A 56,877-nucleotide genomic window follows, 5' to 3' on the forward strand; every position below is an offset into this window, starting at 1 on the left:
CACATGATTCGAGGAATACGAGAGTGTCTCTCCCGACGTCCCTCCCGCCGAGTGAGGGGTCGCCGAACGCTTCCAGACCGATCACCCATGTGATCCTCTCTTCACCGTTCACATCCGCTCCAGGCAGCGAAGTGATCCTCATGTATATCACTCGGGCCACTGGGTGTGAGCCTTGGACACGGTCCACGTGCGACCTGACCGGTAGGCTGGTGCGGTGAGCATGGATATTGAGATCGGCCGGTCAAAGCGCGCACGGCGCGCCTACGCGTTCGACGACATCGCCGTCGTCCCGTCGCGGCGGACCCGCGACCCACAGGACGTCTCGGTGTCCTGGTCGATCGACGCCTACCAGTTCGAGATCCCGGTGCTCGCAGCACCGATGGACTCCGTCGTCTCGCCGACGACCGCGATCATGATGGGCCAGCTCGGCGGCGTCGGCGTCCTCGACCTCGAGGGCCTCTGGACGCGGTACGAAGACCCTGAGCCGCTGCTCGCCGAGATTCGGTCGTTGCCGGTCGGCCGCGCGACCGCGCGCATGCAGGAGATCTACTCGGAGCCCATCAAGCCCGAACTCGTCACGGCCCGGCTCGCCGAGATCCGCGCGGCCGGAGTAACCGTCGCCGCCGCCCTCTCGCCGCAGCGCACGCAGGAGCTCTACGAGACGGTCGTCGCCGCAGGGGTCGACCTCTTCGTCATCCGCGGCACCACCGTGTCCGCCGAGCACGTCTCCAAGAACCAGGAGCCGCTCAACCTCAAGAAGTTCATCTACGAGCTCGACGTCCCCGTGATCGTCGGCGGCGCGGCCACCTACACCGCGGCCCTGCACCTCATGCGGACCGGGGCGGCCGGTGTGCTCGTCGGCTTCGGCGGCGGTGCCGCCTCCACCACGAGGGCCTCGCTCGGCATCCACGCCCCGATGGCGACCGCCGTGGCCGACGTCGCCGGTGCGCGTCGCGACTACCTCGACGAGTCCGGCGGCCGCTACGTGCACGTCATCGCCGACGGCGGTCTCGGGACCTCGGGCGACATCGTCAAGGCCGTCGCGATGGGTGCCGACGCCGTCATGCTCGGGACCGCGTTGGCCCGCGCCACCGACGCACCAGGCGGGGGCTGGCACTGGGGTGCCGAGGCGCACCACCTGCACCTGCCGCGCGGTCGTCGGGTCGAGGTCGGCACCGTCGCGACCCTCGAGGAGATCCTCTACGGCCCGTCGCCGAAGTCGGACGGCACGGCGAACCTCATCGGCGCGCTCCGTCGCTCGATGGCGACGACCGGCTACTCCGACCTCAAGGAGTTCCAGCGGGTCGAGGTCGTCGTCGCGCCGTACCAGGGCGCTTAGCCCTGCCGGAAGCGAGTCGCTTCCGCAAGCGGTTGTCGGGTCGCATCGCGCCGACTAGCCTCTGAGGCAGAGCCTCGTGGACGAGCACCTGCCTCCGGCAGGATCATCGCGAGGGCGGTTCCAGCGAGCGGAGTTCGACGATGGCCACCACCCACAACAACGTGTCACGTTCCACCAAGCTGGGGATGGAGGAGCGCGACGCCGCGATCGAAGCGTTGAAGTCGAAAGAGCTCGACATCCTGGTCGTCGGTGGTGGCATCGTGGGCACCGGTGCTGCGCTCGACGCCGTCACGCGCGGTCTGAGCACCGGTCTGCTCGAGGCACGCGACTGGGCGAGCGGCACCTCGAGCCGGTCCTCGAAGCTCGTGCACGGGGGTATCCGCTACCTCGAACAACTCGACTTCCGACTCGTCCGGGAGGCGCTCATCGAGCGCGGGTTGCTGCTGCAGCGCATCGCGCCGCACCTCGTGAAGCCGGTCCGGTTCCTGTACCCGCTCAACAAGCCGGTCTTCGAACGCCTCTACATCGGCGCCGGCATGCTGCTCTACGACCTCTTCAGCTGGAGCGGTGGCCGTCCGCCCGGCGTCCCGCACCACCGGCACCTGTCCAAGCGTCAGGTCCTGACCTCGATCCCGAGCCTCAAGTCGGACGCGTTCGTCGGCGGACTCACCTACTACGACGCCCAGGTCGACGACGCCCGGTACGTCTCGTCACTCGCGCGGACGGCGTCGGCCTACGGCGCGCACGTCGCGAGCCGCGTGCGGGTCGAGGGGTTCGTCAAGGTCGGACAGCGCGTCGTGGGCGTCAAGGCGCACGACCTGCAGACCGACGAGCGCTTCGAGATCCGTGCCAAGCAGGTCGTCAACGCGACCGGGGTGTGGACCGACGACACGCAGTCGATGGTGGGGGAGCGGGGCCAGTTCAAGGTCCGCGCGTCGAAGGGCATCCACCTCGTCGTCCCGCGCGATCGCTTCCAGTCGAACATGGGTCTCCTGCTGCGCACGGAGAAGAGCGTCCTCTTCGTCATCCCCTGGGGCCGGCACTGGCTCATCGGCACGACGGACACGGACTGGCACCTCGACAAGGCGCACCCGGCGGCGACCGCGGCCGACATCGACTACCTGCTCGACCACGTCAACACGATCCTCGCCGTGCCGCTGACCCGAGAGGACGTCGAGGGCGTCTACGCCGGCCTCCGTCCGCTGCTGGCCGGCGAATCGGAGCAGACGTCGAAGCTCTCTCGCGAGCACCTGGTCGCGCACTCCGTGCCCGGTCTCGTGGTCATCGCCGGCGGCAAGTGGACCACCTACCGGGTCATGGCGAAGGACGCGATCGACGCCGCGGTGGACGCACTCGACGGCAAGATCCCGGCCAGTGCGACGGAGAACATCGCCCTCCTCGGAGCCGAGGGGTACCAGGCGGCCTGGAACAAGCGTGGCAAGATCGCGCGGGCCTTCGGGGTGCACACTGCTCGCATCGAGCACCTGCTGAATCGCTACGGCGTGCTGACGGACGAACTGCTCGACCTCATCAAGGAGGACCCGACGCTCGCCGAGGCGCTGCCGGGGGCGGACGACTACATCGGGGCGGAAGTCGTCTACGCGGCCTCCCACGAGGGTGCCCTCCACCTCGACGACGTCCTCGCCCGTCGGACGCGTATCTCCATCGAGGCCTGGGACCGCGGTGTCTCGGCGGCCCCGGTCGCGGCGAAGCTCATGGGTGGAGTCCTGGGGTGGGACGAGGAGCGCATCGAGAAGGAGGTCTCCTACTACCTCACGCGCGTCGCAGCGGAGCGGGCATCGCAGGAGCAGCCGAACGACGAGGCCGCCGACCGCGTGCGCCTGGAGGCACCGGACATCGTCCCAGGGGCCTGAACCGGCGGTGATCGCCCGCAGCGCAACGGCTGCGGGCGCCTCGGGCGAGCGGGCCAGGTGTGGCGGATAGACTAGGAGGACTGCCACAACAAGCCTGAGGAGTACAGCCATGGTGGATGTTCGGCGGGTCAAACTTCCCGGGGTCGGTGTGCTCCACACCTTCGTCACGGACGACGGCGGCAAGGTCGGCGTCATCGCCCACCGGTCCGGCCACAGCGACCTCATCACCTTCGCCGACCACGAGGACGGTGCCGATGCCGGCAAGGTGTCGCTCCGGCTCAACGAGGACGAGGCGCACACGCTGGCCGAACTCCTCGGTGGCACGCAGATCACCGAGTCGCTCAGCGCGCTCGACCAGATCCCCGGACTCAGCATCGACTGGTTCACCGTCGACTACGAAGACCACATCGCCGGGCAGCCGCTCGGCAACCCCGCCGAGAAGGGCATGGTCGGGCTGACCGTCGTCGCCGTCGTGCGCGGCGACTCCGCCAACCCGGCCCCTGCTGCGGACTTCCGGGTCTTCCCGGGAGACACCCTCGTCGTCGCGGGCAGTCCCGAGAAGGTCGCCAAGGCCTTCGCCTACTTCCGTTCGGGCGCCGTCAAGAAGGTCGCCGTCGACGCTCCGCCCGGAGGGTAGGCATGCTGCACGCCGCGACCGACAACCCCCACCTCGGCCAGGATCTGCTCATCCTCGGCGTCCTGTTCGTCATCGCCTACATCCTCGGCCGCCTCGGCAAGCTGATCGGCCTCCCGTCGATCCCCGTCTACATGCTCGTCGGCCTGCTCGCGAGTCCGTACACGGGCTGGTTCCCGCTCGACTTCGCCAGCGCGCAGATCGAACTCATCGCCGTCTTCGGCCTCGTGCTCCTGCTGTTCAACCTCGGCCTGGAGTTCGATCAGGACGAGTTCTTCGGCAACGCCGGAAAGCTCATCGTCTCCGGCGGCTCCTACATCCTCGTCAACATGGCCGCCGGGCTCGTGTTCGGGTTCCTGGTCGGGTGGGGCACACGGGAGGCGCTTATCATCGCCGGCATCACGGCGACGAGCTCGAGCGCGATCGTCACGAAGCTCCTCATCGAGCTCAAACGGCTGACGAACGACGAGACGCCCATGATCCTGGGCGTCACCGTGGTGGAGGACATCTTCATCGCCATCTACCTCGCGATCGTCGGTGTCGTGCTGAGCGGCGAGACGGAGGTCTGGCCCGTCATCGGGAAACTCGCGATCGCCTTCACGTTCATCCTCGTGATGTTCGCGATCGCCCGATTCGGCGGACGGTTCGTGTCGCGGCTGTTCCGCACCAAGGACGACGAGCTCTTCACGATCCTGTTCTTCGGCCTCGCGGTCGCGTTCGGCGGCATCGGCGAGCTCCTGGGAGTCACCGACGCGATCGGCGCGTTCCTCATCGGCCTGGTCCTCGGTGCCACCCGGTTCCGCAACAAGATCGAGCAGATCGCGATCCCGCTCCGCGACGTGTTCGGTGCGTTCTTCTTCCTGAACTTCGGGCTCGCGCTCGACGCGACGAAGTTCGGCAGCGTCCTCGTCCCGGTGCTCCTCGCCGTCCTCATGACGGTGGTCCTCAACGTCCTGGCCGGTCAGTTCGTCGCCTGGCTCAACGGACTCGGGCCGCAAGCTGGGATCAACGCCGCGGTCATCCTGCAGAATCGCGGCGAGTTCGCCCTCATCCTCGCGACGCTCTCGCTGAGCGCGGGGCTCAATCCGCTCATCCAGCCGTTCGCCGGGCTCTACGTGCTCATCATGGCCGTGATGGGCCCGATCGTCGCCGGTCGCTCCGAGCAGATCGGCGCCGTCATCCTGCGTCCGCGTCGCCGGAAGGCGCGCCGAGCTGAGCAGGTCGACACGACAGCGGAGGAGGCCATAGCGCTCGTCGAGGGTGCAGGCGACGACCAGGACACGACGCCCGCCGACACCGATCAGGCGGCCATCGACCGACTCGTCGAACAGGCGATGAACGACCAGGAACCACCAGCACGAAAGCGAGAGCCCGATTACTAGCACCGCCCCGTCGGCACCAGGCCCCGACAACCACGGACAGGTCCGTCCGACGCTCCGCTCCGTCATGCTGCGTCCCCGGTGGATCGGCGTCCTCGTCCTCTGTCTCGCCGTCGCGGGCGCGTTCGCCGCGCTCGGGCAGTGGCAGCTCGCACGCGCCATCGAATCCGGGCAGGTGGTGCCGACCGAGACCGAGTCGGTCAGGCCGCTCGCCGACGTCCTCGAACCGGGTGTGGGGATCCGAGAGGCAGACGCCGGTCAGCGGGTGAGCGTGTCGGGAACCTGGGTGCCGGAGGACTACCTCGTGGTGGGGAACCGGGTGAACGACGGCACGCTCGGGTACTGGGTGACGGGCCACCTCGCGACGGACCGCCCTGACCAGGCCGGCCTCGCGGTCGCGCTCGGCTGGACGAAGGACCGCGAGACCGCCGACCGCGTCGCCGAGGCGTTGAACGCTGACGCCCCCACCGGTGCCGTCGAGCTCGAAGGGCGGCTGAACCCGCCGGAGGGCCCGGAGGAGCCGGCAGCGGACGCCGCACCGACCGACCTCGACAACATGTCGGTCGCCGCACTGCTCAACCGCTGGAACGACGCCGACGGCCTGCGGGTGTTCAGCGCGTTCGTCGTGGACGACGTCGCCGCCGAGGGACTCGAGCCCATCTCGTCGCCCGCGCCCAGCCAGGAGATCCAGCTCAACTGGTTGAACATCTTCTACGCGGCCGAGTGGGTCGTCTTCGCGTGCTTCGCCGTGTTCCTCTGGTTCCGGCTCGCCAAGGACGCCTGGGAGCGCGAGATCGAGGAGCTCGAGGACGCCGAGGAGGAGGCCGCAGCGCTCCGTCCGTGATGTCCGGTCGCCTGGCGGCCACGGGTAAGATGGGGGCATGCCCCTCCAGCCGAAACCGTCGACGTTTCCCGCGATCCGAGGCGCGCTGAAGTTCTACCAGGTGGCCGCCCCCATCACCGGTGTGCTGCTCCTGTCGCTCTGCGCCGAGATGCTCATGAAGTACGCGTTCGGCCTCGAGCTCGAGCTCGGCGGTGCTTACGGCTTCCTCGCCTTCGTGCCCTCCGGCACCGCCACCGCGGTCAACCTCAGCACGGGCATCCTCATCATCCACGGCTGGTTCTACGTCGTGTACCTGTTCGCCGCGTTCCGGCTCTGGAGCCTCATGCGGTGGAACGTCCTGCGTCTGCTCTGGCTCGCGCTCGGCGGCATCATCCCGTTCCTGTCCTTCTTCTTCGAGAGCCGCATCCCGCGGGAAGTGAAGGGCTACCTCTCCGGCCGCGAAGCAGCAGCGGCCGCCGAACCCGTGGAGTCCATGCAGTGAGTGAAACCACCCCCGCCGCCGCAGCGGAGCAGACCGCCGCCCGACCGGTCCTCGTCGTCGACTTCGGTGCGCAGTACGCGCAGCTGATCGCGCGTCGCGTCCGCGAAGCCGGCGTGTACTCCGAGATCGTGCCGCACACCGTGTCCGCCGCCGAGGTCGCCGCCAAGAACCCCGTCGGGATCGTCTTGTCCGGTGGTCCGTCCAGCGTGTACGAGCCGGGCGCTCCGTCGCTCGACGAGGGCATCCTCGAGCTCGGCGTCCCGACCTTCGGCATCTGCTACGGCTTCCAGGTCATGGCCAAGCAGCTCGGTGGAGAGGTCGCGCACACCGGTCTCCGGGAGTACGGCGCCACCGACGCGACCAGCGTCGTCGACGTCCCTGGCACCCTCCTGCACGGCGTCCCGACCGAGCAGAACGTCTGGATGAGCCACGGCGATTCCGTCTCCAAGGCCCCCGAGGGCTTCGAGGTCCTCGCCTCGACCGCCTCGACCCCGGTCGCCGCCTTCGCGAACGCGGAACGTGGCCTCTACGGCGTCCAGTGGCACCCCGAGGTCAAGCACTCCGCTTACGGCCAGCAGGTGCTCGAGAACTTCCTCCACCGGGCGGCCGGCATCCCGGCCGACTGGAACAGCGGCAACGTCATCGCCGAACAGGTCGACCGCATCCGCGCCCAGGTGGGCGACGCCAAGGTCATCTGCGGACTTTCCGGCGGTGTCGACTCGGCCGTCGCCGCGGCGCTCGTGCACAAGGCAGTCGGCGACCAGCTCGTCTGCATCTTCGTCGACCACGGCCTGCTCCGGAAGGACGAGCGACGTCAGGTCGAGGAGGACTTCGTCGCCTCGACCGGTGTCCGGCTGGTCACGGTCGACGCCCGCGAGCAGTTCCTGTCGGCGCTCGCCGGCGTCAGCGACCCGGAGCAGAAGCGCAAGATCATCGGCCGCGAGTTCATCCGGTCCTTCGAACAGGCCGAGATCGACCTCGTCAAGGAGGCCCAGAGCGAGGGTGAGCCCATCCGCTTCCTCGTCCAGGGCACGCTGTACCCCGACGTCGTCGAGTCCGGCGGCGGATCCGGTACGGCCAACATCAAGAGCCACCACAACGTCGGCGGCCTGCCGGAAGACCTCCAGTTCGAACTCGTCGAGCCCCTGCGCACCCTGTTCAAGGACGAGGTCCGGGCGATCGGCCGCGAGCTGGGCCTCCCGGAGGAGATCGTCGGCCGTCAGCCGTTCCCCGGTCCCGGACTCGGTATCCGCATCGTCGGTGAGGTCACGGCCGAGCGTCTCGACCTCCTCCGCGACGCCGACGCGATCGTCCGCGAGGAACTGACCGCGGCCGGGCTCGACCAGGAGATCTGGCAGTGCCCCGTGGTCCTGCTGGCGGACGTCCGTTCCGTGGGCGTGCAGGGCGACGGCCGCACCTACGGTCACCCGATCGTGCTGCGACCGGTCTCGTCTGAAGACGCCATGACCGCCGACTGGACCCGCCTGCCGTACGACGTCCTCGCGCGCATCAGCAACCGCATCACCAACGAGGTGAAGGACGTCAACCGCGTCGTGCTCGACGTCACGTCCAAGCCACCGGGGACCATCGAGTGGGAGTGATCGCTCCCTGAGTCATCGGAAGGCCGTCCCGTTCGCGGGGCGGCCTTCCGTCGTCCGCGCCCTTCGACAGGCTCAGGGGGCGGGGTGGTTGGCTCAGGGACCGGGGTGGTTGGCTCAGCGACCGGGGATGGTGCCTCGGTCCGAGGGGTTCGGTCCCTGAGCCTGTCGAAGGGCAGTACCTCGACCGGCGGGTTCCTCGGACGACGAAGGCCCGCCCCGCGAACGGGACGGGCCTTGCAGTACGTGCGCTCCTAGTTGCGGGAGATGGCCAGCAGACGCAGGATCTCGACGTAGATCCAGATGACCGTGACCATGATGCCGAAGGCGCCGGTCCAGCCGTACTTGGCGGGAGCGCGGTTCTGCACGCCACGCTGGATGAAGTCGAAGTCGAGCACCAGCGAGTACGCACCCATCAGCACCGCGAAGATGCCGATGACGATCCCGAGCGGGATGCCGAAGATCGTCGCGCCGTAGAGGCCGAACGGGTTGTTCAGCACGCCCGTGAACATGAGCACGAGGTTGAGGAGCTGGAAGACGCCGTAGCCGATGATGGCGACGAGGAAGACCTTCGTCAGCTTCTTCGAGGCGCGGACCTTGCCGCTGGCGAAGAGGGCGAGGGTCACGCCGACGACGGCGAGGGTCGCGAGGACCGCCTGGACGACGACGCCGGACCAGGCCGGGTTCGCCTCGAAGACGCGCGAGATGCCGCCGACGAAGAGTCCCTGGAAGACCGCGTACCCGAGGATGAGCGCTGGGACCGGCTCCTTCTTGAAGGAGTTCACGAGACCGAGGCCGAGGCCACCGATCATGCCGATGATCATCGGGAGGGCGTAGCCGCTACCTGCCTGCAGGAGGGAGGTCGTCCACATCCAGGAGATGACGGCGAACACGACGAGGACGGCGAAGGAGCCGAGGGTCTTGACGAGCGTGTTCTCGATCGTCATGCGGTCGGCGGTGCCGACGCCCGCCGGTGCGGTGGGCTGCTCGTACATCTTGCGGAGCTGTTCGGCGGTCAGCGAGGGGTTCGCTGCTTGAGCTGCCTGCAGCGTCCCGCCTCCCTGCTTCGCGAATGCCGGGTTCTTCGAGAACGCGGGATTGTCGAGGGCCATGGCTGATTCCTACTCTCAGTCGTGGAGGCTGTGTCGCGCCAAGCGGCGCTGCTGACACCCAGAGTATCCGAGTTCCCTTTGAATCAGCCGGGTCGCGCGTGGAAAACCCCGAACGGACGCCGATGTTCGCGGCGGGCTGACAGCCGGCTCCCTGCGCGCACGCCGGAGCGTCGTCCTAGGCTGATGGCGTGCGCATCGACTCCCTGCCCAACCCGCTCGTCATCGGACACCGCGGGGCTCCCGGTTACCGCCCCGAGCACACCGCGTCCTCCTACCGCTTGGCTGTCGCGCTCGGTGCGGACGCCGTCGAGCCCGATCTCGTCGCGTCGAAGGACGGAGTCCTCGTGGTCCGACACGAGAACGAGATCTCCGGGACGACCGACGTCGCCGCCCGAGCGGAGTTCGCCGACCGGCGGACGACGAAGCGCGTCGACGGCCACGAGCTGACCGGGTGGTTCACCGAGGACTTCACCTGGGCCGAGCTGTCGACCCTGACCGCACGCGAGCGGATCCCCGAGGTACGGACGGTGAGCGCGGGATTCGACGGTACCGAGGGCATCCTGCGGTTCGTCGACCTCGTCGCGGTCGTGCGCAGCGCGGCCGAAGCGCACCGACGACCCGTCGGCATCGTGGCCGAGGTGAAGCACGCCGACTACTTCGCGTCGATCGGCCTCCCGCTCGATCGGCTCCTCGCCGAGGAGCTCGCCGCCCTGGAGTTCGGCACCGATCCCGATGCGGAGCCGCTCATCATCGAGTCGTTCGAGCAGTCGGTCCTCATGGCGTTGCAGGCCCGTCGGGTGCAGGCGGAGTTCGTGTACCTCATCGAGCGGTCGGGCAGACCGAGCGATCTCGTCGCCCGGCTGGGGGATTCGGCCCCGTCCTACGCCGACGCGATGACCGACGCCGGGCTCGCGGCGCTCGCCCTCGAGGTCGACGCCATCAGTGTCGACAAGGCCATGCTCATCGACTTGGGCGACGACGACGGCGCCCACCCGACGGACCTCGTGGAGCGTGCCCACGCGGCGGGCCTGCGCGTCTACACCTGGACCCTCCGCCCCGAGAACCGGTTCCTCGCGCCACCCTTCCGGGACGGGTCCGATCCGGCGGCGGTCGGCCGCTGGCTCGAGGAGTTCGTCCTGGTGCTCTCCTCGGGGGTCGACGGCTGCTTCGTGGACCAGGCCGACCTCGGCGTCGCCGCCCGGTCGGCGGCCGGCGACCGTGCGGATCACCGCGACGGTCATGCTCGGCCGAGCGATGTCGGGGGCAGCGCCTAGACTTGCAGGCGATATGGCGAGCTCTCCTTCTTCGAACGCCGACGCCGTGCAACCGGTGATCGTCGGCTGGCCCACGGCAACCGTCCCCGAGTCGTCCTCCGACGAGCGTGCCGGCGGGAGTCGGCTGCTGGAGGGGCTCAACCCGCAGCAACGGATCGCGGTGGAGTACCGGGGCCAGGCCCTGCTCATCGTCGCCGGTGCCGGGTCCGGCAAGACGAGTGTGCTCACCCGCCGCGTTGCGCTGCTGCTCGAGCAGCGGGAGGCCTGGCCGAGCCAGATCCTGGCGATCACGTTCACCAACAAGGCCGCCGCCGAGATGCGCGAGCGGGTGCAGGCGCTCGTCGGCCAGGCCGCGCAGGGCATGTGGATCTCCACCTTCCACTCCGCCTGCGTCCGCATCCTCCGCCGCGAGGCCGAGCACTTCGGCTTCACCAAGAACTTCACGATCTACGACAGCGGCGACCAACGTGCCCTCCTGAAGCGCATCATCAAGGAGCTCGAGGCCGACGCATACGGCTTCACGCCGTCGAACACCTCGGCGAAGATCTCGAAGCTCAAGAACGAGCTGTCGGACGTCGAGTCGTACTCCCGCACGATCAACACCAACGACCCGCAGGAACTCGTGTTCCTGCAGGTCTTCCGGAAGTACACGCGCGCGCTGGCCGACGCGAACGCCTTCGACTTCGACGACCTCATCAGCCAGACGGTGTTCCTCTTCCGGGCGTTCCCGCACGTCGCGGCGCAGTACCAGCAGCGGTTCCGCCACATCCTCGTCGACGAGTACCAGGACACCAACCACGCCCAGTACTCGCTCATCCGGGAGCTCACCCGCGCGCCTGAGGCCGGCACGGATCAGCTCGCCACCACCCGCACCGAGGGTGCCTCGCTCACCGTCGTCGGTGACTCGGACCAGTCGATCTACGCGTTCCGCGGGGCCGACATCCGGAACATCACCGAGTTCGAGCGCGACTTCCCGGGTGCCAAGGTGGTGCTGCTCGAGCAGAACTACCGCTCCACGCAGAACATCCTCTCGGCCGCGAACGCGGTCATCTCCAACAACTTCGACCGCAAGGACAAGAAGCTCTGGACGGCCGTCGGCGACGGGGAGAAGATCGTCGGCTTCACGGGGTACTCCGGCCACGACGAGGCGCAGTTCATCGCCGACGAGATCGAGAAGCTCCGGAACGCCGGCACGGCCTACAGCGACATCGCGGTGTTCTACCGGACGAACGCCCAAACGCGTGCGCTCGAGGAGATCTTCATCCGTGCGGCCCTCCCGTACCGGATCATGGGCGGCACCAAGTTCTATGAACGCGCCGAGATCAAGGACGCCCTCGCCTACCTCGTGTCGGTCGCGAACCCGGCCGACATCATGGCGCTGCGGCGCATCCTGAACACGCCCAAGCGTGGCATCGGGCCGGCCACGGAGACGGCGCTCGCGAGCTTCGCCGAGAACAACGGCGTCACCTTCCGCGAGGCCATGCGGCGCGCCGACGCCCTCGGGCTCGGGCCGAAGGTCACGAGCGCGATCCTGCAGCTGTCGGCGCTCCTCGACGAAGCGCAGGCCGCGCTCGACGACGCCGCCGCGGCCGACCGCCCGACGGCGTCCGCGACCGCCGTCGGCGACGTCCTGTCACTCCTCATGACGAAGAGCGGCTACCTCGACTCGCTGCGCAACAGTCGTGACCCGCAGGATGAGGCACGCGCCGAGAACGTCGACGAGCTCATCGCCGTCACCAAGGAGTTCGCCAAGAACAACCCCGACGGCGGCATCGTCGACTTCCTGACGGAGGTCTCGCTCGTCGCCGCGGCCGACGACCTCGACGACGCGACGGGCAGCGTGTCGCTCATGACCCTGCACACGGCGAAGGGCCTCGAGTACGACGCGGTCTTCCTGACGGGCATCGAGGAAGACCTCCTCCCGCACCGGATGTCGGCGAACGAGCCGGGCGGCCCGGCCGAGGAGCGACGCCTGTTCTACGTCGGCATCACCCGCGCCCGGAAGCGCCTGTACCTCTCGCTGGCGATGACGCGTGCCCAGTACGGCGAGACGGCCGTCGCCATGCCCAGCCGCTACCTGCAGGAGATCCCGGCCGAACTGATCGAGTGGCGTCAGTCGCCCGGCAACGTCAACGGTCGTGGTGGCACGCAGTCGCGCGCCCTGAACGCCCGCCGTGCGCCCTCGAGCGACCGCTGGTCGGTCCGCTCGCTCCCCGAGGGCACCTCCGCGGGCGACACCCGGTTCTCCGGCGGTTCGAGCAAGCCGGAGACGGCCTGGGCCAATCGCATCACCGCGAAGGTCCGCGACAACGGCGACCTCGAGCTCGTTCCCGGCGACCGCATCTCCCACGCCGACTTCGGACCGGGCCGGGTGAACGCGGTGACCGGTGAAGGCGCGAAGCGCATCGCCCATGTCCAGTTCGAGTCAGCCGGAGCGAAGAAGCTGCTGATCAAGATCGCGCCCATCGAGAAGCTCGACTGACTGCGCTGAGGCGCGCACCGTCGGTCCGGCCGGTTCCCTGAGCGGAATCCAGCATCTAGGCTGATGCATCATGGGTCTGTTCTCCAAGCGCAACGCGTCCGATGCCCGATCTGCAGCCGTGGAGGCCGAGACATCGGCACCTGAGGATGAGGTGGATCCGGCCGCGGAAGCCCCGGAGACCGTGCCGCAGGTGTCGATCTCGGTCACGACGGTCAACGCAGCCGCCCGGACACCGGAGGCGCCTGTCTCCGTGCCTGCTGCGGCCCCGGCGCCCGCTCCCGTCGAGCCTGACTCCAACGTCGACCTCGCGCAGGCGCTCACAGCGCTGGCGGAGGGTGGCGATGAACGGGCGATGATGCACGTGTTGCGGCAGAGCATCCAGGGCAAGCTGCTGTTGTCCACGAGCCTCGACGGTGTCTCGGAGGAGGACAAGGCTGCCGGGCGCATCCCGCTCGGCGTCCACCGCGACCCGGAGGGCGCCGTCTACCTCCTCGCCTTCACCTCGTCGCGTGAGCTCGAGAAGACGCGGACGGCGGACGGGCCGGTCACCGGGGTCGCGGTGGACGCCGTCTGGGCACTCCGTCAGGCGACCGGCGACGGGTACGCCGGCATCGTCCTGAACCCCGCCGACGGCAAGGCGAGTGCGGTCGTCCCGAAGACGCTGATCGTGCGTCTGTTCGGGGACGGCCGGAACAACGACCTCGCGAAGCAGGCGCTCGCCCAGCCGCGAGAACCCGATGCCCTCCAGCGGCTGGTCGCCGCACTCGCCGCGCACGGCGGGTTCGTAGCCGGTCGCGCCGAGGTCGACGAGGACGGTAACCGCAAGACCGTCGGCATCGCGGAGACCCGCCTCGGCGACCGTCGACTGCTGGAGGTCTTCACCTCGCCCATCGAGATCGCCGCACTGGGACGAGGGGATGACGCGTACCCGGTCACCGCAGCGGAACTCGCGGCCGCGCTCCGCAGCGACGAGGGCATCACCGGGATCATCGTGAACCCTGCGGCGCCGTGGCTGGACGTCGACCGCGCCCAGCTCGCACCCCTCCTCGACGTGCGCTGAGCGCCGCACCCGCTCCACTCGGAGTGATCCGCCGACGGAGAGCGAGCAGGATGCCGCCGAGCGCGAGCGCTCCGATCGCCGCGGTGCCGGCGAGGAGCAGGGAGCGGTCGTCGGCGCCGGTCTCGGCGAGGCGCGCTTCGGGCACGGTCGGCGTCGAGGCGAGGGTGGTCTCCGAGGCGACCCCGAAGGCGGATCGCCAGGGGCGGATCATCGTGCCGCCGTTCTCCGGCAGGGTGTCGCTCGGCTCGATGCGTTCGACCCAGACGTAGTAGCCGTCCTCGGGGAGGACGCAGGACGGCGTCGTGTACTCGCCGGGGCCTGCATCCACGAGCGTCTCGACCTCGCAGACCACCGGTGCTCCGAGCGGGACCTCCGGTGCCTCGACCGGGCGCTCCGCGAACGGACCGAGCAACTGGCTTCGGACGGTCACCGGGATCGGCGTGTACGGTCCGCCCTCCGGCCCGATGAGGCCCCACTCCGCTGCGAGGCCGGTGTCGGTAGCGATCCCGACCGACAGCCGGTCGGTGACCTCGGTTCCCGGTGTCGCCGTCGCGTGCGAGGTGGTGGTGACGACGACCGGCTGGAAGGGGAGTGGAGTGGGACGCTCGCGGTCGGCGCTCGCTCCGGCCGCGACCGTGATGGGGCGGGCGATGAGGACGCTCTGCACGTTGGCGGCGCTCCGAGCGATCGTGAGGCCGGCCCCGTAGGGCAGCTCACCGAACGTGGCGTTCGCTGAGAAGGCCACGACCGCGGCATCGGTGCTCGGCAGGATCCGCAGGCTCTCACCGTTCCCGACGGCCCGCTCGGACGTGCCGTCCTCGAAGGTCGCGCCGTCGAGGGTGACCGTCCCGGTGTGGGTGCCCGGTGGCAGGGTGGTGACGCCGGAGGAGATGAAGTCGACGGCGAGTTCGGTTCGGACGAGGTCGAATCCGTCGTCGCCGCGTTCGATGGACATGGTGGCGCTCGCTCCCCGACTCGCGCCGCCGGGACCGTCGGCCTCGGCGAGCATCTGATGGGCCCGGGAGAGCACGCGGTCGGCGCTCGCTCCTGCCCGAGCGGCGATCTGCGCCGGCGTCCACCCGTTCAGGCCGGTGATGATCCAGGTGGCGAGCTGGCCCGCAGCTGCCTCGTCGGCGTCCTGGCTGGCGCCCCAGTGCCGCGACAGGTAGGCCAGGCGGGCGGCGTCCTCGGGGGTGAACCATCCGAGCGATGATCCGTCGACGTGCTCGTAGGCGTGACCCGGCGGGATCGGGAGGTCGAGGTTGATGCAGAACCCGACCGTCCCGTCGTCGAAGGCCCACGAGCCGAGCCAGCGGCCGTTCGACGCGTCGCGGTGACCGTAGGCGGCGCCGGTGGCGGTCAGTGCGGAGGATGCGGTCGCGCCGCCGAGGACGATGCCGAGGACGAGCGTGAGCAGGATCGGGACGGCTGCCAGGAGCCGGAGGATCCGCGGTCTGCCGCCGAGGAGGCGGCCGGTCTGGGGGAGGTGGTGTGTTGTCATGCCCCCATCGTGCGAACCGCGGCACCTCGGTCAGCCGGGCGGGAATCCGAATGTGGACGGGACGGCTCCGCCAGCGGGCTGTGGAGGGCGGTGCTGGAACGTCGTCAGCCGCGGTGGCGCGCCGCCTCCGTGCGTTCGCGCTCTCGCATCGCATGGAGGTACCAGGCGGAGGGTGCCGCGCGCAGTCGCTGCGGAAGACGCGGCCAGACGGCTCGGGCGACGGCTACCCGACGTGCGAAGCGACGCTGCTGCCGCGGCGTCCAACGGAACCCGTAGGCGCTCCGCAGGCCGTCGGGCAGCAGTCCCGCCGTCACGAGCCGGACGAGCGGGAGCAGGCACCGGACGGGGAGCGGCGCCGCGCGAGCGGTCAGGAGCTCGATCGAGACGGCACGCGCCTCCGCGGTGACGTGGAGGCGCGCGACACGGGCTGCGAAGTACTCGTCGAACGCGGCCCGGGTCGGAGGCCAACGGTCGGGCGGGAGCTGCAGGCTCGTCCCCACGATCGCGTACTCACGGTGCAGGCGCTCCCGCGACTCCTCGTCGAGCGGGCCGAACACGAGCTCGTAGACCTGGACGGCGGTGTCGTACAGCGTGGCCGCGACCCAGAGCTGCGCGTCGTGGTCGAAGGCCGAGTACCCGGGAGCCGCCTCACCGGGTTGGCTGCGCACCGGTCCATGGGCGTGGTTCACCCGCCGGGCCGCGCTGCGCTGCTCGTCCGGTGTGCCGAGGGCGAGCGCGTAGACGAAGGTGAGGGTGGCGTGCAGCCGGTCGAGCGGACGGGAACCGAAGTCGCTGTGCCGGGCCACCCCGGCGGCGACCGAGGGGTCCGCGATCTGCAGCAGGATGGCCCGCCCGGCGCCGGCGACGAGGATGCCCTCGCGAGCGAGGTCCGCCATGCCGGTCATGGACCCGACCTTAGTCGTTCACTGTGAACGTCCGGTTGCGGCGCAGCGCTGGGGGTAGAGTCGTCACTGGCCCTTTTTCTCTCGCCGCCGAGATAACGCGCGGCCGAAAATCGCCACGACAATCACAGCAGAACGCGCGAAGCGCGGATGGGAATGACACGTGGATCTTTACGAGTATCAGGCACGAGACCTGTTCGAGCAGTACGAGGTGCCGGTCCTCGCCGGCATCATCGCCGACACCCCGGACGAGGTGCGTGCCGCGGCCGAGCGTCTCGGCGGCGTGGTCGTCGTCAAGGCCCAGGTGAAGGTCGGAGGCCGCGGCAAGGCCGGTGGCGTCAAGGTCGCCAAGACCCCCGACGAGGCCTACGAGGCGGCGAAGGCCATCCTCGGACTCGACATCAAGGGTCACGTCGTCAAGCGCGTGATGGTCGCGGCCGGCGCACGCATCGCCCAGGAGTTCTACTTCTCGGTGCTGCTCGACCGCGCCAACCGGTCCTACCTGTCGCTCACGAGCGTCGAGGGCGGCATGGAGATCGAGCAGCTCGCGGTCGAGAAGCCCGAGGCGCTCGCGCGCATCGAGGTGAACCCACTCACCGGTGTCGACAAGGCGGCCGCGGTCGAGATCGCGAAGGCTGCGAACTTCCCCGAGGACCTCGTCGACCAGGTCTCCGACGTCTTCGTGAAGCTCTACGACGTCTACAAGGGCGAGGACGCGACGCTCGTCGAGGTCAACCCGCTCGTCCTCACGGAGGAAGGGCGCATCGTCGCCCTCGACGGCAAGGTCTCGCTCGACGAGAACGCCGCCTTCCGTCACCCGAACCACGCCGAACTCGAAGACACCGCAGCCGAGGACCCCCTGGAGCTCAAGGCCAAGGAGAACGACCTCAACTACGTCAAGCTCGACGGCGAGGTCGGGATCATCGGCAACGGCGCGGGGCTCGTCATGTCCACGCTCGACGTCGTCGCCTACGCGGGCGAGCAGCACGGCGGCGTGAAGCCGGCCAACTTCCTCGACATCGGCGGCGGCGCCTCGGCCGAGGTCATGGCCGCAGGCCTCGACGTCATCCTCGGCGACGCCCAGGTGAAGAGCGTGTTCGTCAACGTCTTCGGTGGCATCACCGCCTGCGACGCCGTCGCGAACGGCATCGTGAAGGCGCTCGAGATCCTCGGTGACGCAGCGACGAAGCCGCTCGTGGTCCGCCTCGACGGCAACAAGGTCGCGGAGGGCCGCGAGATCCTCGCCGCCGCCGCGCACCCGCTCATCACGCTCGCCGCAACCATGGACGAAGGCGCCGACAAGGCCGCCGAGCTGGCTTCGAAGTAAGGGATCGCACAAGCATGTCAATCTTCCTCAACAAGGACTCCAAGGTCATCGTCCAGGGCATCACCGGCGGCGAGGGCACCAAGCACACGGCGCTCATGCTGAAGGCCGGCACCCAGGTCGTCGGTGGCGTCAACGCCCGCAAGGCCGGCACGACCGTGACCCACGACGGCGGCGTCGAGCTGCCCGTGTTCGGCACGGTCGCCGAGGCCATCAAGGAGACCGGCGCAGACGTGTCGATCGCCTTCGTGCCCCCGGCATTCACCAAGGACGCGGTCATCGAGGCCATCGACGCCGAGATCCCGCTGCTCGTCATCATCACCGAGGGTGTGCCGGTCGGCGACTCCGCCGAGTTCTGGGCCTACGCCCAGTCGAAGGGCTCGAAGACCCGCATCATCGGCCCGAACTGCCCCGGCATCATCACGCCGGGGGAGTCGCTCGTCGGCATCACGCCCGCGAACATCGCCGGCAAGGGACCGATCGGCCTCGTGTCGAAGTCGGGCACCCTCACGTACCAGATGATGTACGAGCTGCGCGAGATCGGCTTCTCGACGGCGATCGGCATCGGCGGCGACCCGATCATCGGCACGACGCACATCGACGCGCTCGCCGCGTTCGAGGCCGACCCCGAGACCAAGGCCATCGTCATGATCGGCGAGATCGGTGGCGACGCCGAGGAGCGCGCGGCCGACTTCATCAAGGCGAACGTCACGAAGCCGGTCGTCGGCTACGTCGCGGGCTTCACCGCGCCCGAGGGCAAGACGATGGGCCACGCCGGCGCGATCGTCTCGGGCTCCGCAGGCACCGCGCAGGCGAAGAAGGAGGCCCTCGAGGCCGCCGGCGTCAAGGTCGGCAAGACGCCGAGCGAGACCGCCGACCTCATGCGCGAGATCATCGCCTCGCTATAACACCCGCAGCTCGACTGCGACCACGACGCGGCGCCCGGTTCGGGCGTCGCGTCGTCGCGTTTCGGCCCACGCACGCCGTGTGCCTGACCGTCCGCACGCGCGGCTCCAGGTAGGGTCGAAGGCGCATGAACCGTCTGACCGTCGCCCTCCTCGCCGCCCTCGATGCCACCCTCGCCGTGGCCATCGGCATCGGTGTCGCACTCGTCCCACTCCTCGCCCTGTGGGCCCTGCACTTCCAGTTGGACGTCGACCCCGCCGCGCTCTGGCGGGGGGCCGTCGACATCTGGGCGCTCGGCAACGGCTCGAGCATGCGCATCACCCTCGACACGGCCCTCGTCACGCAGCTCGGCCTGCCTGCCGGGATGGAACCGTTCCTCGTCTCCCTGGCGCCCCTCGCCTTCACGATCGGCACGGTCCTGTTCGGCCTGCGCACCGGGGCGCGCGCGGCACGCAGCACTTGGTGGCAGGGTGCCGTCGTGCTGTCGGTGCTCGTGTTCGCCCTGCTCTCGTTCCTCGTGACCCTCACCGCCCTCCACCCGGCGGTGCGTCCCTCGATCGTCCAGGGGACCCTCGCGCCGACCGTGCGCTTCGCAGGCGGGGTCGTGGTCGCCGCGCTGTGGGTCCGGTTCCGAGAGCAGGACGCGGCTGATCCGATCCTCGACGGACTCCGCGCGATGCGGGACCGGATGCCGGACGGGACCTGGTCGATGGTCGTCGCGGCGCTGCGTGGTGGAGCACTCGCCGCCACCGGACTCGTGGCGGTCTCCGCGGTCCTGACCGCCATCCTCATCGCCGTCGGCTACGGCGCCATCATCTCCCTGCATGAGAGCGCGCAGTTCGGCGTCCTGGGCGGTGCCATCGTCACCGGCGCCGAACTCCTGTACCTGCCGAACCTCGTGATCTGGGCCATGAGCTGGATCACCGGCGCGGGCTTCGCCATCGGGAGCGGCACGGCGATCTCACCGATCGGCACGCTCGTCGGGCCCATGCCGGCCGTGCCGGTCCTCGGCGCCATCCCCACTGGGGAGAGCCCGCTCGGGTTCGCGGTCCTCGTGGTCCCGGTCGTCATCGGATTCGCCGCTGCCGTGGTGCTGCGCCGTCGTCTGCTCGTCGACCTCGACGGGCGTGGCGGGCTCGCACGGCTGGCGGTCGTCGGTCTCGGCGTCGGGGTCACAGCGGGCATCATCGTCGGTGTCCTCGCCGCCCTCTCGGCGGGCGCGGCAGGCCCAGGCCGCCTCATCGAGGTCGGCCCGAACGGTTGGGCAACGGGCCTGTGGACCACGCTGACGGTCGGGATCGCGGCCGTGGTCGGCATGGCGGCCGGTTCGACGCATCTCGCCGAGGAGGACCGCCTCCCGGAGCTGCACGCCCAGCCGGGCGGCCGGGGTGCCCGCGACCGATAGGATGCTCTGGTGCTGTCACTCGTCGTGCTGATCTCCGGTGGCGGATCCAATCTCCGCGCCCTCCTCGAAGCCTCACGCGACGCGGATTTCCCCGCTCGCGTCATCGCCGTCGGTGCCGATCGGGAGGCTGACGGACTCGCTCACGCCGAGGAGTTCGGCATCCCGTCGTTCACCGTCCCCTACTCGTCCTTCGACTCGCGGGCGGAATGGGGCGCGGCCCTCCTCGAACAGATCCGGGTCTGGAACCCGGACGTCCTCGTCCTCAGCGGCCTCATGCGCCTCCTGCCGCCCGTCGTCGTCGACGCCCTCTCGCCGCGCATCATCAACACGCACCCCGCGTACCTCCCCGAGTTCCCGGGTGCGCACGGCGTCCGGGACGCCCTGGCGGCAGGCGCCTCGCAGACCGGGGCATCGATCATCGTCGTCGACAACGGCGTCGACGCGGGACCGATCATCTCGCAGGAGCGCGTCCCCGTCCTGCCCGAAGACACGGAGCACAGCCTCCACGAGCGGATCAAGCCGGTGGAGCGTCGACTCCTCGTCCAGGCCGTCCGCGACCTCGCCACCGGAACCATCGACCTCGAGGCGCTCTCCACGGCGTCCCGCCCGCCAGCAGAAGGAGCACCCCAGTCATGAGCGGTCCCAGCCACGACCACAGCCTCTACCGCGAACGCGACCTCGTCCCCGTCCGCCGGGCGCTGATCTCGGTCAGCGACAAGACCGGGCTGCTCGAGCTCGCCGGCGCACTCGCCGCAGCGGGCGTCGAGATCGTCTCCACCGGGTCCACCGCGGCGACCATCCGCGGTGCGGGCCACACGGTGACCGATGTGTCCGAGGTCACCGGATTCCCCGAGTCGCTCGACGGTCGGGTCAAGACCTTGCACCCCTCGGTGCACGCCGGACTCCTCGCCGACCTGCGGCTCGAATCCCACGAGGCCCAGCTCGCCGAGCTCGGCATCGAGCCGTTCCAGCTCGTCGTCGTGAACCTGTACCCCTTCGTCGAGACGGTCGCGAGCGGCGCAGCCGGTGACGACGTCGTCGAGCAGATCGACATCGGTGGACCGGCGATGGTGCGCGCCTCGGCGAAGAACCACGCCAACGTCGCGATCGTGGTCTCTCCCGAGCGCTACGGGCTGATCACCGAGGCCGTCGCCGCCGGCGGCACCACGCTCGCTCAGCGTCGCTCGCTCGCCGCGCAGGCCTTCGACCACACCGCCTCCTACGACGCGGCTGTGTCCGCGTGGTTCGCGAGCACGGAGACGACCGCAGCCGAGGCCTTCCCCAGCACGCTGACCGTCACCGGTCGTCGCGAGGCGGTGCTGCGCTACGGCGAGAACTCGCACCAGGCCGCGGCGCTGTACGTCCGTCCGGGTGGTGCCGGGATCGCCCAGGCGACGCAGTTGCACGGCAAGGAGATGTCGTACAACAACTACGTCGACGCCGACGCGGCAGTCCGCGCGGCCTATGACTTCGCCAACCCCGCCGTCGCGATCATCAAGCACGCGAACCCGTGCGGTATCGCCTTCGCGAACCCGAAGGCACCCGATCCGATCGCCTCGGCCCACCGTCGGGCGCACGAGTGCGACCCGGTCTCCGCTTTCGGTGGCGTCATCGCCGCCAACCGCGTGGTGACCCTCGGCATGGCCGAGACGGTCAAGGAGATCTTCACCGAGGTGCTCGTCGCCCCGGGCTTCGAGGACGCCGCGCTCGAGGTGCTCAAGACGAAGAAGAACCTGCGGCTCCTGCAGCTGCCGGAGGACTTCGTGCGCGAGGACCGCGAGGTCCGGCAGATCTCCGGTGGCCTGCTCTACCAGGACGCGGACCGCTTCGCCGACGACCCGCAGGACACCGCCAAGGGCTGGACGCTCGTCACTGGCGAACCCGCCGACGACGACACCCTGCTCGACCTCATCTTCGCGTGGAAGGCGTGCCGCTCGGTGAAGTCCAACGGCATCCTGCTCGCCAAGGGGAGCGCGAGCGTGGGCGTCGGCATGGGGCAGGTCAACCGCGTCGACTCCTGCCACCTCGCCGTGAGCCGAGCCGGTGACCGTGCCGCGGGTTCCGTCGCGGCCTCGGACGCCTTCTTCCCGTTCGCCGACGGCCTGCAGGTCCTGCTCGACGCCGGCGTGCGCGCGGTCGTGCAGCCCGGTGGTTCCGTCCGCGACGAAGAGGTCGTCGCTGCGGCCGAAGCCGCCGGCGTGACCATGTACTTCACGGGGGAGCGTCACTTCTTCCACTAGGCCGTGCCGCCCGCCCCCGTGGGGGTTCTGGGCAGGCTCGTGGTGATCTCCCAGCGGCGTCGGGCCCTCGTGGCCCGACGCCGCTGTGTCGTTGAGCTACGGTTGTCGAATGACTGCCACCTGGAGCCGCAAGCTCATCGCATCCGCCGCCGCCGCCGTCGCGACCATCGTCGTGGGCTTCCTGGGGGTCATGTTCGTCACGTTCGTCGGCTACCAGTTCGCCGGGACGATCTTCGCCCAGGCGAGTCCGTACTTCTTCGAGAGCACGATCATCACCTTCGTGCTGCTGCTGATCGTGGGCGTCGTCGGCCTCTACCGGTACCGACTCCTCGCCCTGCTGGGCGGCGCCGCCCTCGCCGTCATCGGAGCGCTCCTCGGGCTCATCGTCCAGGTGGCGACGACGGGGCAGCCCATCGACAGCACCGTGCTCGGCAGCATCGTCGCGACGCTCATCAGCCTCAACCTCGTCTTCGTGGTCGTCGTCGCGCTCTCCGCGGCCTTCATCGGATACCCCGTGTACTGGATGGTCGTCCGCACGCAGGACGCCGTGCTCGACGACGGACGCCGCATCGCACTCGTGCGGATGCCCGCCTCCAACCTTGCTGAAGGCCTCGTGACGCACCTGGAGCGCACGCCGATCGACACCGAACTCGCCGACAAGCAGTGGGACGCGTACGTCGCAGCGTTCGACGCCGCCGGCTGGGACACCACCGAGGTCTCCTGGGCCGACCAGCTCGCCGACTCCGTCTTCATCGAGGACGCCGTCATCGTGATCGGCGACGTCGCCGTGGTGACCCGACCGGGCGCCGAGAGCCGTCGCCCCGAGGTCGTCGCAGCCGAGACCACCGCACGTGAGCTCGGCCTCCGGATCCACCGCATCGAGGGCGAAGGCACCCTCGAGGGCGGCGACGTCCTCCGGGTCGGCACGACCGTCTACGTCGGTCGCAGCGGCCGCACCAACGCCGAAGGCGTCCGGCAGCTCCGAGCCATCCTCGCGCCGCTCGGGTTCGACGTCGTGGCGGTCCCCGTCACGACCGCCCTCCACCTGAAGTCGACCGTCACCGCGCTCCCCGACGGGACCGTGCTCGTCCACCCCGACCTCGTCGAGGACCCGTCCTTCTTCGGTCGCCACCTCGTCGTGCCCGAGCGCGAGGGCGTCGCGGTGGTCGAACTCGCGGAGGACACCGTGCTCATCTCCGCAGCCGCTCCCAAGACGGCCGCGCTGCTCGAGGACCGCGGCTACACCGTGGTCCAGGTGGACATCAGCGAGTTCGAGAAGCTCGAGGGCTGCGTGACCTGCCTGTCCGTGCGGGTCAGCTGAGTCGATCGTGGAGCAGCAGGCTGGAGCGCGCGGGGGTCGGGATCTGAGCCGGAGGACCGTCGCGCAGCGACTGGACATCCCGCTCGAGATGGCCAGGCACCACGGGATCCCGCCGTTCTGGTCGACGGACCAGTTGGCGGCGTTCCTGGCCGACCCGCCGGCCTGGTACGTGCAGTCACGCGCGAACCGGACCGGGAAACGGCCGGTCTGGGTGGAGTTGCGGTGCACGATCTGCGGCACCATTGAGACGCTCCGCCCGAAGAAGTGGTGGCCGGAGTTCTCGATGGTGAGCTGCTCCTGGCACGGCGCCGACGAGCTGCCTCCGGTGCCTGAGGGCGCCCGTCGGCGCGAGGTCGACGGCATCGGAGCCTTCGTCGGCATCGTCGACGAACCGACCTCCTGACGACGAGCGCACCCGGTCCGGTGCGTGCAACCGCATGGATCCCTTGCAGCCCGACGGCCGATTCCCATAGTCTGGTCTGCTGCGCCGAACCTCGTTCACCGTGATCGGTCGCCGTCCGCGTTCGAGTGCGACCTGTGCACCCGGCCCGCGGCTCTCGCCCCACAGGATGAGGAGGATGCCATGACACTCTCGAACCACACCGCGCTCGCGCCGACGGTCGATCGTGCACGCTCCGCCTCGAGCCGCCGCCCGGTGGCCGTCCCGGCGCCAGCCGGACGCGACGCCGCAGCGGACGCCGACGCTTAGCACGAGCGCCAGGCAGTCCACCTCACCATCCGTCCGGCCTCGTCCGGGCCCGTCACCGGATGCTGCGACCTCGCACAGCGACCTCGCCGTCCGGCCGTTCCACGACCATCATTCCGTCGGTGATCGACGTCACCGACACTCTCGCAAGGAATCCTCGCAATGACTCCGCTCGGCGATGAACGCCGTCCTGTCCAACCGCGTCAGAGCACCTTCCGTGCCCTGATGCGGATCTACCCGTTCGCGAAGACGGCCATGCCGCGGATCGTGCTCGGCATGGTCGCCGCGCTCGTCGCCGGCCTGGTGGCGCTCGCGATCCCGCTCGTGCTGCAGGCCCTCGTCGACGGCCCGCTCTCGACCGGCGACTCCTCGCAGATCTGGCCGGCGGTGCTCGTGGTCCTCGCGCTCGGTGTCCTCGAGGCGGTCATGATCGCGCTGCGCCGCTGGTTCGTCCTGACTCCTGGGACGCACGTCGAGGCGCGGATGCGCAATGCGCTGTTCGCCAAGCTGCAGGACCTCCCCGTGACCTTCCACGACCGCTGGCAGAGCGGGCAGCTGCTCTCGCGCGCCGTCAGCGACCTCGGACTCATCCGCCGGTGGATCTCGTTCGGCTTCGTGCTCCTGATCGTCAACGGTGTCACGATCGTCATCGGTGCGGTCATCCTGTTCACCTGGAACTGGCTGCTCGGACTCATCTTCATCGCGCTCGCCATCCCCGTGTGGGTGTTCGGGTTCACCTTCGAGGGGCGGTACTCGGTGATCGCCCGGCGCAGCCAGGACCAGGCCGGTGACCTGGCGACCGCCGTCGAGGAGTCCGTCCACGGCATCCGGGTGCTCAAGGCGTTCGGTCGAGGCAAGCACGCCCTGCGGAGCTTCGCGTCGCGCGCCGAGGACCTGCGGGGCACCGAGATCGAGAAGGCGAAGGCCATCGCGGGGATCTGGTTCTGGCTGGTCCTGTTGCCCGACGTCGCCTTCGCGCTCTGCCTGTTGGCGGGGGTCTGGCTCGCGTCGATCGGCGAACTCACCGTCGGTCAGCTGTTCGCCTTCTTCGCGACGGCCACGATCCTGCGGTTCCCGATCGAGTCGATCGGCTTCCTGCTCGCGATGACCTTCGACACCCGTACGGCGACCGACCGGTATTTCGAGGTCATCGACTCGGTCAACACGATCACCGACCCCGAACACCCCGAGCGCATCCGTGAACCGCGTGGTGAGCTCGTGTTCGAGGACGTGCACTTCCGCTACCAGGACGCACCCGACCGCTACGCGGACGTGGTGAACGGCGTCGACCTCCGTCTCGAGCCGGGGGAGACCATGGCACTCGTCGGTCTCACGGGCTCCGGGAAGTCGACCATCACGGCACTGACCACCCGCCTGTACGACGTCACGGGCGGGCGGATCCTGCTCGACGGGGTCGACATCCGGGCGCTCACGCGGGAGGACCTGCGCCGGCACATCGCGATGGCGTTCGAGGATGCGACCCTCTTCTCCGCGAGCGTCAAGGAGAACGTCCTCCTCGGGCGGGACGACATCGACCTCGACTCCGCGGAGGCCGATCGGATCCTGCGCGAGGCGCTCGACATCGCCCAGGCCGGGTTCGTCGACGAACTGCCGAACGGCGTCGAGACGATGGTCGGTGAGGAGGGGCTCAGCCTGTCCGGTGGGCAGCGTCAGCGGCTCGCACTCGCGCGTGCGGTGGCCGCGCGGCCGGAGGTGCTCGTGCTGGACGATCCGTTGTCGGCGCTCGACGTCGACACCGAGGCGCTCGTCGAGGCGGCACTCCGCCGAGTGCTCGCCTCCACCACGGCCCTGATCGTCGCCCACCGGCCGAGCACCGTCACCCTGGCGGACCGCGTCGCCCTCCTGGAGGACGGTCGCATCACCGCCGTGGGTCGCCACAGTGAGCTGTTGCAGCACAACGCCCATTACCGCTATGTGATCTCGAGTCTGGAAGACGACGAACGAGAGTCCAACCGCCAGGAGGTGAACCTGTGACCCCGCCGACGACCGTTCACGGAGTGGAGGGTGAGGAGCGCGACGACCTCACCCGTGACGAGTCCGTGCACATCCGGCGCCGTTCGCTGCGCCTGCTCGGATCGCTGCTCGCGCCCCTGCGCCTGCGCGTGATCGCCGCCATGACCATCGTCGTGGTGTCGACCGCCGCCCAGGTCGCCGGGCCCGCGCTGATCGCCCTCGGCATCGACCGCGCCCTCCCGGCCGTCCTGGAACGCGCCGACTGGATGCCGGCCTTCCTCGTGGTCGGCGCGTACCTGCTGACCGGCGCCGCCGGTGCGACGCTGATCTCCTGGTACACCGTGCTCGCCGCTCGGATCAGCCAGGCGATCCTGATCGACCTGCGGAAGCGCGTGTTTCTGCAGACACAGCGGCTCAGCCTCGACTTCCATGAGAGCTACACCTCGGGTCGCATCATCTCCCGGCAGACGAGCGACCTCGACTCCATCCGCGAGCTGCTCGACTCCGGCATCAACCAGCTCGTGTCCGGCGTGCTGTACATGGGGTTCACGGCCGTGGCCCTCGTCCTCGTGGACTGGGTCAGCGGGCTGGTGCTGCTCGGGTCGCTCATCCCGCTGTTCGTGCTCACGCGCTGGTTCCAGCTCCGCTCGCAGCGGATGTTCCGCGAGTCGCGAGTCCGGTCGGCGAAGCTCATCGTGTTCTTCGTGGAGGCGATGACCGGCATCCGCGCCGTGAAGGCGTTCCGGAAGGAGCGGCGGAACGAGCGCGCGTTCGGCGAGCTCGTGGAGCAGTACCGCGACACCAACGCCCGGGTCATCCAGCTGTTCGGGGTGTTCGATCCCGGACTGGTGTTCATCGGCAACGTCTCCGTCGCCGTGGTGCTCCTCGTCGGCGGGTTCCGCGTCGCGGACGGACAGCTCGCGATCGGAGCGCTGCTCGCGGCGCTCCTCTACACGCGCCGGTTCTTCGACCCGATGGAGGAGATGGCGATGTTCTACAACTCCTACCAGTCGGCCGCGGCGGCACTCGAGAAGATCTCCGGCGTGCTCGAGGAGCGTCCCGGGGTGCCCGACCCGGTCGCGCCGGTCGACCTGTGGACATCGCAGGGACGGATCACCTTCGACGACGTGACGTTCGCGTACGCCGCCGACCGGGTGGTGCTCCCGAAGTTCGACCTCGAGATCCCCGCAGGGCAGACCATCGCGCTCGTCGGCACGACCGGTGCGGGCAAATCGACGCTCGCGAAGCTCATCAGTCGGTTCTACGACCCGACCGACGGTGCGGTGCGCCTCGACGGCATCGACCTGCGCGACCTGCACCCGAAGGACCTCCGTCGGGCGATCGTCATGGTGACGCAGGAGGCGTACCTGTTCTCCGGCTCGGTCGCCGACAACATCGCGTTGGGCAAGCCCGACGCGACGATCGAGGAGATCACCGCCGCAGCGAAGGCCGTCGGCGCGCACACCTTCATCGAGGCGCTGCCGAACGGCTACGACACCGACGTGAACAAGCGCGGTGGTCGGGTCTCGGCCGGCCAGCGGCAGCTCCTGTCGTTCGCACGGGCGTTCCTCGCGGATCCGGCCGTGCTGATCCTCGATGAAGCGACCGCTTCGCTCGACATCCCGAGCGAGCGACTCGTCCAGGAGGCGCTGCAGACCCTGCTCGCGGACCGTACCGCGATCATCATCGCGCACCGGTTGTCGACCGTCGCGATCGCCGACCGGGTGCTCGTGATGGAGCATGGCCGGGTGATCGAGGACGGCGCGCCCGCGGAGCTCATCGGCGGGACGGGTCGGTTCGCCGCGATGCACGCCGCCTGGCGGTCTTCGGTCGGCTGACCCGGACCGCCCAGGCGTGTCCACGGGGTCCTCCGGTGACGGAGTGACCCCGTGGGCACTACACCTCGTCGCGTCGACCTGCCACAATGAGCGGATGACCAGTCTGGAACCGCGTTCGCTGCGTGTCGCCGTCGCGGACGACGCGGTGCTCCTCCGGGAGGGTGTCGCGCAGATCCTCAAGGCGGGTGGTCACGACGTGGTCGGCTCGTTCGGCTCGGCGGTCGACCTGGTCGATCGCATCGACGCGGGGCTGCAGCTCGACGCCGTCGTGCTCGACATCCGGATGCCGCCCACCCACACCGACGAGGGCATCGTCGCCCTCGAGCAGTTGCGGGCGTCGGGCTTCGCCGCCGGGGTGCTCCTGCTGAGCACCTACGCCGTGCCGTCCTACGCGGTCCGCGCGCTCGGCTCCGGTGGTGGCACCGGTTACCTGCTGAAGGATCGCGTCGCCGACTCCGGGACGCTCGTCGACGCCGTGGAGCGCGTGGCGGCGGGTGAGTCCGTCGTGGATCCCGAGGTCGTCTCCCTCCTCGTCGCGGAGCGGACCCGGTCGGACGGTCTTGACCACCTCACGGAGCGGGAACGTGAAGTCCTCACCCTCATGGCCGAGGGGCGGTCGAACTCCGGCATCGCGAAGGCGCTGGTCGTCAGTCTGAAGACCGTCGAAGCACACATCAGCCGCATCCTGGCCAAGCTCGGACTCGAGGACTCTCCGGCGGACCACCGCCGCGTCCTCGCGGTCGTGCGATGGCTGGAACACACGGATGGCTGACGGTCGCCCACACGGACGGGCGACATCGCTGCCGATCCCGGCGCCGGCCGGCCGCGGTCGACTGCCGTGGCCGCTGCGACTCGGCATCCTGCTCGCCGCCGCGCTCGTGTGCGTCCTGTCGGTCGTGTTCGGCGTCGTCCAGCCGGGCGTCGCCGACGGCAACGGTCTGCCCTGGTTGGTGGGCCACCTCGCGGCGCTGGTGGCGGCGGGGCTGATCTGGTGGCTGGCTCCGACGGCCACTCCGGGGTGGGTGATCGTCGGGTACGCACTGGCCGAGACGGCCTACATGTGGGCGTACGGCGTCGACGCGGGCTGGCTCTGGCCGCTCCTCATGTCGATCTCCGTGCTCCCGGGGGTCGCGCTGGTGTGGCTCGCGCTGGCCTTCCCCGCCGGGCGGCTGCGGCGCGGCTTCGATCAGCGGCTCGTCATCACCGCATCGGTCTACCTCGTCACCTATGCGATCGTGACGCTCCTGGTGACGCCGAACCACGTGCTCGACGCGAGCCACGAGCGGAGTCGGTACGCCGTCCTCGCCGCCGGAGACGTGGCCGACGTGCTCGGTCGGGTCCATGCGGGTGTCATGGGCGCCTTCGCGGTCGTCGTCGCGGGTGTCGTGCTGCTGCGATGGGCGCGGAGCAGCGGAGCGGCCAGACAGGTGGCCTTCATCATGCCGGTCGCGTTCGTGTTGTGGCTCGTCATCGGGGTGGCGTGGTCCCTCGTCCGCCTCGGGGGATGGCCGGAGCACCTCCGGCTTTTCGTCGAGGACCTCAACGCGTTCTCGGTGGTGCTCGTTCCCGCGGCGTACGCGACGGGTCTCATCCGGATGCGGACGATCCGCGCCAGGGCCGTCGACCTGGTGCAGACCGGACAGCTGAGCGAGACCGGCCACGACCGCTGGGACGGTGCGGTGAAGACCGTCCTCGGCGACCGCACCGCCCGGCTCGTCTGGCCGGGATCCCAGCGGACCACCGACCGGGACCCACGCGGTCGGGCGATGTCGAGCGTCGGCGATGCGGACGCGCCGCTCGTGTACATCGAGCACGACGCGGCACTGCTCGACAACCCGCAGTTGCTCCGGTCGGTGTCGGCGTCGCTGCGCATCATGATCGACAACGAACGACTCACCGCTGAACTCCGCCACTCGTTGCGGGAGGTGAGCCGATCGCGGTTGCGCATCGTGCAGGCGGCCGACGAAGCGCGACGGCGGGCGGAGCGAGACCTGCACGACGGCTCGCAGCAGCAGCTGTTCTCCGTCGCCCTGCGACTCCGGATGGCGAGCGACGCGGCACGCGCCGACGGCCAACTCGCCCTGGCCGACGGCCTCGAGACCACCATCGATCAACTCGCGAGCGCCATCAAGGAGCTCCGCGAGCTCGCCCGAGGACTGCATCCGGCGCTCCTGGCCGAGGGGGGACTGGTGCCGGCGATCGCCGAACTCGGGCGCCGGTGCACCGTCGTCACCAGGGTCACCGTCGAGCTGCGCGAGCGGCCCGGGCAACTCATCGAGGCGACCGTCTACTACGTCGTCTCGGAGTGCCTGGCCAACGTCACGAAGTACTCCGGGGCGTCCAGCTGCGAGGTGGTCGTCTCCGACGAGCCCGACGGCGGGCTCCGGGTCGTCGTTGCGGACGACGGGGTCGGCGGTGCCGATCCTGCGCGGGGGAGTGGGTTGCGCGGCCTCGCGGACCGGGTCGACGCCGTGGGCGGGACGATGCGCGTCGAGAGCCCGGTCGGTGCCGGGACGGTCGTCTCGATCCACCTTCCCGGCTGATCGGGCGCGAATCCGGTCAGTACAGTAGCGCCTCGCGGCCCAGGCGGTATCGCCCGCCGCTCATCGGGACGATCGGTGTGCCTTCGGCCTCGTAGTGCTCGAGCGCGCGATCCTCGTGCCCCGTCGGAGGGAGACCGCCCGACCGGACGACTCGCCACCAGGGCACGGCATGCCCGTACTGCGCCATCACGCGACCGACGCCACGAGCCGACTTCGACCCGATGATCGACGCGACCTGGCCGTAGCTCAGGGCGCAACCCTCGGGGATGTCGGCGACGACGGCCAGTACGGCCTCGGCGAACGCCTCAGCCGAGTCCGTCGGTGACGACCCGCTCACGGCCTCAGAGACTGATGCTGCCGATGGTCTCGCCGTACTGGGTCTCGCCGACGGGAGTGAACCCGACGCGGAGGAAGAACGCCTCGGGACCGAGATCACCGGGCTCGTAGATGACGTTGACGTGGTCGAAGTCACGCTGCTTGGCCTCCTCGATGAGCGAGGCCACCGCGAACCGGCCGACGCCCCGGCCCTGGTCGTCGGCGTCGACGTTGATGCGCCACAGGGCGGAGCGGAACTCCTCCTGCGTCGACTCGTGGTCGAAGTTGGCGGAGATGAAGCCGACGACCTCGTCGCCGTCGAGGATGACGCGCTGCCAGGAGGTGGCGGGGTTCACGACCGCGGCGGCGACCGCGTAGGACACCGGGGCGATGAACTGCTCCTGCCCGGGTTTCATGGTGAGCGCGTTGACCGCCACGATCGTCGATGCGGACAGTTCTTCCAGACGCAGCTCAGCCATGTCCTTAGGCTAACCGGTCGAGCCGACCGCGGATAGTCCGGCCCCCGGGCGACACGCGGTGACCGCCGACTTCCACGGCCGACCCACAGCTGGGGTCGTGGACGGAACCAGGCCATCCGCAACTGTCTCGATGTCAAGAGACCTGGCGGGTCTTGTAAGCTAGGGCGTGGCCGTGCCGTCCACCTTTCGGATGCGGTCTCCTCCATGCCATGCGGAGCACTCCACCGCGTGCGCACCTCCGTAGGCCGCTCGGCTCAGGGCGGCATCAGAAAGGACAACCAGTGTCGAAGATCAAGGTCGAAGGCACCGTCGTCGAACTCGACGGCGATGAGATGACTCGCATCATCTGGCAGTTCATCAAGGACTCGCTCATCCACCCCTACCTCGATGTGAACCTCGAGTACTACGACCTCGGCATCGAGAAGCGTGACGAGACGGACGACCAGATCACGATCGACGCCGCACACGCCATCCAGAAGCACGGCGTCGGCGTCAAGTGCGCGACCATCACCCCCGACGAGGCCCGTGTCGAGGAGTTCGGTCTCAAGAAGATGTGGCGGAGCCCGAACGGCACCATCCGCAACATCCTCGGCGGCGTCATCTTCCGCGAGCCCATCATCATCTCGAACATCCCGCGTCTCGTGCCCGGGTGGAACAAGCCGATCATCATCGGCCGCCACGCGTTCGGCGACCAGTACCGCGCGACCGACTTCCTGTTCAAGGGCGAGGGCAAGCTCACGGTCGAGTTCACGCCCGACGACGGTTCGGAGCCGCAGAAGTTTGAGGTCTTCCAGTCGCCCGGCGACGGCATCGCACAGGTGCAGTACAACCTCGACGCGTCGATCCGCGACTTCGCGCGTGCGAGCCTCAACTACGGCCTGAACCGCAACTACCCGGTGTACCTCTCCACGAAGAACACCATCCTCAAGGCCTACGACGGCCGGTTCAAGGACATCTTCCAGGAGATCTTCGACGCGGAGTTCAAGGAGCGGTTCGAGGCTGCCGGCATCACCTACGAGCACCGACTCATCGACGACATGGTCGCCTCGGCCATGAAGTGGGAGGGCGGTTACGTCTGGGCCTGCAAGAACTACGACGGCGACGTGCAGTCCGACACCGTGGCGCAGGGCTTCGGCTCGCTCGGTCTCATGACGAGCGTGCTGGCCACGCCCGACGGCAAGATCGTGGAGGCGGAGGCGGCACACGGCACCGTCACGCGCCACTACCGCCAGCACCAGCAGGGCAAGCCCACGTCGACGAACCCGATCGCCTCGATCTTCGCGTGGACCCGTGGCCTGCAGCACCGAGGCGTGCTCGACGGCAACCAGGAGCTCATCGAGTTCGCGGCGACCCTCGAGGACGTCGTCATCAAGACGGTCGAGTCCGGCGCCATGACGAAGGACCTCGCGCTCCTCGTCGGCCCCGACCAGGCCTACCAGACGACCGAGGAGTTCCTCGAGACCATCTCGGCGAACCTCAAGGCACGCCTGGCCTGATGACGTCGGCCTGACCGACACCAGCACCATACGGACGGGGTCCGGGAGCACACGCTCCCGGGCCCCGTCCGCCGTTCGGGTCTCGACGCCGGTGCCAACGGTCGTGTTAGCGTCGATGGACCACCTCGACGACGAAGTGAGGACCATCGATGTCACCGATGACGAGAAGACAGTTGCTCGCCTGGGCTGCAGCGGGTGGTGCGACCGCGCTCCTGGCGGGCTGTTCCACCCCGGGGACGGTGTCGCCGAACACCGGTCCGACGATCGCCCCGGCAGCCGCCGGCGAACGGATCACGCTCACGTACTGGGCCTGGTTGAAGGACCTCCAGAAGGTCGCGGACGTCTGGAACGCCGACCACCCGAACGTGCAGGTCGAGGCGGTCTGGATCCCCGGAGGCAACGACGGCGGGTATCAGAAGCTCTACTCGGCGCTCGCCGCGGGTGGTGGTCCGGACCTCGCGCAGGTCGAGATGCGGACGCTCCCCGAGTTCCTGCTCGTGAACGGGTTGGTCGACCTCCGGCGCTACGGCGCGGACGAGGTCGCGTCGCGGTACAACGAGACCCTCTGGAACCAGGTCTCCTACGTCGACGGGGTCTACGGGATCCCACAGGACTCCGGTCCGATGGCGCTCTATTACCGCCCGGACCTGCTCGACCGGGTGGGCGCGAAGCCCCCGGCCACCTGGGACGAGTGGTTGCAGGTGGCCGGGGCGGTGCGCGAGGCCGACATGTACCTGGATTGCTTCGCCCTCGACGACGCCTCGTGGTTCGCGGCCATGGCGACCCAGGCCGGCGCGTCCTGGTTCCGTGTCGACGGCGACCGGTGGATCGTGGACATGACGGACGACGCGACCCTGGAGACGGCCAGATTCTTCGACCGGGCCATCGACGAGGGCGTCATGACCACCTCCTACAGTCAATTCTCACCGGCCTGGTTCGCCGCTGCGGCGAAGGACTCGATCGCGTCGCTCGCCGGAGCCAGCTGGGGAGACGCCCTCCTGCAGGGCGTCTCGGGGGCCGAGGGCAAGTGGCGGGTCGCGCCGTTGCCCCGGTGGGGGAGTGAGGGGTACGGCTCGACCTTCCAGGGCGGGTCCACGGCTGCCGTCCTCGCGAACAGCGCCCACCCGAGGGAGGCGCTCGAGTTCGCCGTGTGGATGACCACGAGCGACGCCGGCATCGACGCCATGATCGAGCACTCAGGCATCGGGTGGTCGCCGAACGACGCCTACATCGGCGCGCGCCGGCAGCAACCGAGCGAGTTCTTCGGGGGCCAGAACTACAACGAGGAGGTCTTCGTGCCGGCGGCCAAGGAACAGAACAACGAGTGGCAGTGGTGGCCACTGACCCAGCAGACCTTCAACATCCTCGCCGACGGGTTCCGGGCCAAGGCCTCGGGCGGCACCCTCGTGGACGCCGTGGTCCAGGGACAGCGCGACGTCATCACCGCCTTCCGAAACAAGGGCCTCCGGATCGAGGCGGCGTCGTGAGCGCCGTCACGGAACGCCCGGCGCGCGGTGTGGCGGACGACCCGTCGCGGTCGGGAGCGCAACGACGACGCCGGACCTCGGTCGCGGCTCCGTGGGTGCTCCTCGGACCGTTCCTGGCGCTCTTCGTCCTCACCTTCATCCTGCCGATCATCGTCGCGATCGGCAGCAGCTTCCTCCGGGTCTCACGGAAGGGCGTCTTCGGCGAGGAAGGTGTCACGACCGAGTTCGCGTGGTTCTCCAACTACGCCCAGGCCCTGGAGAACGGCAACTTCATCGCCTCGATCGGCCGGATGCTCCTCTTCGGCGTCGTGCAGGTCACGGTCATGATCGCCCTGTGCACCCTGCTGGCGCTCCTCCTCGAGTCCGCCTCCGCGAAATGGCCGGGCTTCTTCCGGGCCGTGTACTTCCTGCCCTACGGCATCCCCGGCGTGATCGCGACGATCCTCTGGTCGTTCCTCTACGTCCCGGGACTCAGCCCGATCATCGACATCGCCGGGGCGATGGGGATCGAGCTCGACTTCCTCGGCGCAGGCACCGTGCTCTGGTCCATCGCCAACATCGTGACGTGGACCTACACCGGCTACAACATGATGATCATCGTCGCCCAGTTGAAGGCCATCCCCGGCGAGGTGTACGAAGCCGCGAAGGTCGACGGCGCCGGCCCGTTCCGCGTCGCGATGAGCATCCAGCTCCCGCTCATCCGGCCGGCGCTCATCCTCACGACCGTGTTCTCCATCATCGGCACGCTCCAGCTCTTCGCCGAGCCCCAGGTGCTGCAGACCGTGTCGCCCGCGATCGACAACGAGTACACGCCGAACCTCAGCGCCTACACGACCGCGTTCGCCTACAACGACTACAACGTCGCCGCAGCGCAGGCGGTGCTCATCGCCGTTGTCGCGTTCGCGCTGTCGTTCATCTTCCTGCGTCTGACGTCGAGGAGGGCATCATGAGCGAGACCCGGAGCATCACGACCGCGACCTCGTCGAAGCGAGCCCAGCGGCTGAGCGATCAGCAGGGTCGGCCGGGTGGATCCAGGGCGATGCGGGTGCTCGTGACGGGCATCCTCGTCGTCGTCGCGGTCTACTTCCTGGTGCCGGTGTACTGGGTGGTGATCGCTGCGACCAAGAGCACCGAGGATCTGTTCGGCAGCAACGGCTTCCTCCTCGGCTCCGAGTTCTCATTGTGGTCGAACCTCCACGAGGTGCTCACCTACGACGGCGGCATCTTCGTCCGCTGGTTCGGCAACTCGGTGCTGTACGCGGGCGTGGGAGCCCTCATCGCGACGTACCTCGCCGCCGCAGGGGGGTACGCGCTCGCCAAGTACCGGTTCCGCGGGCGCAACCTCGTCTTCGGCACCATCCTCGGCGGGGTCCTCGTGCCGGGGACGGCCACCGCGCTCCCGCTGTTCCTGCTCTTCAGCCAGATGGGGCTCGCGAACACGTACTGGTCGGTGCTCCTGCCGTCGCTCGTCTCGCCGTTCGGGTTGTTCCTCTGCCGGATCTACGCCGACGCGACGATCGACGACTCGCTCATCGAGGCGGCACGGATCGACGGCGCGAGCGAGCTGCGGATCTTCCACACCGTGGGGCTGAAGATCCTCACGCCCGCGCTCGTGACCGTCTTCCTCTTCCAGCTGGTCGGCATCTGGAACAACTACTTCCTGCCGCTCGTCATGCTGTCCGACAGCACGCTGTACCCGATCACCCTGGGCCTCAACAACTGGCGGAGCCAGGTCGACCGCCTGCCGGAGTTCTACGAGCTGACGACCGGCGGCGCGCTGTTGTCGATCATCCCGTTGGCGATCGCGATGATCGTGCTGCAACGCTTCTGGCGTGGCGGGCTCACCGAGGGATCCGTGAAGTAGCCGTCGGCCCGGAGACGGCGACGGGCCCCGGATCAGCCGATCCGGGGCCCGTCGTCAGTCGTGTCGAGCTAGAGGCTGCAGGTGTTGCCGAGCGTCGTGAACTCGTCCTGGAGCTTCGTGAGTGAATCGGTGAGCCCGGTCTGGTCGACGTTCTGCGGGTCGTCGACAGCCGTCTTCGCGACGTCGATGAAGTCGTTGAGCGCCTTCACCGAGTCGTTCGCCGCGGTCTTCACCTCGTCGTTGGTGACCTTGTCGGCCGCCGCCTTGAACGTTCCGGAGAAGTCGTCGAGCTGGGTGACGGCCGCCTCAGGGTCGGAGGACAGCGAGCTCAGGCCCGACTGCAGCTGCGAAGCCGACTCTGTCACCTCGGACTGGATGAGCTTGCACGCATCCTCTTTGCTCTGGGCGCCGCCGGCACAGCCGGTGAGGAGCAGGCCCGAGACGGCGATCGCGCCGAGGAATGCTGCTGCGTTCTTCTTCATGGTGGTGTGATTCCCCCGTGTTCGGTGCCCGTGGCGGGCCCGCCCGCGCGCTGCGGGTCGGCCTCCAGGCTACCCGGTGGAGCCCGCCACCCGCAGGCGTGCGCGGCCCGATCATCGTGTGCGGCCGTCGTCGGCATGGACGCGAGCCCCGTTTATTTGTAAGCTTGGCGAACAAACCGGTGGTGCGAGCGGGTCGCATCACGGATCGAAGGAACCACAGCATGCAGACGCGCCACGACGCCCTCCGGAGACGAACCGCGTGAGGGTGGGACTCGACATCGGCGGCACGAAGACCGATGCCGTCCTCGTGACGGATGACGGCGCGCTCCTGCACCGGCTCAGACTGGTCACCGGACGCGGTCCGGAAGCGGTCGTCGAAACCGCCGTCGAGGCCGTCAGCCGGCTCTCCGACGCCGTCGCGCGTCCGATCGACGCGTTCACGTCGGTCGGCGTCGGTATCCCCGGCCTCATCGTCCCGGGCACCGGCCGCGTGACCCACGCCGTCAACCTCGACGTGGAGGAACTCGAGCTCGGTGCGATCCTCGCCCAGCGCCTCGGGGTCCCCGTCGCCGTGGAGAACGATGTGAAGGCGGCGGCCCTCGGCGCCTGGCAGCTGCTCGACGGTTCCGGCACGATGGCCTACCTCAATCTGGGCACGGGCGTCGCCGCCGGCATCGTCACGGACGGCCGGCTCTGGCAGGGCTCGAGCGGGGTCGCCGGCGAGGTCGGGCATCTGTCGGTCGATCCGCTCGGTGACCGCTGCGGGTGCGGACAGCGCGGGTGCGTCGAGACCATGGCCGCCGGTGGTGCGGTCTCCGCCGCCTGGGGAGCCGACGTGGCGCTGCCGGTGCTCGACCTCTTCGACCATGCCGACGCCGGTGACCCGCGGGCCATCGCGCTCCGCGCACGCCTCGGTCACGGAGCGGCCGCGGCCGTCCGCATCCTGACCCTCACCGTCGACGCCGACGACATCGTCCTCGGAGGAGGACTCACCGCTCTCGGCGAGCGACTGCTCGCCGTCATCCGCGAGGCTCTGGCCGAATCCGCCGCCGGGTCTCGATTCGTCGCATCATTGCAACTGGAACAGCGCGTGCGCCTCGTGCCGACGGGATCCCCCGTCGCGGCGATCGGCGCAGCACTCGTGGGAAGAGGAGAATCGTCGCATGGCTGAAGTCGTGATCGTGGGGGACAGCGGTGCCGCGGGCGCCCTCGTCGCGGAGGCGATCGTCGCCCTGATTGAGGAGCGTCCAGACGCCGTCCTCGGACTGGCGACGGGTTCGACACCGCTCCCCGTCTATGAGGCGCTCGCCGCACGCTCGCAGGGCCTCGACCTCTCGCAGGTGCGCGGGTTCGCCCTCGACGAGTACGTCGGCCTGCCGGCCGGGCACCCCGAGTCGTACCGTTCCGTCATCACGCGTGAGGTCGTCGAGCCGCTCGGCCTCGCGCCCGAGCGCATCCAGGTGCCGAACGGTGCGGCCGAGACCATCCAGCACGCCGGCGCCGACTACGAAGCGGCGATCCAGGCCGCCGGTGGCGTCGACCTGCAGATCCTCGGCATCGGCACCGACGGCCACATCGGGTTCAACGAGCCGGGCTCGTCGTTCGCCTCGCTCACCCGCGTGAAGACCCTGACGGAGCAGACCCGCCGGGACAACGCACGGTTCTTCGACTCGATCGACGACGTACCCATGCACTGCATCACCCAGGGACTCGGCACCATCCTCCGCGCGAGACACCTCGTCCTCCTCGCCTTCGGTGCGGGGAAGGCCGCTGCGATCGCCGCCGCGCTCGAGGGACCGCTCTCCGCGAACCTCCCCGGTTCGGCCGTGCAGCTGCACCCGCGTGCCACGGTGGTTCTGGACGAAGCGGCGGCGTCCGAGCTGCAGCACGCCGACTACTACCGCTACGCGTACGCCAACAAGCCCGCCTGGCAGGGCATCTGACGGCTCAGGCGACGCCCGCCAGGCGGAGGAGCGCCGTGGTGAGGGCTGCCACGAGGACGATGACGACGAACGGCGCGTTCCTCCACGCGAGGACGCCGGCCACCAGGACGCCCGAGAGTCGTGCGAATCCCGCGAACTGCTGGTCCTGGGTCAGGGCCGTGGTCGTGAGCACCGCCATGAGCAGGACGATGGCGGCGTCCGCGAGCAGCGTCTCGACCCGTTCCGAGACCTCGGTGCGGGTCCGCAGGAGTGGCCCGGCCAGACGGAACGTGTAGGTGCCCACCGCGAGGATCACGATCCCGACCAGCACGAGCATCGACTGGTTCATGCGGTGACCTCCGGCTTGGGCTGCTTCCGGCCGAAGCCGAAGAGGAGACCGACGAGCGACAACAGGACGGGGATCCCCGCCGGGAGGAACGGCGTCGCGGCGACGGCGACGACCGCGCCGACGAGTGCGGCTCGGCGCGTCCGGCGCTCGCGGAGGGCGGGGAAGATGAGGGCGAGCAGGACGGCGGGGAACATCACGTCGAGTCCGAAGGCGTCCGTGTCCTCGAGCACGGTGCCGGCGAAGGCTCCGAGTGCCGCGCCCGCCGGCCAGCAGAGGAGGATGCCGAGGCCGCACGCCCAGAACGCGGCGCGCTTCCGCTCCAGGGTGTCCTGGTCGAGCGCGAAGACGACGGACTCGTCGTTGAGGAGGTGCGTCCCGAGCACGCGACGCCAGCCCGTACCGACGACCTCGTGGATCGCGAGGCCGAACGGCAGGTGACGGGCGTTCACGAGCAACCCTGCCAGGGCGGCGGTGAGCGGACTCCCGCCGGCCGCGACGATCCCGACGAACAGGATCTCCGATGCGCCGGCGAGGACGAGCAGGGCGAGCGCCAGCACGACCCAGGGCTGGATTCCCGAGTGCACGGCGACGGCTCCGTAGGAGATGCCGACCAGCCCGTCGGCGATGCAGACCAGCGCGATGGCCCGCGTGGTCGGCCGACCGAGGTGACTCCATATCGAACGCACGTACACTATATTGAACGTCGATCAAGCGTTCGTCAAATCGAACGCGTAACACTCTGGAGCGAACGTATGACGCAGGTCGAACCATCCGACGACGGAGCACCGCACGCCGCGGTCGCGGCGGCGCTGACCCGCGAGCGGCAGCGCACCGGCCTGTCACTCGCGGAGGTGGCCCGTCGAGCCGGGATCGCGAAGTCGACCCTCTCGCAGCTGGAGGCGGGGCTCGGGAACCCGAGTCTCGAGACCCTCTGGGCACTCAGCGTCACCCTCGACGTCCCGTTCGCCCGCCTGGTCGAGCCCGTGCGGCGACCGGTCCAGGTGATCCGTGCCGGTGAGGGGCCGACCCTCGCCGCGTCCGGGGCGGATTACGTCGCGACGGTGCTGTCCGCGTGCCCGCCGAACGCCCGACGCGACATCTACCGCATCGTCGTCGAACCGGGCGAGCCGAGGCGTTCGGAGCCGCACATGCCGGGCGTCGTCGAGCACTGGATCCTCAGCACCGGTCGCGCGTCCGTCGGACCCGTCGGCGAGGAGGTCGAGCTCGGCCCGGGGGACTACCTCGCCCACGCCGGGGACGTGCCGCACGTCTTCGAGGCACTCGAACCGGGTACGACCGCGGTGGTGGTCACCGAGCACGTCTGAGCACCTCGACAAACGCGGTGAGCGGGACGGAGCGACGGGTGTTCAGCCGTCGATGACGTGCACGAGCTCGTCGATGAAGCCGGCGAAGTCCTCGGAACGGCGGATGATCCGGGCGACGCTCGAGCGCTCCGAGAACACCTCGACGAACTGGTCGAACACCGTCTGGAACGCGGCACGACCCGATTCACTGAACGCCACGAGTGCAACGACGCTCACGCGGGCGCCGCCCCACTCCATCGGCGTCTCGTTCACGGCGATCGCGATGGCCGTCGAGTGCGCGGTCATCGCCATGGCGTGCGGCACGGCCAGGGTGTCGGTGAACGCCGTCGACGACATGCGCTCCCGCTCGATCGCCGCGGTGAGGTAGCTCTCGTCGATGATCCCCCGGGCGATCATGCGCTCGCCGAGCAGGCGGATCATGCCCTCCTCGTCCTCGGCATGCGCGTTCCGGAGGAAGAGGTCCGGGTGGAAGTACTGCAGCAGTTCGTCGGTGATCTCCGACAAGCGGGACGAACGACGGACGCGGCTGACCGCGGTGCGGACTCGCTCCACGTCGGCCGCGGTGAGGAACGGTTGGATGACGACGATGCCGTCGGCAGGGGCCGGTGGCTCGATCGTCGTGAGCACCAGGTCGGTGTCGATGGCGGCCCAGTCGACATCGGTGCGGGTGATGACGGATCGGACGTCGAGGACGTCGCCCAGCTGCGATTCGACGCGTCGACGCAGTACCTCGTGCATGTCGTAGTAGCCGGCGGAGACGATCGTGGAGCCGAGGAGGGCCTCCTTGCGGGCCTTCTGCTCGAGCTGGGCGCCGACGTGCATCGCGATGTAGGCGATCTCGTCGTCGTTGATGATGATCGAGCCGTGCCGCTGCAGTTGGCTGGCGATGAAGACCGCGAGCTCGTAGATCATCGGGTACGAGGTCTTGATCGAGCGGGTCAGCGGATTGCGGGAGTAGGACTGGTCCTGCGCACGACGGATGAGGTTCTGGACGTGGAGGGTGAGCCGGACGATGAAGTCCTCGTCGGAGAGGTCGACGAGGTACTCGCGGCCGGCACGGTCGACGGCCTGACGTACGGCGGCGAGGTCGTCCTGGTTGACGTAGTCGTCGACGAGGACCTCGGCGGGAGCCCCGCTGCCCGGCGTGACCACCCGCGTCACGAGCAGGTAGCTGAGGTAGACGAGGTCGCCCTCGCCGAGTGTGACGTGGAAGTGGGCGTCGACGAGCCGCGCCAGATCCTCCGCGACCGCCTCGACCTCCCGGGTGCGCGGAGCATGGTCGGCGGGCTCCGCCGGACGGTCCTTCGTGACCCGGTCGATGGCGATCGCGATGTGGAGCAGGACGTTCGCGATGCCGTACTCGTTGACGTAGTACCCGCGCGCGGTCAACGCCTCGAGCAGCTCGCCCTTGAACGGGCTGAACTCGTTCGGCGCGAACGCGCGTTGGAGCGCCTCGAGTTCGACGATGCCGCGATCGGTCTCGTCGCGGAACATCCGGCTGAGGAGACGTCTCCGCTCGGTCTCACCGCCCGCCATCGTCACCGTCGATCCGGAACGGTCGAGCGTGAGGGCGGTGTCGGCGAGCATGGCACGGACCCGGCCCAGGTCGCCCTCGACGGTCGACTCGCTGACGTGGAGCCGCTGTGCCGTCTCGTGCACGTCGATTCCCGAGGGGGCGCTGATGAGCAGCCGGACGAGCCCGTACAGCCGATCCCGGGGCGTCTCCGATTCGAACGCCGATGCGGCTCGTCGCCGGTAGACCGCATAGCCGTCGGCGTTCAGCCGATACCCGTTCGGCCCGGACTCGACGACGTCGTGCGGTGCCGTGCGGGTGTTGACCGCCGTGACGTAGCTGCGGACGCTGCGCGGCGTGACGCCGAGCACCTCCGCGACCTCCGTGGCCGTCGTCCAACCGTCCCGTCCCGCGAGGTAGCCGAGCATGCGGTCGTGTTTCTCGCGTGCCACGATGCCCTCTCCGTCGGTCGGCCGTCGCGCGGTCCGGGCGAACCGCTCCACCGAGTCAACCACCTTCCCGGCTGCTTCCGCGCGTTCGACGACCTTTCCGCCCCGGCGGAAGAGCTTCTGGTGGAGCCGCGAGGAGCGCGACGGAATGATGGATTGGTAGGCAATCGGCGGTTCTGGAGAAGGTTCGATGAAGATCCTGGTGATTTGCGGCGCGGGTGCGTCGAGCACGTTCACGGCCCAACGCCTGCGTCGCGCAGCAGCCGACCGATCGATCGACGTCTCCGTCGCGGCCGGTGCCGAATCACAGGTCCTCGGCGGCACGATCGCCCTCGACGGTGTCGACGTCCTGCTCGTCGGTGCCCACCTCGCCGACCACGAGGCCGCGCTGCGCGCAGCGGCCGAGCCCACCGGCACCGCGGTCGCCGTCCTCCCTGGCGACGTCTTCGGCGTCGAGGGTGGCGCGCGAGCCCTCGAACTCGTCCTCTCGATCCAATCACCAACCAGGAGGTAACCCCATGGCAACTCGAACCGTCCGCATCGGCTCGTCGCACGGCCTGCATGCCAGGCCCGCGAAGCTGTTCACGCAGGCTGCGAAGGACGCCGGGGTCCCGGTGACGATCGCGAAGGGCAGCGGCAAGCCCGTCAACGCGGCGAGCATCCTCGGCGTGATCGCGCTCGCCGTCGAGCACGGCGACTACGTGACCCTGTCCGTCGACGGCGAGGGCGCCGCAGCCGAGGGCACCCTCGACACGCTCTCCGAGCTCCTGGTGACCGACCATGACGAGCAGTAGTCCGATGACCGCGTTCCAGGGCATCGGTATCGGCCAGGGCGTCGCCGTCGGCCCGGTGGCCCGCATGGCCGACCCGCTCCCCGCGCCCGCCGACATCGCCAGCACCCTCGACCTCGCGACCGAGACCGAGCGCGCGAACACCTCCCTCGCCGCGGTCGCCCGCGAGCTCGAGGCCCGAGGCGCCGCCGCCGGTGGTGCCGCTCGTGACGTCCTCGAGGCCCAGGCGATGATGGCGGAGGACCCGACCCTCGCCGAGGAGATCGCCACGCGGCTCGCGGACGGCAAGACCGCCGAGTGGGCCGTCCACGCGGCCTTCGCCTCGTTCCGCGACCAGCTCGCCGCGATGGGCGGCTACCTCGGGGAGCGCGCCGCCGACCTCGACGACGTGTCGCAGCGGGTCATCGCCGACCTCATGGGCGTGCCGGCCCCCGGCGTCCCCTCGCCCGGCCACCCGTTCATCCTCGTCGCCCGCGACCTCGCGCCGGCCGACACCGCACTGCTCGACCTCGACCTGGTCCTCGGCCTCGTCACCAGCGACGGCGGCCCGACCTCGCACACGGCGATCCTCGCCCGCGAGAAGTCGATCGTCGCGATCGTCGGCGTCGTCGGAGCAGCCGAACTGACCGACGGCACGACCCTCGTCGTCGACGCGGCAGCCGGTGAGGTCACGGTCGATCCGACCCCCGAGCTCGTCGCCGCCACGGAGCAGCGCATCGCCGACCGACTCGCGCTCGTGAACGCACCGGTCGTCCCCGGTGCACTGGCCGACGGCACCCCCGTGCCGCTGCTCGCGAACCTGGGCTCGGCCGAGCACGCCGACGCCGCCGCGGAGCTCGGCGCCGAGGGCGTCGGCCTCTTCCGCACCGAGTTCCTCTTCCTCGACCAGGCGCTCGCACCGACGGTCGAGCAGCAGCGGGCGCACTACGAGAAGCTCCTGAACGCCTTTCCCGGCCAGAAGGTCGTCGTGCGCGTCCTCGACGCCGGTGCCGACAAGCCGTTGGCGTTCCTGAACGATGCGCACGAGGACAACCCGGCGCTCGGACTCCGCGGCCTCCGTGCGTTGCGGGCGAGCGAGGACATCCTGCGCGAGCAGCTCACGGCGCTCGCCCAGGCCGACGCGGCGACGAACGCCGACCTGTGGGTCATGGCCCCGATGGTGTCGACCGTCGAGGAGACGAAGTACTTCATGGCGATCGCCGCCGAGTACGGCCTGAAGACGCCCGGCGTCATGGTGGAGGTGCCGTCGAGCGCGCTCCTCGCCGACCGCGTCCTCGCCCACGCCGGATTCGCGTCGATCGGCACCAACGACCTCACGCAGTACACGCTCGCCGCGGACCGCCTGCTCGGTTCCGTCGGCGCGTTCCAGGACCCGTGGCACCCGGCGGTCCTCCGCCTCGTGCAGCTCGTCGGCGAAGCCGGCCAGCACCACGGCAAGCCGGTCGGCATCTGCGGCGAAGCAGCCGCCGACCCGCTCCTCGCCGTCGTCCTCGTCGGACTCGGCGCCACCACCCTGTCCATGTCACCGTCGGCGCTCGCCGACGTCCGTCACTCCCTCCAGCAGTACACGCTCGACGATGCCCGGCGCATCGCGGCAGCAGCACTGGCCGCCGACGGTGCGGCCGAAGCCAGGGCAGCGGCCACCGCTGCAACGACTCCCGAAATGAAAGAGGCAACATCATCATGACAACGACGTCTACTCCCAAGAAGCCGGGAGGTGCACGAGTCGGCGTTCAGCGATTCGGCACCTTCCTCTCCGGCATGGTCATGCCGAACATCGCGGCCTTCATCGCCTGGGGCCTCATCACCGCCTTCTTCATCGCGACCGGCTGGTTCCCGAACGGGATCCTCGGCGGCTTCGGCAACGCCGACCTCATCGGTTGGCAGGGTGCCGCGACGGCGCTCGCGCAGGCCGACGACGGCACGACCTTCCCGCAGTACGTCGGCCTCGTCGGCCCGATGATCACGTACCTGCTCCCGCTGCTCATCGCGAACACCGGTGGCCGCATGATCTACGGTGAGCGTGGCGGCGTCGTCGCGTCCATCGCGACCATGGGTGTCATCGTCGGCAGCGCGATCCCGATGTTCATCGGTGCGATGATCATGGGCCCGCTCGCCGCATGGCTCATGAAGCAGGTGGACCGGATCTGGGACGGCAAGATCAAGGCCGGCTTCGAGATGCTGGTCAACAACTTCTCCGCGGGTATCCTCGGAGCCATCCTCGCCATTGGCGGCTTCTTCGGTATCGCACCGATCGTCACCGCGCTCAGCAGCTTCCTCGAGGGCATCGTCGACTGGCTCGTCGACAACTCGCTCCTGCCGATCGCGAGCATCTTCATCGAGCCCGGCAAGATCCTCTTCCTCAACAACGCCATCAACCACGGTGTGCTGACCCCGCTCGGTGTCCAGCAGTCCGAAGAGACCGGCAAGTCGATCCTGTTCCTCCTCGAGGCGAACCCCGGCCCGGGCCTCGGCATCCTGCTCGCGTTCTGCTTCTTCGGAATCGGTCTCGCGAAGGCGTCGGCCCCCGGCGCGGTCATCATCCAGTTCTTTGGTGGCATCCACGAGATCTACTTCCCGTACGTGCTCATGAAGCCGATGCTGGTCCTGGCCGCGATCGGTGGCGGCATGGCCGGTGTGGCGACGAACGTCGCGTTCAACACGGGTCTCCGCGCCCCTGCCTCGCCCGGCAGCATCATCGCCGTGCTCATCCAGACCGCACCCGACAGCTACTTCGGCGTGATCCTGTCGGTCATCGTCGCAGCAGCCGTCTCGTTCGGGATCTCCGCGATCATCCTGCGGGCCAGCCGGAAGCGCGACCTCGAGAACGAGAACGCCGGTGACCTCTCGGCCGCCGTCGCCGCGACCGAAGCCGCCAAGGGCAAGAAGTCGAGCGTGCTCGGCAACCTCTCCGCCGGAAGCGCCGCAGCCGGTGCGGACGTCGTCGACGAGGGCGTCGTCACGACGCTCGAGCGCGGCCCGATCCGCAACATCGTCTTCGCCTGCGACGCCGGTATGGGTTCGAGTGCGATGGGCGCCTCGGTGCTCCGCAACAAGATCAAGAAGGCCGGCATCGACGAGATCACCGTCACCAACAAGGCGATCGCGAACCTCGCCGACGACGTCGACCTCGTCATCACCCAGCGCGAGCTGACGGAGCGCGCGAAGGAGAAGACCCCGAGTGCCGTGCACATGTCGGTCGACAACTTCATGAACTCTCCGAAGTACGACGAAGTGGTGGAGTTGCTCCGCGGAGAGGGAGCACACTAGCAACGGAACGATCCCGGGGCGCACGCGAAGGGCGTGCGCCCCGGGGCTCCATCCACCGCCCTTCATCCGGCTCCGGACCGCACCGGCGGAGCCCCGCACGACGAATGCAGAGGAAGACATGTCGCAGGTACTGACCCAGGATCGGATCACCATCGTCACCGGGACGGTGACGCAGGAGGAGGCCATCCGCCGCGCTGCCGACGCCCTCGAAGCGGCCGGCGCCGTGACCGACGAGTACTTCGAGGCCATGCTCGCCCGCGAGCAGTCCGTGTCGACCTACATGGGCAACCTCCTCGCCATCCCGCACGGGACGAACGACGCGAAGGAGGCGGTCCGCGATTCCGCCCTGTCGTTCACCCGCTACGAGACCCCCATCGACTGGGACGGCGACGAGGTCCGCTTCGTCGTCGGCATCGCCGGCAAGGACGGCGGGCACATGGAGATCCTCTCCAAGATCGCCATCATCTTCTCCGAGGACGACGAGGTCGCCAAGCTGCTCGCAGCCGAGACGCCTGAGGAGCTCTACGCGCTCCTGAGCGAGGTAAACGAGTGATGCGAGCCGTCCACTTCGGCGCCGGCAACATCGGGCGCGGCTTCGTCGGCCTGCTCCTCCACGAGGGTGGCTACGAGGTCGTCTTCGCGGACGTCAACGCCGAGCTCATCGATGCGATCGCCGCGGCCGACAGCTACACGGTGCACGAGGTGGGCGACGGCGCGAAGGACACGGTCGTCACCGGGTTCCGTGCGATCAACAGCGCCACCGACGAGGAGGCCCTCGTCCAGGAGATCGCCACCGCCGACGTGGTGACCACCGCCGTCGGGCCGACCATCCTGCGCTTCGTCGCTCCGGTCATCGCGCGTGGGATCGCCGCCCGTCCGGCCGACGCCGCTCCGCTCGCCGTCATGGCCTGCGAGAACGCGATCAACGCCACCGACCTCCTCGCCACCGAGGTGCGCCAGGCGGTCGGCGACGAGGCCTGGGCGTCGCTGTCGACCCGGGCCGTGTTCGCGAACACGGCCGTGGACCGCATCGTCCCGGGCCAGCCCGCCGGGCAGGGCATCGACGTGACCGTCGAGACCTTCTACGAGTGGGCGATCGAGACCCCGGCGTTCAACGGCTTGCTGCCGTCGATCCCCGGTGCCCACTTCGTCGAGGAGCTCGCGCCGTACATCGAGCGGAAGCTCTTCACCGTGAACACCGGCCACGCCTCCGTCGCCTACTTCGGTGCGCGCGCCGGTATCGGGACCATCGCCGAAGCACTCGCCGAGCCGTCCATCGCCGTCGCCGTCGGTGCGGTGCTGGAGGAGACCTCCGCGCTGCTCGTCGTCAAGCACGGGCTCGACGTCGACGCGCAACGCGAGTACCGCGAGACGATCCTCCGTCGCTTCGCGAACGTGCACCTGCCCGACACCGTGGAACGCGTCGGTCGGCAGCCGCTGCGCAAGCTGAGCCGGACCGAGCGGTTCATCGGACCCGCCGCAGAGCTGGCGGAGCGCGGCATGGCCCACGACGCCCTCGTCTCGGCCATCGGTGCCGCGCTCGAGTTCGACGTCGCCGACGACGAGCAGAGTGTCCACCTGCAGGCGAAGCTCCACGAGCTCGCGCCGGGCACCTTCGTCGAGGAGGTCACCGGCCTCGCTCCCGAGCACCCGCTGGCTCCCGCGGTGCTCGCGCAGGTCGTCGCCCGACAGGCATCGCTCGCGTAACACCCTCTGACAGGCTCAGGGACCGGATCCGTCCGGACCCTGAGCCTGTCGCCGTTCCCGGAGCCGGTTCCGGTCCCTGAGCCATCCTCTGGCCGCCCGTCGTCGGTCACTGAGCGCGCCCCATTCCGGTCCCTGAGCGCCCCTCATTCCGGTCCTTGAGCGCCCCTCATTCCGGTCCCGGAGCCTGTCGAAGGGTCTCAGAACATCTTGCCCGGGTTGAGGAGGTTCTCCGGGTCGAAGAGCCGCTTGATCCCGTGCTGGAGCGCGAGCTGATCTTCGCCGAGCTCGTCGCCGAGCCAGCGCTTCTTGAGCAGGCCGATGCCGTGCTCGCCGGTGAGGGTGCCGCCGAGCCGCAGCGCGGTGGTGAAGAGGTCGTCGGCGGCCTGCCAGATTAGGTCTGGTACCTCGACTCCCTCGAAGACGAAGTTCGGGTGGAGGTTGCCGTCGCCCGCGTGCGCGACCGTGGGGATGGAGATGCCGTACCGGCGCTCGATCTCGCCGATCGCGGTGAACATCGCCGCCAACTGACTGCGGGGGACCGACACGTCCTCGATGAGCGGGGTGCCGAACTGCTCGAGTGACGGATGCAGGGCGCGGCGGACGGCCAACAGGTGCTCACCCGTCGCGTGGTCGGTGGACATCTCGGCACGCCCGCCGCCGGCGTGGAGCACCTCGAGGATCGCGGCGGCCTCCGCCTCGGCGTTCGGGCCGTCGGTCTGGATCACGACGTGCGCCTCGCCGCTGGTCGGGGTCGGCAGCTGCAGGTAGCGGTGCACGGCGACGAGCGCGACGGGGTCGAGCAGTTCCATGATCGACGGCTGGACACCGGACGCGGTGACGGCGGCGGTGGCCTCTGCTGCCGAGACCACGCTCGGGAAGTACCCGGCGATGGTCGCGACGGTGCCCGGCGTCACGCGCCGGATGCGGACGGTCGCCTCGACGATGACGCCGAGGACGCCCTCGGAGCCGACCATGAGACTCGTGAGGTCGAGGCCGGTGACCCCCTTCACGCTCCGGTGCCCGACGCTGATGAGTCGTCCGTCGGCCAGGACCACTTTGAGGGCGAGGACGGCGTCGCGCGTCACGCCGTACTTGGCGCACAGCAGGCCGCCGGCACCGGTCGCGATGTTCCCACCCACGGTCGAGATCGCGCGGCTCGCCGGGTCGGGCGCGAACCAGAGTCCACGGGCGAGCAGGAGGTCGTTGAAGGCGCCGTTGATGATGCCCGGTTCGACCACCGCGAGGAGGTCGGGTTCGTTGATCTCCAGGACGCGCTGCATCTGGAGCGTCGACAGGACGATCTCGCCCGCGCCGCCGAGCGCGCCGCCCGCCAGTCCGGTACCGGCGCCGCGCGTCACGACCGGCGTCCCGGTCGCGGTGGCGATCCGCATGACCGTCTGGACGTCTTCGATGGAGCGCGCGGAGACCACGGCGATCGGTGGGGCGTCGGACACGTGACCCGACTTGTCGGACCGTGCGTCCGCGAGGACGGCGTCCGTCGTCGAGACCGCGTCGCCGAGGGCGTCACGGAGGGCGTCGAGGACGGTCTGCATCGTCATCGCGGCAGGGCTGATCCGTCGGCCCAGACCGCCTGGACGTTCCACTGGTGGTCGAGGAGGACGGCGTCCGCGGCGTATCCCGGGGCCAGCCGACCGAAGCGGTCGGCGAGGCCGAGGACACGGGCCGGGGTGCTCGTGAGGGCACCGACCGCCGCGTCCGCCGCCACACCGCTCGCGACGGCGAGTCGGAGCGCCCGGTCGAGCGTCAGCGTGGAGCCGGCGATCGAGTCGCCTTCCACGAGCCGCGCCAGACCGTCCGTCACCTGGACTTCGAGCGCGCCCAGGAGGTAACGGCCGTCGGAAGAGCCGGCTGCGGCCATCGCGTCGGTGATGAGTGCGACGCGGCCCGGGGCCTGCTCGAAGGCGAGCTTGGCGACGTCGGGGTGCACGTGTTCGCCGTCGAGGATGAGCTCGACCGTGACCCGCTCGTCGGCGAAGGAGGCGATGATCGGTCCGGGCGCACGGTGGTGGATCCCGTTCATCGCGTTGAACACGTGGGTGACGAGTCGGGCACCGAGATCGAACGCCGTCTTTGTCAGTGCCTCGTCGGCGTCGGTGTGACCCACGGCGACGATGACGCCGGCCTCGACGAGGACCTGGATCGCCTCGAGGGCGTTCGGCAGCTCAGGGGCGATCGTGATCTGCCGCAGCGTGCCGCGGCTCGCGTCGATGAGGCGTTCGACGACCGCCGGGCTCGGGTCGATGAGCGCCCCGGGGTCGTGCGCGCCCTTCTTGGCCGGTGAGAGGAACGGACCTTCGAGGTGGGCTCCGAGGACCAGGGGATCCTCCGCGACGAGGTCGGCGATCCCCTCGAGGCTCGCGACGAGGGCGTCGACCGGGTTCGACACGAGACTGATGAGCGTCCTCGTGGTCCCGTGTGCCCGGTGCACCGCGAGTGCGCGTCCGATGGCGTCGCGTCCGTCGTCGAAGGACGATCCGCCACCACCGTGGACGTGGAGGTCGATGAACCCCGGCGTGAGATGGCCGCCGTGTGCGTCGTGGACGGATGCGTCGTCGCCGACGGGGATGGACCGCCAGTCGTCGCCGGTGCCGGTGGAGCGGATGAGACCGTCGACCGCGTGCAGCCAGAAGGCGTCCTGGTGGCCGTCGACGTCGACCTTGGTGGCGGAGTGGATCAGGAGCTCGGTCATGCGAGCTGCTTCCGTCCGCGGACGACACCACTGGCGACGGCGACCACGGCGAAGACGGTCGCGATGATCGGCTGCCCGAGGTGCAACCAGGCGAGCGCCGCCGCCGCGAAGATGAGGAGCTCGACGACCGCCTGGCCGTAGAGGTCGATGCGGATCACGGCTCGCGGCGAGAGGAACAGCGCCCAGAGGATGATCGCCACGACCGGGGCGGCGATCCCGACGACCACGTTCAGCGGGAACGGCCACACCGCGACGCCCCAGAAGCCGAGCGAGAAGAAGGCGAAGAGTTCGAGGAAGAACCGCAGGATCTCGTTGGGGCCGATCTTCACGTCGGCGGGAGTTCGTTCAGACACCACACGATTCTACGGCGCGTGGCCGCGAGCCCGCTCCGGGTCAGCGGAAGATGATCGTCCGCGCACCGTCGAGGAGGACGCGGTCCTCGGCGAACCACTTCACCGCCTGGGTGAGGGTGCGGCTCTCCTCGTCCTGACCGATGGCGACGAGCTCCGAGGGGGAGCGGGAGTGGTCCACGCGGACGACGTTCTGCTCGATGATCGGTCCCTCGTCGAGGTCGCTCGTCACGAAGTGCGCCGTCGCACCGATGAGCTTGACGCCGCGCGCGTGCGCCTGCTTGTACGGGTTCGCGCCCTTGAAACCGGGCAGGAAGGAGTGGTGGATGTTGATGGCGCGACCGGCGAGGCGCTCGCAGAGCTCGGGGGAGAGGATCTGCATGTACCTGGCGAGGACGACGAGCTCGATGTCGTGTTCCTCGACGGCCTCGACGACCCTGGCCTCGAACGCCGCCTTCGATGCGGCGTCCGTCACGGGCAGCGCCTCGAAGGGCACGCCGTAGAAGGAGGCGAGATCGCGGAGCGAACCGTGGTTGCTGAGCACGAGGGGGATCTCGACCGGGAGCTGGCCGGCCCGCTGGCGGAAGAGGAGGTCGTTGACGCAGTGCGCCGCCGTCGAGGCCAGGACGAGCGTCCGGAGCGGACGACCGACGACGTCGAGCCGCCACTGGAGGGCGTATCGCTCGACGACGGGTGCGATGGCCGCCTCGAACCGCTCGCGCGAGACCGCCGCCTCGACCTGGAGCCGCATGAAGAACCGTCCGGTGTCATCGCTCGAGAACTGCTGGCTCTCGGTGATGTTGCCGGCGGCCTCGACGATCGCACCGCTGATGGCGTGCACGATGCCGGGCCGGTCCTCGCAGATGATCGAGAGCACCCAGTGGACGGAGCGCTCGTGCGTGGTCGAGGGCACAGCGGAGGGATCGGTCGAGTTCGTCACCGACTCAGGTTACCGGGACCCGACTGCTCAAGCCGCAGGGACGGACCGCTCGTCGACGAGGTCGGCGTGCGAGGACTGACGCAGGTACGACCGCACCGTCTCGCGGCTCTGCCGCAGGCAGTCGATGCGGGCGTCGATCGAGGCGATCTGCGCGTGGAGCGACTCGGCCGTCGCGCGGGAGCAGTCGGGCACGGCACGCGCGGTGCGTGCGTCGTCGAGATCGAGGACCACGCGCACGAGGCGGGTCGTGAGCCCCGCGTCGAACAGGTTGTCGACCGTGACGACGTGGTCGATGGCGGACGGTTCGTACTCGTCGGGCGCCTGCGACGCGCGCACGGGCGCCAGGAGTCCCTCCTCCTCGTAGGAGCGGAGCCGGGTGGCCGGGACACCCGTTCGTTCAGCGAGTTCTGCAATGCGCATGAGCGGCCTCTCTGTCACCTTCACGTCAGCTGCAACGTCGGATCGAGCCCTCCGCATTCCCGCCCTCGGGTAGACTCGTCCGCGGTCGCCGGATGTCGGTTGACCCTGGGCGCGCACATCAGCGCGTAGACGAACTCGTCCGCCACGTCAGCCGACGAGTGAACGCCATCGTTGGAGCAATCCGATGACCTCCTCTTCGCCCTCCTCGGCGCGCGCCGCCGAACCCTCCAAGCCGACGTCACCGCCGTTCCCCTGGGTCGGCCTGATCGCGCTCGCGGCGGGCACCTTCCTCTCCGTCACCGGCGAGATGATCCCGACCGGCCTCCTCCCGGAGATGAGCACCTCGCTCGGCGTCACCGAGTCGCAGATCGGGCTCCTCGTCAGCGTGTTCGCATTCACGGTGGTGCTGTCCAGCACCGTGCTCATCCACCTCACCAGGCGTGTCCCGCGACACGCGCTGCTCGTGGCCGTCATCGTCGTCCTCGGCGTGAGCACCGGTCTCGGCGCGCTCGCCCCGAACTACGAGCTCCTCGTCGCCACCCGGGTGCTCGGCGGGCTCGCCCATGGCGTCTTCTGGGCGGTCGTCGGCGCGTACGCCGGTCACCTGGTCCCGAAGGAGCAGCTCGCGCGTGCCGTGTCCGTGACGATCGCGGGAGGCACGCTCGCCTTCGTCCTCGGCGTCCCGCTCAGCACCGCGCTCGGGCACGCGCTGGGCTGGCGCCTCGCGTTCGGCGTCCTCGCCGCGGCCATGCTCCTCGGCGCCCTCGTCGTGTGGTGGAAGCTGCCGCCCGTCGGTCGGGAGGAGTCTCACGCGGCCGCCTCGGGTGCGACGGGCCGTGATCCGAGCATCGTCCCGGTCGCGATCGTCTGCATCGCGGTCGGCGTCATCATGGCGGGCCATTACGCGTTCTACACCTACATCGCACCGTTCCTCATCGGCGAGGTCGGCGTCCCGGCAGGGCAGCTCAGCATCCTCCTCCTCGTCTACGGCGTCGCGGGCGCGATCGGCCTCATCCTCACCGGCAGCGTCTTCGCGAGGCGTGCGACCACGGGCCTGTTCGTCGCCCTGACCGTGTCGGCGGCCATGGTGAGCGTCCTCGCCCTCTCGGCAGGGTGGCTTCCGGGCGCACTCGTCGCGTTCTTCCTCTGGGGGACGGCCTTCGGCATGCTGCCGCCGCTCATGCAGACGCGCCTCCTGCACGCGGCGAGCCCCCGCATCCGCGACACCGCGAACGCGTTCTACACGACGGCGTTCAACACGGGTATCGGTGGCGGCTCAGCGCTCGGCGCGTTGCTCCTCGCCGAGATCGGTCTCGGCGTGCTGCCGTGGGTGTACGTGTCCCTGGCCGTGGTCGCGACCTCGCTCCTCGCGGCGGACGTGCTGCGCACCCGCAGGCGCGAGTCCGTCTGATCGAGCACGACCCGTTGCGGACGCGTTGAGCGGACCGCTTACGGTACAGCCGGTTCGTCCGTCGTCGGCGCCGGTGAGGCGTCTGCGCCATCGGTCGGCGCGGTGACGTCTGGCGCGGTCTCCACCGGCGTCTCCGTCGCCGGATCCGGCTCGATCGTACTCGGCAGGTCCGGCTCCGTCGGGGGAGCCGCTTCCACCGGGGTCTGGTCCGCGATCGGGTCGACGACGTCCTGAGCCGGGACCGGAGCGGGAACCGCCTCCGGTGCGGTGTCCAGAACCGGTTCCGGGAGCGGGGCCGTCGCCGGATCGACGGCGGCGTCGGTACTCAGGAGTCCGGTCAGCGAGAGGTACTCGACGGAGGTCGCAGGTCCCACGCGCGATGGGGCGGACGGGTCGACGCTCCAGACGCTGAGCTCGTGGAACCCGACGGCGACGGCGGCGCCGGTGAGCGTCGCTCGACCGTCGGCGTCGAGCGCGACGCGTTGCTCGTCACCACCGTCGACCGTGTATCCGACCGCGCCGTTCGGAGCACCGACGACCACGAGCGGGCCGGTCGGATCGAGGAACTGCACCGACAGCACCGTCCGGAGCCCGGTGACGGCCGGCCCGCTGATCGACATGGTGGCCGGTTCGGCGGACACGGATACCTCGTCGCCCAGGGTCTGCCGGACGGTCAGGACGAAGGTGCCCGTGCGGCCGAGGTCGACCGGGCCGGTCGACCAGGTCCCGGTCTCGGGAAGGGCTGTCGCGGACGCCCGCCGAGCGGTGGCCGGCACGACTGTCGACGCGACGACCACGTCTCCGTCGAGGATGTCGACGGTGGCGCCGGCCGCTGCGGTGCCGCTGAAGGCAGGCCACAGGAAGCCGCCACCGGTGTCGGCGGCCATCGTCGGCGCCGGGAGCTCCTCGGGGTCAGTCGGATCCACGGGGTCCACCGGGTCGACGGGATCGACGGGAGGGGCGACGGGCGGAGCCGTCGGCGACGGGACCTGCGGCTCGGCGACCGGAGGCGGCGTTGGGCCCGTGCCGGGCGTCGGCCGGGGCGTGGGCGCCGGTCCCGAGGGTGTCGGGGTCGTCGGCGCGGACGGCGACGTCGTCGGACCCGTGGTCGGAGTCGCGCCCGGTGTCGGCGCGGCGACGGGGTCGCTGGTCTCGTCGGCGGAGACGGAGGTCGCCGAGTCTGCTCCGTGCGGGAACACCACCGGACCCAGGACGAGCGCGGCGGCGGTCACCGCCGCGACGACGCCGACGCCGATCGCGGCGATGATGCCACCGGAGAGACCTGCCGTCGCAGCACCCGCGACGCCCGCACCCGACGCGACGCCGACACCGGATGCGGCGCCACTGGAACCGGCTGCACCGGAAGCCGCTGCTCCGCCGGAGGTCGCCACCGAGGTGCTCAGGTGCGCCGTCAGTGCGACCCCGCCGGTGACGCCGGCCGGCATCGCGGCGACCGCGGTCGTCGACGCACCGTTCGTCTGCAACCACGCGGTGTAGCCGGCCGCACCGGCGGCGCCTGCGACGAGGGGGAGGAGGACGAGCGCCATGCGCGAGCCGACCTCCTTCGCCTCAGCGGCCACGATGGTGCACCGCTGACAGGCGTCCAGGTGCGACTCGACCTTGGCCGTGTCCCGCGCGGAGAGGTTCCCGCGCGCGTACGATCCGAGCCTGCTGATCGTGAAGGCGTGCTCCGAATCGTCGTCGACGGCCTGCAGGTGCGCCTGGATCCACGCTTCGCGCAGACCCTCGCGTGCTCGGTAGGCGAGGGCGGCCACCGAGTTGGCCTTCATCCCGAGGAGCGGTGCGACCTCCGCAGGCGTCATCGCCTCGATCTCCGTGTACCAGAGCACCTCCTGCCACCGGGTCGGCAGGCTTCGGAACGCTCGGGCACTCAGGCTGCGGTCGAGGGCCTCGATCGAGGACGCCTCGTTCGTGTCCGGGTCCTCGAAGGAGTCCAGGGTGTCGAGCGAGGTCTCCCGACGCGACCGGCCCCATGCGGCCGCCGTGTTCCGGATGGTGGTGAACAGGTACGGGCGGAAGGCGCCGGTGGGTCCCTTCCCGCGGCGGACCGCTTGATAGATGCGGGCGAAGGACTCCGAGACGAGGTCGTCGGGATCGAGGCTCGAGGTGACGGACCGAGCGACGGTCCGACCGGCGTTCGAGTGTCGTCGCCACAGCTCCGCGTAGGCGTCCTGCGAGCCCGTGCGGGTGTGCTCGATGAGCTCGGCATCCGATCGCTCGGCGAGCGATGAAGCCGGGGATGTGTCCAGGCTCATGATGCCTCCGTCTGCGAGCTGCGCACTACCGGGCACCGTGCCCGCTCAAGAGAGTCGGGTGAAGCGGGATCATGACGCCGATTCCTCATCTTGGCACGAGGTGTCTCGCGGACAACCGCTGGCGCCGAGGAAGATCCGTTTCGATTGTTCTGGGAAACCGCGTCATGACCTGCTCGGGAGGCACTCTCTCAGGATGAACAGCAGGATTCCCGGCGACGGGGACCCGGCTGGGTCGTCCTCGGACGGCCACGATGCGCGCCACGGCCGGTGTGCATCGGGCAACGGACCCGAAACGTTGCAGATCTCGACGGGAGGGGGCGCCTTCGTGCGTACCCGTCGACAGGCCGGGAGTGGTGCTCGGGGGCGAGCATCACTCCCGGCCGCCTTTCCGACCGTCGCTCGGATCAGTCGAGCCAGCTGACCTCGGGGGAGCGGTGGAAGGCGATCCCCGCGGCCGACCAGCCCTGGGCAAGCTCGGCAAGCCGGACCCGGAAGTCGCTCCAGTCCGGCGCGCGTCGCTCCGACCATCCGATCTCCGCGATGGACGCGACCCGGGGGAAGACGAGGAACTCGAGTGTCTGCAC

General features: G+C 69.6%; 53 protein-coding genes (2 of these 53 cut by a window edge). 36 read left to right on the plus strand and 17 right to left on the minus strand.

Annotation, left to right across the window (positions count from 1 at the left end; translation table 11 throughout):
• On the minus strand, positions 1-5 hold the 5' end (the start) of the coding sequence (locus ACLIME_RS01085; protein ID WP_411558011.1) for a hypothetical protein. The gene continues 157 nt to the left of window position 1, outside the view; the window shows 5 of its 162 coding nt (coding positions 1-5); it begins with the start codon at positions 3-5; its stop codon lies off the left edge, out of view.
• Positions 6-220: 215 nt separating this feature from the next.
• On the opposite strand from ACLIME_RS01085, the gene ACLIME_RS01090 reads away from it, so the two are divergent.
• From ACLIME_RS01090 to guaA, 7 genes are all read left to right on the plus strand, one after another.
• Complete coding sequence (locus ACLIME_RS01090; RefSeq protein WP_064296664.1) at positions 221-1,339, plus strand: GuaB3 family IMP dehydrogenase-related protein; 1,119 nt, start codon at positions 221-223, stop codon at positions 1,337-1,339.
• Between the two features lie 140 nt (positions 1,340-1,479).
• Complete coding sequence (locus ACLIME_RS01095; RefSeq protein ID WP_191940639.1) at positions 1,480-3,213, plus strand: glycerol-3-phosphate dehydrogenase/oxidase; 1,734 nt, start codon at positions 1,480-1,482, stop codon at positions 3,211-3,213.
• 109 nt (positions 3,214-3,322) lie between these two features.
• Complete coding sequence (locus tag ACLIME_RS01100) at positions 3,323-3,850, plus strand: cation:proton antiporter regulatory subunit (protein WP_056008027.1); 528 nt, start codon at positions 3,323-3,325, stop codon at positions 3,848-3,850.
• A 2-nt stretch (positions 3,851-3,852) separates the two neighbouring features.
• Positions 3,853-5,229 carry a cation:proton antiporter gene (locus ACLIME_RS01105; RefSeq protein ID WP_079705280.1) on the plus strand — a complete coding sequence of 459 codons (1,377 nt, stop codon included), beginning with the start codon at positions 3,853-3,855 and terminating at the stop codon, positions 5,227-5,229.
• A 64-nt stretch (positions 5,230-5,293) separates the two neighbouring features.
• Complete coding sequence (locus ACLIME_RS01110) at positions 5,294-6,070, plus strand: SURF1 family protein (RefSeq protein ID WP_079705281.1); 777 nt, start codon at positions 5,294-5,296, stop codon at positions 6,068-6,070.
• 37 nt (positions 6,071-6,107) lie between these two features.
• Positions 6,108-6,551, plus strand: a complete 444-nt coding sequence (locus ACLIME_RS01115; RefSeq protein WP_056778703.1) for a DUF3817 domain-containing protein — start codon at positions 6,108-6,110, stop codon at positions 6,549-6,551.
• The gene (gene guaA / locus ACLIME_RS01120; RefSeq protein WP_124768837.1) at positions 6,548-8,152 is read left to right on the plus strand and encodes a glutamine-hydrolyzing GMP synthase; all 1,605 of its coding nucleotides are present in this window, start codon (positions 6,548-6,550) and stop codon (positions 8,150-8,152) included. The genes ACLIME_RS01115 and guaA overlap by 4 nt, the downstream gene beginning before the upstream one ends.
• Positions 8,153-8,403: 251 nt before the next feature.
• Here the strand turns inward: guaA and ACLIME_RS01125 are convergent, their stop codons facing one another.
• The gene (locus ACLIME_RS01125) at positions 8,404-9,261 is read right to left on the minus strand and encodes a Bax inhibitor-1/YccA family membrane protein (protein ID WP_064296659.1); all 858 of its coding nucleotides are present in this window, start codon (positions 9,259-9,261) and stop codon (positions 8,404-8,406) included.
• Between the two features lie 194 nt (positions 9,262-9,455).
• Here ACLIME_RS01125 and ACLIME_RS01130 point away from each other — a divergent pair, with 194 nt between their 5' ends.
• The 3 genes from ACLIME_RS01130 (at position 9,456) to ACLIME_RS01140 (ending at position 14,077) form a co-directional block, all read left to right on the plus strand.
• Positions 9,456-10,535: a glycerophosphodiester phosphodiesterase family protein gene (locus ACLIME_RS01130; RefSeq protein ID WP_411558813.1), complete on the plus strand. Its 1,080-nt coding sequence runs from the start codon at positions 9,456-9,458 to the stop codon at positions 10,533-10,535.
• Positions 10,536-10,548: 13 nt separating this feature from the next.
• Positions 10,549-13,017 (plus strand): ATP-dependent helicase, encoded by a 2,469-nt coding sequence (locus tag ACLIME_RS01135; protein ID WP_411558012.1) that lies wholly within the window; start codon positions 10,549-10,551, stop codon positions 13,015-13,017.
• A gap of 70 nt (positions 13,018-13,087) precedes the next feature.
• Entirely contained in the window at positions 13,088-14,077 is a 990-nt protein-coding gene (locus ACLIME_RS01140; RefSeq protein ID WP_411558013.1) for an SseB family protein, read from the plus strand.
• Here ACLIME_RS01140 and ACLIME_RS01145 read toward each other — a convergent pair.
• A complete protein-coding gene (locus ACLIME_RS01145; RefSeq protein WP_411558014.1) occupies positions 14,004-15,578 on the minus strand; it encodes a hypothetical protein in 1,575 nt (524 codons plus the stop codon). The two genes, ACLIME_RS01140 and ACLIME_RS01145, sit on opposite strands and share 74 nt — an antisense overlap.
• Before the next feature lie 104 nt (positions 15,579-15,682).
• Positions 15,683-16,483: an oxygenase MpaB family protein gene (locus ACLIME_RS01150; protein WP_411558015.1), complete on the minus strand. Its 801-nt coding sequence runs from the start codon at positions 16,481-16,483 to the stop codon at positions 15,683-15,685.
• A gap of 160 nt (positions 16,484-16,643) precedes the next feature.
• On the opposite strand from ACLIME_RS01150, the gene sucC reads away from it, so the two are divergent.
• The 12 genes from sucC to ACLIME_RS01210 all read left to right on the plus strand — a co-directional run bounded on the left by sucC (position 16,644) and on the right by ACLIME_RS01210 (position 30,737).
• On the plus strand, positions 16,644-17,807 hold the full coding sequence (gene sucC / locus ACLIME_RS01155) for an ADP-forming succinate--CoA ligase subunit beta (RefSeq protein ID WP_411558016.1): 1,164 nt from the start codon (positions 16,644-16,646) through the stop codon (positions 17,805-17,807).
• Between the two features lie 14 nt (positions 17,808-17,821).
• Positions 17,822-18,712: a succinate--CoA ligase subunit alpha gene (gene sucD, locus ACLIME_RS01160; protein ID WP_064296653.1), complete on the plus strand. Its 891-nt coding sequence runs from the start codon at positions 17,822-17,824 to the stop codon at positions 18,710-18,712.
• A 125-nt stretch (positions 18,713-18,837) separates the two neighbouring features.
• Positions 18,838-20,115, plus strand: coding sequence for a DUF6350 family protein (locus tag ACLIME_RS01165; protein ID WP_411558017.1), 1,278 nt, complete (start codon positions 18,838-18,840; stop codon positions 20,113-20,115).
• Between the two features lie 9 nt (positions 20,116-20,124).
• A complete protein-coding gene (gene purN, locus ACLIME_RS01170; protein ID WP_085510275.1) occupies positions 20,125-20,751 on the plus strand; it encodes a phosphoribosylglycinamide formyltransferase in 627 nt (208 codons plus the stop codon).
• Positions 20,748-22,355, plus strand: coding sequence for a bifunctional phosphoribosylaminoimidazolecarboxamide formyltransferase/IMP cyclohydrolase (gene purH, locus ACLIME_RS01175; RefSeq protein ID WP_411558018.1), 1,608 nt, complete (start codon positions 20,748-20,750; stop codon positions 22,353-22,355). The genes purN and purH overlap by 4 nt, the downstream gene beginning before the upstream one ends.
• A gap of 109 nt (positions 22,356-22,464) precedes the next feature.
• Positions 22,465-23,676 (plus strand): dimethylargininase, encoded by a 1,212-nt coding sequence (ddaH, locus tag ACLIME_RS01180; RefSeq protein ID WP_159877999.1) that lies wholly within the window; start codon positions 22,465-22,467, stop codon positions 23,674-23,676.
• 88 nt (positions 23,677-23,764) lie between these two features.
• Complete coding sequence (locus ACLIME_RS01185) at positions 23,765-24,079, plus strand: hypothetical protein (RefSeq protein ID WP_411558814.1); 315 nt, start codon at positions 23,765-23,767, stop codon at positions 24,077-24,079.
• Positions 24,080-24,259: 180 nt separating this feature from the next.
• On the plus strand, positions 24,260-24,385 hold the full coding sequence (locus ACLIME_RS01190; RefSeq protein ID WP_256377204.1) for a hypothetical protein: 126 nt from the start codon (positions 24,260-24,262) through the stop codon (positions 24,383-24,385).
• Positions 24,386-24,544: 159 nt separating this feature from the next.
• A complete protein-coding gene (locus ACLIME_RS01195) occupies positions 24,545-26,377 on the plus strand; it encodes an ABC transporter ATP-binding protein (protein ID WP_159878001.1) in 1,833 nt (610 codons plus the stop codon).
• A complete protein-coding gene (locus tag ACLIME_RS01200; RefSeq protein WP_411558019.1) occupies positions 26,374-28,194 on the plus strand; it encodes an ABC transporter ATP-binding protein in 1,821 nt (606 codons plus the stop codon). Before ACLIME_RS01195 ends, ACLIME_RS01200 begins: the two co-directional genes overlap by 4 nt.
• 94 nt (positions 28,195-28,288) lie before the next feature.
• Positions 28,289-28,966: a LuxR C-terminal-related transcriptional regulator gene (locus tag ACLIME_RS01205; protein WP_123539688.1), complete on the plus strand. Its 678-nt coding sequence runs from the start codon at positions 28,289-28,291 to the stop codon at positions 28,964-28,966.
• A complete protein-coding gene (locus ACLIME_RS01210) occupies positions 28,959-30,737 on the plus strand; it encodes a sensor histidine kinase (protein WP_411558020.1) in 1,779 nt (592 codons plus the stop codon). Before ACLIME_RS01205 ends, ACLIME_RS01210 begins: the two co-directional genes overlap by 8 nt.
• 16 nt (positions 30,738-30,753) lie before the next feature.
• Here the strand turns inward: ACLIME_RS01210 and ACLIME_RS01215 are convergent, their stop codons facing one another.
• Together ACLIME_RS01215 and ACLIME_RS01220 are read right to left on the minus strand one after the other, a co-directional pair.
• Entirely contained in the window at positions 30,754-31,074 is a 321-nt protein-coding gene (locus ACLIME_RS01215; RefSeq protein ID WP_064296644.1) for an MGMT family protein, read from the minus strand.
• Positions 31,075-31,078: 4 nt separating this feature from the next.
• A complete protein-coding gene (locus ACLIME_RS01220) occupies positions 31,079-31,531 on the minus strand; it encodes a GNAT family N-acetyltransferase (protein WP_079705295.1) in 453 nt (150 codons plus the stop codon).
• Positions 31,532-31,812: 281 nt separating this feature from the next.
• Between ACLIME_RS01220 and ACLIME_RS01225 the strand changes: the two genes are divergently transcribed.
• The 4 genes from ACLIME_RS01225 to ACLIME_RS01240 all read left to right on the plus strand — a co-directional run bounded on the left by ACLIME_RS01225 (position 31,813) and on the right by ACLIME_RS01240 (position 36,378).
• Positions 31,813-33,027 carry an NADP-dependent isocitrate dehydrogenase gene (locus tag ACLIME_RS01225; RefSeq protein WP_064296642.1) on the plus strand — a complete coding sequence of 405 codons (1,215 nt, stop codon included), beginning with the start codon at positions 31,813-31,815 and terminating at the stop codon, positions 33,025-33,027.
• 149 nt (positions 33,028-33,176) lie between these two features.
• Entirely contained in the window at positions 33,177-34,514 is a 1,338-nt protein-coding gene (locus tag ACLIME_RS01230; protein WP_159878005.1) for an ABC transporter substrate-binding protein, read from the plus strand.
• On the plus strand, positions 34,511-35,464 hold the full coding sequence (locus ACLIME_RS01235; protein ID WP_370582582.1) for a carbohydrate ABC transporter permease: 954 nt from the start codon (positions 34,511-34,513) through the stop codon (positions 35,462-35,464). The genes ACLIME_RS01230 and ACLIME_RS01235 overlap by 4 nt, the downstream gene beginning before the upstream one ends.
• An 89-nt stretch (positions 35,465-35,553) precedes the next feature.
• A complete protein-coding gene (locus ACLIME_RS01240) occupies positions 35,554-36,378 on the plus strand; it encodes a carbohydrate ABC transporter permease (RefSeq protein ID WP_228498429.1) in 825 nt (274 codons plus the stop codon).
• Between the two features lie 68 nt (positions 36,379-36,446).
• Here ACLIME_RS01240 and ACLIME_RS01245 read toward each other — a convergent pair whose 3' ends face one another.
• Complete coding sequence (locus ACLIME_RS01245; protein WP_064296639.1) at positions 36,447-36,860, minus strand: hypothetical protein; 414 nt, start codon at positions 36,858-36,860, stop codon at positions 36,447-36,449.
• Between the two features lie 259 nt (positions 36,861-37,119).
• On the opposite strand from ACLIME_RS01245, the gene ACLIME_RS01250 reads away from it, so the two are divergent.
• Positions 37,120-38,031, plus strand: a complete 912-nt coding sequence (locus ACLIME_RS01250; RefSeq protein ID WP_191940655.1) for an ROK family protein — start codon at positions 37,120-37,122, stop codon at positions 38,029-38,031.
• Positions 38,024-38,803, plus strand: a complete 780-nt coding sequence (locus ACLIME_RS01255; RefSeq protein ID WP_191940656.1) for a glucosamine-6-phosphate deaminase — start codon at positions 38,024-38,026, stop codon at positions 38,801-38,803. The genes ACLIME_RS01250 and ACLIME_RS01255 overlap by 8 nt, the downstream gene beginning before the upstream one ends.
• 4 nt (positions 38,804-38,807) lie before the next feature.
• Here the strand turns inward: ACLIME_RS01255 and ACLIME_RS01260 are convergent, their stop codons facing one another.
• Positions 38,808-39,131, minus strand: coding sequence for an AzlD domain-containing protein (locus ACLIME_RS01260; RefSeq protein ID WP_124768854.1), 324 nt, complete (start codon positions 39,129-39,131; stop codon positions 38,808-38,810).
• Positions 39,128-39,817, minus strand: coding sequence for an AzlC family ABC transporter permease (locus ACLIME_RS01265; RefSeq protein ID WP_411558021.1), 690 nt, complete (start codon positions 39,815-39,817; stop codon positions 39,128-39,130). The genes ACLIME_RS01260 and ACLIME_RS01265 overlap by 4 nt, the downstream gene beginning before the upstream one ends.
• Positions 39,818-39,883: 66 nt before the next feature.
• On the opposite strand from ACLIME_RS01265, the gene ACLIME_RS01270 reads away from it, so the two are divergent.
• Positions 39,884-40,456, plus strand: a complete 573-nt coding sequence (locus ACLIME_RS01270) for a helix-turn-helix domain-containing protein (protein ID WP_086474425.1) — start codon at positions 39,884-39,886, stop codon at positions 40,454-40,456.
• Between the two features lie 42 nt (positions 40,457-40,498).
• Here ACLIME_RS01270 and ACLIME_RS01275 read toward each other — a convergent pair whose 3' ends face one another.
• Positions 40,499-42,484, minus strand: coding sequence for a BglG family transcription antiterminator (locus ACLIME_RS01275; protein ID WP_411558022.1), 1,986 nt, complete (start codon positions 42,482-42,484; stop codon positions 40,499-40,501).
• Positions 42,485-42,608: 124 nt separating this feature from the next.
• Here ACLIME_RS01275 and ACLIME_RS01280 point away from each other — a divergent pair, with 124 nt between their 5' ends.
• From ACLIME_RS01280 to ACLIME_RS01305, 6 genes are all read left to right on the plus strand, one after another.
• Positions 42,609-42,932, plus strand: a complete 324-nt coding sequence (locus tag ACLIME_RS01280) for a PTS sugar transporter subunit IIB (protein ID WP_411558023.1) — start codon at positions 42,609-42,611, stop codon at positions 42,930-42,932.
• A 4-nt stretch (positions 42,933-42,936) separates the two neighbouring features.
• Entirely contained in the window at positions 42,937-43,212 is a 276-nt protein-coding gene (locus ACLIME_RS01285; RefSeq protein ID WP_064296634.1) for an HPr family phosphocarrier protein, read from the plus strand.
• 4 nt (positions 43,213-43,216) lie between these two features.
• Entirely contained in the window at positions 43,217-44,896 is a 1,680-nt protein-coding gene (ptsP, locus tag ACLIME_RS01290; RefSeq protein ID WP_411558024.1) for a phosphoenolpyruvate--protein phosphotransferase, read from the plus strand.
• On the plus strand, positions 44,893-46,479 hold the full coding sequence (locus ACLIME_RS01295; RefSeq protein WP_411558025.1) for a PTS mannitol transporter subunit IICB: 1,587 nt from the start codon (positions 44,893-44,895) through the stop codon (positions 46,477-46,479). The genes ptsP and ACLIME_RS01295 overlap by 4 nt, the downstream gene beginning before the upstream one ends.
• A gap of 118 nt (positions 46,480-46,597) precedes the next feature.
• On the plus strand, positions 46,598-47,032 hold the full coding sequence (locus tag ACLIME_RS01300) for a PTS sugar transporter subunit IIA (protein ID WP_064296632.1): 435 nt from the start codon (positions 46,598-46,600) through the stop codon (positions 47,030-47,032).
• Positions 47,032-48,186: a mannitol-1-phosphate 5-dehydrogenase gene (locus ACLIME_RS01305; protein ID WP_411558026.1), complete on the plus strand. Its 1,155-nt coding sequence runs from the start codon at positions 47,032-47,034 to the stop codon at positions 48,184-48,186. Before ACLIME_RS01300 ends, ACLIME_RS01305 begins: the two co-directional genes overlap by 1 nt.
• Positions 48,187-48,383: 197 nt before the next feature.
• Here the strand turns inward: ACLIME_RS01305 and ACLIME_RS01310 are convergent, their stop codons facing one another.
• From ACLIME_RS01310 to ACLIME_RS01330, 5 genes are read right to left on the minus strand one after another with little or no spacing between them, the layout of a single operon-like run.
• The gene (locus ACLIME_RS01310) at positions 48,384-49,739 is read right to left on the minus strand and encodes an FAD-binding oxidoreductase (protein ID WP_159880215.1); all 1,356 of its coding nucleotides are present in this window, start codon (positions 49,737-49,739) and stop codon (positions 48,384-48,386) included.
• A gap of 2 nt (positions 49,740-49,741) precedes the next feature.
• On the minus strand, positions 49,742-50,896 hold the full coding sequence (gene nagA, locus ACLIME_RS01315; RefSeq protein ID WP_411558027.1) for an N-acetylglucosamine-6-phosphate deacetylase: 1,155 nt from the start codon (positions 50,894-50,896) through the stop codon (positions 49,742-49,744).
• Positions 50,893-51,249 carry a YrdB family protein gene (locus ACLIME_RS01320; protein WP_234993927.1) on the minus strand — a complete coding sequence of 119 codons (357 nt, stop codon included), beginning with the start codon at positions 51,247-51,249 and terminating at the stop codon, positions 50,893-50,895. Before ACLIME_RS01320 ends, nagA begins: the two co-directional genes overlap by 4 nt.
• A gap of 40 nt (positions 51,250-51,289) precedes the next feature.
• Complete coding sequence (purU, locus tag ACLIME_RS01325) at positions 51,290-52,186, minus strand: formyltetrahydrofolate deformylase (protein ID WP_411558028.1); 897 nt, start codon at positions 52,184-52,186, stop codon at positions 51,290-51,292.
• A gap of 27 nt (positions 52,187-52,213) precedes the next feature.
• On the minus strand, positions 52,214-52,606 hold the full coding sequence (locus tag ACLIME_RS01330; RefSeq protein WP_411558029.1) for a MerR family transcriptional regulator: 393 nt from the start codon (positions 52,604-52,606) through the stop codon (positions 52,214-52,216).
• 184 nt (positions 52,607-52,790) lie between these two features.
• Here ACLIME_RS01330 and ACLIME_RS01335 point away from each other — a divergent pair, with 184 nt between their 5' ends.
• A complete protein-coding gene (locus tag ACLIME_RS01335; RefSeq protein ID WP_411558030.1) occupies positions 52,791-54,017 on the plus strand; it encodes an MFS transporter in 1,227 nt (408 codons plus the stop codon).
• A 38-nt stretch (positions 54,018-54,055) separates the two neighbouring features.
• Here ACLIME_RS01335 and ACLIME_RS01340 read toward each other — a convergent pair whose 3' ends face one another.
• Positions 54,056-56,293, minus strand: a complete 2,238-nt coding sequence (locus ACLIME_RS01340; RefSeq protein WP_411558031.1) for a sigma-70 family RNA polymerase sigma factor — start codon at positions 56,291-56,293, stop codon at positions 54,056-54,058.
• 404 nt (positions 56,294-56,697) lie between these two features.
• Positions 56,698-56,877: the 3' portion of a family 20 glycosylhydrolase gene (locus tag ACLIME_RS01345; protein WP_411558032.1), read on the minus strand. 1,323 nt of this gene lie beyond the right edge of the window; the window shows 180 of its 1,503 coding nt (coding positions 1,324-1,503); its start codon lies beyond the right edge, outside the window; its stop codon occupies positions 56,698-56,700.

The organism is Plantibacter sp. MPB07, from assembly GCF_046619465.1.
Classification (GTDB): Bacteria; Actinomycetota; Actinomycetes; order Actinomycetales; family Microbacteriaceae; genus Plantibacter; species Plantibacter auratus.

Bases quoted from the DNA above. Each gene is read 5' to 3' on its own strand.
- ACLIME_RS01145 (WP_411558014.1), bottom strand. From the start codon at position 15,578: ATGACAACACACCACCTCCCCCAGACCGGCCGCCTCCTCGGCGGCAGA.
- ACLIME_RS01220 (WP_079705295.1), bottom strand. From the start codon at position 31,531: ATGGCTGAGCTGCGTCTGGAAGAACTGTCCGCATCGACGATCGTGGCG.
- ACLIME_RS01335 (WP_411558030.1), top strand. From the start codon at position 52,791: ATGACCTCCTCTTCGCCCTCCTCGGCGCGCGCCGCCGAACCCTCCAAG.
- ACLIME_RS01260 (WP_124768854.1), bottom strand. From the start codon at position 39,131: ATGAACCAGTCGATGCTCGTGCTGGTCGGGATCGTGATCCTCGCGGTG.
- ACLIME_RS01305 (WP_411558026.1), top strand. From the start codon at position 47,032: ATGCGAGCCGTCCACTTCGGCGCCGGCAACATCGGGCGCGGCTTCGTC.
- ACLIME_RS01295 (WP_411558025.1), top strand. From the start codon at position 44,893: ATGACAACGACGTCTACTCCCAAGAAGCCGGGAGGTGCACGAGTCGGC.
- ACLIME_RS01140 (WP_411558013.1), top strand. From the start codon at position 13,088: ATGGGTCTGTTCTCCAAGCGCAACGCGTCCGATGCCCGATCTGCAGCC.
- ACLIME_RS01340 (WP_411558031.1), bottom strand. From the start codon at position 56,293: ATGAGCCTGGACACATCCCCGGCTTCATCGCTCGCCGAGCGATCGGAT.
- ACLIME_RS01105 (WP_079705280.1), top strand. From the start codon at position 3,853: ATGCTGCACGCCGCGACCGACAACCCCCACCTCGGCCAGGATCTGCTC.
- ptsP (WP_411558024.1), top strand. From the start codon at position 43,217: ATGACCGCGTTCCAGGGCATCGGTATCGGCCAGGGCGTCGCCGTCGGC.
- ACLIME_RS01095 (WP_191940639.1), top strand. From the start codon at position 1,480: ATGGCCACCACCCACAACAACGTGTCACGTTCCACCAAGCTGGGGATG.
- ACLIME_RS01300 (WP_064296632.1), top strand. From the start codon at position 46,598: ATGTCGCAGGTACTGACCCAGGATCGGATCACCATCGTCACCGGGACG.
- ACLIME_RS01310 (WP_159880215.1), bottom strand. From the start codon at position 49,739: ATGCAGACCGTCCTCGACGCCCTCCGTGACGCCCTCGGCGACGCGGTC.
- ACLIME_RS01255 (WP_191940656.1), top strand. From the start codon at position 38,024: ATGGCTGAAGTCGTGATCGTGGGGGACAGCGGTGCCGCGGGCGCCCTC.
- ACLIME_RS01230 (WP_159878005.1), top strand. From the start codon at position 33,177: ATGTCACCGATGACGAGAAGACAGTTGCTCGCCTGGGCTGCAGCGGGT.
- ACLIME_RS01100 (WP_056008027.1), top strand. From the start codon at position 3,323: ATGGTGGATGTTCGGCGGGTCAAACTTCCCGGGGTCGGTGTGCTCCAC.
- ACLIME_RS01330 (WP_411558029.1), bottom strand. From the start codon at position 52,606: ATGCGCATTGCAGAACTCGCTGAACGAACGGGTGTCCCGGCCACCCGG.
- ACLIME_RS01210 (WP_411558020.1), top strand. From the start codon at position 28,959: ATGGCTGACGGTCGCCCACACGGACGGGCGACATCGCTGCCGATCCCG.
- nagA (WP_411558027.1), bottom strand. From the start codon at position 50,896: ATGACCGAGCTCCTGATCCACTCCGCCACCAAGGTCGACGTCGACGGC.
- ACLIME_RS01110 (WP_079705281.1), top strand. From the start codon at position 5,294: ATGCTGCGTCCCCGGTGGATCGGCGTCCTCGTCCTCTGTCTCGCCGTC.
- ACLIME_RS01115 (WP_056778703.1), top strand. From the start codon at position 6,108: ATGCCCCTCCAGCCGAAACCGTCGACGTTTCCCGCGATCCGAGGCGCG.
- ACLIME_RS01185 (WP_411558814.1), top strand. From the start codon at position 23,765: ATGGCCAGGCACCACGGGATCCCGCCGTTCTGGTCGACGGACCAGTTG.
- ACLIME_RS01205 (WP_123539688.1), top strand. From the start codon at position 28,289: ATGACCAGTCTGGAACCGCGTTCGCTGCGTGTCGCCGTCGCGGACGAC.
- ACLIME_RS01190 (WP_256377204.1), top strand. From the start codon at position 24,260: ATGACACTCTCGAACCACACCGCGCTCGCGCCGACGGTCGATCGTGCA.
- ACLIME_RS01135 (WP_411558012.1), top strand. From the start codon at position 10,549: ATGGCGAGCTCTCCTTCTTCGAACGCCGACGCCGTGCAACCGGTGATC.
- ACLIME_RS01285 (WP_064296634.1), top strand. From the start codon at position 42,937: ATGGCAACTCGAACCGTCCGCATCGGCTCGTCGCACGGCCTGCATGCC.
- ACLIME_RS01270 (WP_086474425.1), top strand. From the start codon at position 39,884: ATGACGCAGGTCGAACCATCCGACGACGGAGCACCGCACGCCGCGGTC.
- ACLIME_RS01195 (WP_159878001.1), top strand. From the start codon at position 24,545: ATGACTCCGCTCGGCGATGAACGCCGTCCTGTCCAACCGCGTCAGAGC.
- ACLIME_RS01240 (WP_228498429.1), top strand. From the start codon at position 35,554: ATGCGGGTGCTCGTGACGGGCATCCTCGTCGTCGTCGCGGTCTACTTC.
- ACLIME_RS01090 (WP_064296664.1), top strand. From the start codon at position 221: ATGGATATTGAGATCGGCCGGTCAAAGCGCGCACGGCGCGCCTACGCG.
- purH (WP_411558018.1), top strand. From the start codon at position 20,748: ATGAGCGGTCCCAGCCACGACCACAGCCTCTACCGCGAACGCGACCTC.
- ACLIME_RS01150 (WP_411558015.1), bottom strand. From the start codon at position 16,483: ATGACCGGCATGGCGGACCTCGCTCGCGAGGGCATCCTCGTCGCCGGC.
- ddaH (WP_159877999.1), top strand. From the start codon at position 22,465: ATGACTGCCACCTGGAGCCGCAAGCTCATCGCATCCGCCGCCGCCGCC.
- ACLIME_RS01280 (WP_411558023.1), top strand. From the start codon at position 42,609: ATGAAGATCCTGGTGATTTGCGGCGCGGGTGCGTCGAGCACGTTCACG.
- ACLIME_RS01165 (WP_411558017.1), top strand. From the start codon at position 18,838: ATGAACCGTCTGACCGTCGCCCTCCTCGCCGCCCTCGATGCCACCCTC.
- ACLIME_RS01245 (WP_064296639.1), bottom strand. From the start codon at position 36,860: ATGAAGAAGAACGCAGCAGCATTCCTCGGCGCGATCGCCGTCTCGGGC.
- ACLIME_RS01125 (WP_064296659.1), bottom strand. From the start codon at position 9,261: ATGGCCCTCGACAATCCCGCGTTCTCGAAGAACCCGGCATTCGCGAAG.
- sucD (WP_064296653.1), top strand. From the start codon at position 17,822: ATGTCAATCTTCCTCAACAAGGACTCCAAGGTCATCGTCCAGGGCATC.